The 57671-nt window shown below is 28.1% G+C and carries 53 protein-coding genes and 1 pseudogene (2 of these 54 cut by a window edge); 7 read left to right on the top strand and 47 right to left on the bottom strand.

The window, feature by feature from the left end:
* The 25 genes from BTO07_RS01065 to BTO07_RS00945 all read right to left on the bottom strand — a co-directional run.
* Nucleotides 1–452 carry the 5' end (the start) of an O-antigen ligase family protein gene (locus BTO07_RS01065; RefSeq protein WP_157663251.1) on the bottom strand. The gene continues 877 nt to the left of window position 1, outside the view, so the window shows 452 of its 1329 coding nt (coding positions 1–452); its start codon is at nt 450–452; its stop codon lies off the left edge, out of view.
* A complete protein-coding gene (locus tag BTO07_RS01060) occupies nt 442–1512 on the bottom strand; it encodes a glycosyltransferase (RefSeq protein ID WP_087519460.1) in 1071 nt (356 codons plus the stop codon). The genes BTO07_RS01065 and BTO07_RS01060 overlap by 11 nt, the downstream gene beginning before the upstream one ends.
* Nucleotides 1509–2627 (bottom strand): glycosyltransferase, encoded by a 1119-nt coding sequence (locus tag BTO07_RS01055; protein WP_087519459.1) that lies wholly within the window; start codon nt 2625–2627, stop codon nt 1509–1511. The genes BTO07_RS01060 and BTO07_RS01055 overlap by 4 nt, the downstream gene beginning before the upstream one ends.
* Entirely contained in the window at nt 2627–3169 is a 543-nt protein-coding gene (locus tag BTO07_RS01050; protein ID WP_087519458.1) for a serine O-acetyltransferase, read from the bottom strand. Before BTO07_RS01050 ends, BTO07_RS01055 begins: the two co-directional genes overlap by 1 nt.
* 84 nt (nt 3170–3253) lie before the next feature.
* Entirely contained in the window at nt 3254–4387 is a 1134-nt protein-coding gene (locus tag BTO07_RS01045) for a glycosyltransferase family 4 protein (RefSeq protein ID WP_087519457.1), read from the bottom strand.
* 5 nt (nt 4388–4392) lie between these two features.
* Entirely contained in the window at nt 4393–5790 is a 1398-nt protein-coding gene (locus BTO07_RS01040) for a hypothetical protein (protein WP_087519456.1), read from the bottom strand.
* Between the two features lie 6 nt (nt 5791–5796).
* The gene (locus BTO07_RS01035) at nt 5797–6450 is read right to left on the bottom strand and encodes an acylneuraminate cytidylyltransferase family protein (protein ID WP_087519455.1); all 654 of its coding nucleotides are present in this window, start codon (nt 6448–6450) and stop codon (nt 5797–5799) included.
* 1 nt (nt 6451) lies between these two features.
* A complete protein-coding gene (gene neuC, locus BTO07_RS01030) occupies nt 6452–7582 on the bottom strand; it encodes a UDP-N-acetylglucosamine 2-epimerase (protein WP_087519454.1) in 1131 nt (376 codons plus the stop codon).
* Nucleotides 7575–8615, bottom strand: a complete 1041-nt coding sequence (gene neuB, locus BTO07_RS01025) for an N-acetylneuraminate synthase (protein WP_087519453.1) — start codon at nt 8613–8615, stop codon at nt 7575–7577. Before neuB ends, neuC begins: the two co-directional genes overlap by 8 nt.
* A 15-nt stretch (nt 8616–8630) precedes the next feature.
* Nucleotides 8631–10517 (bottom strand): asparagine synthase (glutamine-hydrolyzing), encoded by a 1887-nt coding sequence (asnB, locus tag BTO07_RS01020; RefSeq protein ID WP_087519452.1) that lies wholly within the window; start codon nt 10515–10517, stop codon nt 8631–8633.
* A gap of 4 nt (nt 10518–10521) precedes the next feature.
* Nucleotides 10522–11637: a glycosyltransferase family 4 protein gene (locus BTO07_RS01015; RefSeq protein WP_087519451.1), complete on the bottom strand. Its 1116-nt coding sequence runs from the start codon at nt 11635–11637 to the stop codon at nt 10522–10524.
* Nucleotides 11638–11719: 82 nt separating this feature from the next.
* The gene (locus BTO07_RS01010) at nt 11720–12745 is read right to left on the bottom strand and encodes a glycosyltransferase family 2 protein (RefSeq protein WP_087519450.1); all 1026 of its coding nucleotides are present in this window, start codon (nt 12743–12745) and stop codon (nt 11720–11722) included.
* The gene (locus BTO07_RS01005; protein ID WP_087519449.1) at nt 12729–13658 is read right to left on the bottom strand and encodes an NAD-dependent epimerase/dehydratase family protein; all 930 of its coding nucleotides are present in this window, start codon (nt 13656–13658) and stop codon (nt 12729–12731) included. The genes BTO07_RS01010 and BTO07_RS01005 overlap by 17 nt, the downstream gene beginning before the upstream one ends.
* 8 nt (nt 13659–13666) lie before the next feature.
* Nucleotides 13667–14548, bottom strand: coding sequence for a glycosyltransferase family 2 protein (locus tag BTO07_RS01000; RefSeq protein ID WP_157663250.1), 882 nt, complete (start codon nt 14546–14548; stop codon nt 13667–13669).
* Nucleotides 14549–14600: 52 nt separating this feature from the next.
* Nucleotides 14601–15539 carry a glycosyltransferase family 10 domain-containing protein gene (locus BTO07_RS00995; RefSeq protein ID WP_087519447.1) on the bottom strand — a complete coding sequence of 313 codons (939 nt, stop codon included), beginning with the start codon at nt 15537–15539 and terminating at the stop codon, nt 14601–14603.
* 25 nt (nt 15540–15564) lie between these two features.
* On the bottom strand, nt 15565–16755 hold the full coding sequence (locus BTO07_RS00990) for a glycosyltransferase family 4 protein (protein ID WP_087519446.1): 1191 nt from the start codon (nt 16753–16755) through the stop codon (nt 15565–15567).
* An 8-nt stretch (nt 16756–16763) separates the two neighbouring features.
* Nucleotides 16764–17744: a glycosyltransferase family 2 protein gene (locus BTO07_RS00985; protein ID WP_087519445.1), complete on the bottom strand. Its 981-nt coding sequence runs from the start codon at nt 17742–17744 to the stop codon at nt 16764–16766.
* Nucleotides 17745–17764: 20 nt separating this feature from the next.
* Nucleotides 17765–18538 (bottom strand): glycosyltransferase family 2 protein, encoded by a 774-nt coding sequence (locus BTO07_RS00980; protein WP_087519444.1) that lies wholly within the window; start codon nt 18536–18538, stop codon nt 17765–17767.
* Nucleotides 18539–18540: 2 nt separating this feature from the next.
* Entirely contained in the window at nt 18541–19827 is a 1287-nt protein-coding gene (locus BTO07_RS00975) for a glycosyltransferase (protein ID WP_087519443.1), read from the bottom strand.
* The gene (locus tag BTO07_RS00970) at nt 19827–20732 is read right to left on the bottom strand and encodes a class I SAM-dependent methyltransferase (protein ID WP_087519442.1); all 906 of its coding nucleotides are present in this window, start codon (nt 20730–20732) and stop codon (nt 19827–19829) included. Before BTO07_RS00970 ends, BTO07_RS00975 begins: the two co-directional genes overlap by 1 nt.
* The gene (locus tag BTO07_RS00965) at nt 20729–21640 is read right to left on the bottom strand and encodes a hypothetical protein (RefSeq protein WP_087519441.1); all 912 of its coding nucleotides are present in this window, start codon (nt 21638–21640) and stop codon (nt 20729–20731) included. Before BTO07_RS00965 ends, BTO07_RS00970 begins: the two co-directional genes overlap by 4 nt.
* Before the next feature lie 3 nt (nt 21641–21643).
* Complete coding sequence (asnB, locus tag BTO07_RS00960) at nt 21644–23401, bottom strand: asparagine synthase (glutamine-hydrolyzing) (RefSeq protein ID WP_087519440.1); 1758 nt, start codon at nt 23399–23401, stop codon at nt 21644–21646.
* A gap of 25 nt (nt 23402–23426) precedes the next feature.
* Nucleotides 23427–24251 carry an alpha-1,2-fucosyltransferase gene (locus BTO07_RS00955; protein ID WP_087519439.1) on the bottom strand — a complete coding sequence of 275 codons (825 nt, stop codon included), beginning with the start codon at nt 24249–24251 and terminating at the stop codon, nt 23427–23429.
* A 3-nt stretch (nt 24252–24254) separates the two neighbouring features.
* Nucleotides 24255–25538 (bottom strand): ABC transporter ATP-binding protein, encoded by a 1284-nt coding sequence (locus BTO07_RS00950; protein ID WP_087519438.1) that lies wholly within the window; start codon nt 25536–25538, stop codon nt 24255–24257.
* Nucleotides 25538–26395, bottom strand: coding sequence for an ABC transporter permease (locus tag BTO07_RS00945; RefSeq protein WP_087519437.1), 858 nt, complete (start codon nt 26393–26395; stop codon nt 25538–25540). Before BTO07_RS00945 ends, BTO07_RS00950 begins: the two co-directional genes overlap by 1 nt.
* A gap of 101 nt (nt 26396–26496) precedes the next feature.
* Here BTO07_RS00945 and ftcD point away from each other — a divergent pair, with 101 nt between their 5' ends.
* Both ftcD and BTO07_RS00935 read left to right on the top strand, forming a co-directional pair.
* The gene (ftcD, locus tag BTO07_RS00940) at nt 26497–28179 is read left to right on the top strand and encodes a glutamate formimidoyltransferase (RefSeq protein WP_087519436.1); all 1683 of its coding nucleotides are present in this window, start codon (nt 26497–26499) and stop codon (nt 28177–28179) included.
* Between the two features lie 249 nt (nt 28180–28428).
* The gene (locus BTO07_RS00935; RefSeq protein ID WP_087519435.1) at nt 28429–28896 is read left to right on the top strand and encodes a GNAT family N-acetyltransferase; all 468 of its coding nucleotides are present in this window, start codon (nt 28429–28431) and stop codon (nt 28894–28896) included.
* A gap of 62 nt (nt 28897–28958) precedes the next feature.
* Here the strand turns inward: BTO07_RS00935 and aroQ are convergent, their stop codons facing one another.
* Both aroQ and BTO07_RS00925 read right to left on the bottom strand, forming a co-directional pair.
* Nucleotides 28959–29372: a type II 3-dehydroquinate dehydratase gene (gene aroQ / locus BTO07_RS00930; RefSeq protein ID WP_087519434.1), complete on the bottom strand. Its 414-nt coding sequence runs from the start codon at nt 29370–29372 to the stop codon at nt 28959–28961.
* Between the two features lie 72 nt (nt 29373–29444).
* Nucleotides 29445–29969, bottom strand: coding sequence for a porin family protein (locus tag BTO07_RS00925; protein ID WP_087519433.1), 525 nt, complete (start codon nt 29967–29969; stop codon nt 29445–29447).
* A gap of 149 nt (nt 29970–30118) precedes the next feature.
* Here BTO07_RS00925 and xerD point away from each other — a divergent pair, with 149 nt between their 5' ends.
* Complete coding sequence (gene xerD / locus BTO07_RS00920) at nt 30119–31015, top strand: site-specific tyrosine recombinase XerD (protein ID WP_087519432.1); 897 nt, start codon at nt 30119–30121, stop codon at nt 31013–31015.
* Between the two features lie 191 nt (nt 31016–31206).
* Here xerD and rny read toward each other — a convergent pair whose 3' ends face one another.
* The 3 genes from rny to BTO07_RS00905 form a co-directional block, all read right to left on the bottom strand.
* The gene (gene rny / locus BTO07_RS00915) at nt 31207–32772 is read right to left on the bottom strand and encodes a ribonuclease Y (protein ID WP_087519431.1); all 1566 of its coding nucleotides are present in this window, start codon (nt 32770–32772) and stop codon (nt 31207–31209) included.
* Nucleotides 32773–33004: 232 nt separating this feature from the next.
* A complete protein-coding gene (locus BTO07_RS00910) occupies nt 33005–33295 on the bottom strand; it encodes a cell division protein ZapA (RefSeq protein WP_087519430.1) in 291 nt (96 codons plus the stop codon).
* A 13-nt stretch (nt 33296–33308) separates the two neighbouring features.
* Nucleotides 33309–33599 carry a hypothetical protein gene (locus BTO07_RS00905; protein ID WP_087519429.1) on the bottom strand — a complete coding sequence of 97 codons (291 nt, stop codon included), beginning with the start codon at nt 33597–33599 and terminating at the stop codon, nt 33309–33311.
* 147 nt (nt 33600–33746) lie between these two features.
* Between BTO07_RS00905 and BTO07_RS00900 the strand changes: the two genes are divergently transcribed.
* From BTO07_RS00900 to BTO07_RS17675, 3 genes and pseudogenes are all read left to right on the top strand, one after another.
* On the top strand, nt 33747–35450 hold the full coding sequence (locus tag BTO07_RS00900) for a M23 family metallopeptidase (RefSeq protein ID WP_087519428.1): 1704 nt from the start codon (nt 33747–33749) through the stop codon (nt 35448–35450).
* 5 nt (nt 35451–35455) lie between these two features.
* On the top strand, nt 35456–37903 hold the full coding sequence (locus BTO07_RS00895; protein WP_087519427.1) for a TonB-dependent receptor: 2448 nt from the start codon (nt 35456–35458) through the stop codon (nt 37901–37903).
* A 1074-nt stretch (nt 37904–38977) separates the two neighbouring features.
* Nucleotides 38978–39154 (top strand): annotated as a pseudogene (locus tag BTO07_RS17675) (DDE-type integrase/transposase/recombinase); the annotation flags it as partial.
* A 329-nt stretch (nt 39155–39483) separates the two neighbouring features.
* Here the strand turns inward: BTO07_RS17675 and ettA are convergent.
* The 17 genes from ettA to BTO07_RS00800 all read right to left on the bottom strand — a co-directional run bounded on the left by ettA (nt 39484) and on the right by BTO07_RS00800 (nt 56976).
* A complete protein-coding gene (ettA, locus tag BTO07_RS00880) occupies nt 39484–41175 on the bottom strand; it encodes an energy-dependent translational throttle protein EttA (RefSeq protein ID WP_087519424.1) in 1692 nt (563 codons plus the stop codon).
* Between the two features lie 60 nt (nt 41176–41235).
* Complete coding sequence (locus BTO07_RS00875; RefSeq protein ID WP_087519423.1) at nt 41236–41418, bottom strand: CAL67264 family membrane protein; 183 nt, start codon at nt 41416–41418, stop codon at nt 41236–41238.
* Between the two features lie 114 nt (nt 41419–41532).
* Entirely contained in the window at nt 41533–42525 is a 993-nt protein-coding gene (lpxD, locus tag BTO07_RS00870) for a UDP-3-O-(3-hydroxymyristoyl)glucosamine N-acyltransferase (RefSeq protein WP_087519422.1), read from the bottom strand.
* 89 nt (nt 42526–42614) lie between these two features.
* The gene (locus tag BTO07_RS00865) at nt 42615–44639 is read right to left on the bottom strand and encodes an NADPH-dependent 2,4-dienoyl-CoA reductase (protein WP_087519421.1); all 2025 of its coding nucleotides are present in this window, start codon (nt 44637–44639) and stop codon (nt 42615–42617) included.
* 120 nt (nt 44640–44759) lie between these two features.
* Entirely contained in the window at nt 44760–45476 is a 717-nt protein-coding gene (locus tag BTO07_RS00860; RefSeq protein ID WP_087519420.1) for a pirin family protein, read from the bottom strand.
* Between the two features lie 3 nt (nt 45477–45479).
* Nucleotides 45480–45917 carry a MarR family winged helix-turn-helix transcriptional regulator gene (locus tag BTO07_RS00855; protein ID WP_087519419.1) on the bottom strand — a complete coding sequence of 146 codons (438 nt, stop codon included), beginning with the start codon at nt 45915–45917 and terminating at the stop codon, nt 45480–45482.
* Nucleotides 45918–45921: 4 nt separating this feature from the next.
* Nucleotides 45922–46455 (bottom strand): NADPH-dependent FMN reductase, encoded by a 534-nt coding sequence (locus BTO07_RS00850; protein ID WP_087519418.1) that lies wholly within the window; start codon nt 46453–46455, stop codon nt 45922–45924.
* A 106-nt stretch (nt 46456–46561) separates the two neighbouring features.
* On the bottom strand, nt 46562–46948 hold the full coding sequence (locus BTO07_RS00845; protein WP_087519417.1) for an OsmC family protein: 387 nt from the start codon (nt 46946–46948) through the stop codon (nt 46562–46564).
* On the bottom strand, nt 46948–47301 hold the full coding sequence (locus BTO07_RS00840) for a DoxX family protein (RefSeq protein ID WP_087519416.1): 354 nt from the start codon (nt 47299–47301) through the stop codon (nt 46948–46950). The genes BTO07_RS00845 and BTO07_RS00840 overlap by 1 nt, the downstream gene beginning before the upstream one ends.
* Before the next feature lie 270 nt (nt 47302–47571).
* Nucleotides 47572–49263 carry a hypothetical protein gene (locus BTO07_RS00835; RefSeq protein ID WP_087519415.1) on the bottom strand — a complete coding sequence of 564 codons (1692 nt, stop codon included), beginning with the start codon at nt 49261–49263 and terminating at the stop codon, nt 47572–47574.
* Between the two features lie 103 nt (nt 49264–49366).
* Nucleotides 49367–49876: a hypothetical protein gene (locus BTO07_RS00830; RefSeq protein WP_087519414.1), complete on the bottom strand. Its 510-nt coding sequence runs from the start codon at nt 49874–49876 to the stop codon at nt 49367–49369.
* Nucleotides 49877–49974: 98 nt separating this feature from the next.
* Entirely contained in the window at nt 49975–50328 is a 354-nt protein-coding gene (locus BTO07_RS00825) for a four helix bundle protein (RefSeq protein WP_087519413.1), read from the bottom strand.
* A 69-nt stretch (nt 50329–50397) separates the two neighbouring features.
* Nucleotides 50398–51633: a DUF6638 family protein gene (locus tag BTO07_RS00820; protein WP_087519412.1), complete on the bottom strand. Its 1236-nt coding sequence runs from the start codon at nt 51631–51633 to the stop codon at nt 50398–50400.
* Between the two features lie 83 nt (nt 51634–51716).
* Nucleotides 51717–52301, bottom strand: a complete 585-nt coding sequence (locus tag BTO07_RS00815) for an NUDIX domain-containing protein (protein WP_087519411.1) — start codon at nt 52299–52301, stop codon at nt 51717–51719.
* Nucleotides 52294–54252, bottom strand: coding sequence for an AAA family ATPase (locus BTO07_RS00810; protein WP_087519410.1), 1959 nt, complete (start codon nt 54250–54252; stop codon nt 52294–52296). Before BTO07_RS00810 ends, BTO07_RS00815 begins: the two co-directional genes overlap by 8 nt.
* Before the next feature lie 66 nt (nt 54253–54318).
* The gene (locus tag BTO07_RS00805) at nt 54319–55368 is read right to left on the bottom strand and encodes a hypothetical protein (RefSeq protein ID WP_087519409.1); all 1050 of its coding nucleotides are present in this window, start codon (nt 55366–55368) and stop codon (nt 54319–54321) included.
* A 267-nt stretch (nt 55369–55635) separates the two neighbouring features.
* Nucleotides 55636–56976 carry a microtubule-binding protein gene (locus BTO07_RS00800; protein WP_087519408.1) on the bottom strand — a complete coding sequence of 447 codons (1341 nt, stop codon included), beginning with the start codon at nt 56974–56976 and terminating at the stop codon, nt 55636–55638.
* Nucleotides 56977–57218: 242 nt separating this feature from the next.
* Between BTO07_RS00800 and BTO07_RS00795 the strand changes: the two genes are divergently transcribed.
* Nucleotides 57219–57671: the start of a T9SS type B sorting domain-containing protein gene (locus BTO07_RS00795; RefSeq protein ID WP_198342491.1), read on the top strand. It continues 5052 nt past the right edge of the window; only the first 453 of its 5505 coding nucleotides appear in the window; it begins with the start codon at nt 57219–57221; the stop codon falls past the right edge of the window.

Here is a 57671-nt window from a genome sequence, read left to right as displayed (position 1 = left end):
CTTTTATAACAATAAAGAGCAAATAAGCCTAAAGTTATAGGCCCACTTAAATTAAATGATATAGCATTTCTAATTGATTCACCTGATGGAGTGTCAGTAAATATAATACCTATTAATAAAAGTAATATATATAATATAAATGATACTGTTTGTTTTTGTTTTACTGGACCTAAAAACAGCCCTAGAAGAATAAATAAAATCATTCCATATTTACCTGTTTCATACAATAAGGTACCTCCTGACATTCTTATAAAAACCTCAGCCCCCACTAAATAACTTATTAAAAACAAAGCTTCTTCTTTTCTATTTCTAGTTGTATAAATAATAAAGGCACCAATAACAAAAATAAGTAAAGTATAAATTTTAGCAATGGGTAAGAAAGTAACTAGAAAGCCCAAAACTATGTGAACACAAATAAATAAAAACTTATTACCTAATATTTTATTTATCATAAAATTTTTTAATTTTTGAAATAAAATTTTCTTTAGAGAAAAAAGAGATAACATTCTTATTTAGTGAATCTGAAATCTCTTTCCTTAATAAATTCCCCTCAATAATTTCTAATAAAGCTTTTGCAAAAATATCACTTCTTTTAGGAACAACAATTGCTTTATGGTGATTGATTACCTTTTTACATTCCCCAACATCAGTTGTTAAAACGGGTAAATTTGCTAAACCATACTCTAATAAAGAAATTGGTAATCCTTCATTTTCTGAAGACAAAACTCCAATAGATGCTTGTTCTAAAATATTTTTGATATCTGAACACATATCATACATAAAAACATTTTCTTTTAACTTGTGATTGCTAATATATCTTTTTATTTTATTTGAGTATTCATTATTATAATCTTTACCTATTAAATGTAAAGTCCAATCTGGAAACTTATTTTGCACAATATTAAATGCTTCTAATAAGTTTAAATGATCTTTTTCTGGTCTTAAAGCTGCTAAACAAACAATTCTTTTATTAATTACTCCATATAAATTCGTAAAACGATCCGTATCTGTAAATAATGGAAAATTATTTACTTGAATAACATTCTTGTTCCCTAATCTATTTTTTGACCACACTGCTAATTCTTCGTTTACGTTCACGATTCCACTTGTAAACTTCGTAAGAAATTTAATTATATAGAATTTCAAACCACTTAAGTTAACATTTACTCCTGTATGATTATGCCAAAATAGTTTGAAGTTTGGATACATCATTTTTAACACACAAGCAAAAAATAAAGAAGTAGAATGTGCGTGAACAATATGAATTTGATTCTTTTTTATATATTTTTTAAGTTTAATTAAGGCTTTAAAATCTAAAGTAGACTTTCTCTTTAAATGAATATAACGTACTTCTTTTTTTAACTTATCCTTTAAAAAACCTTCTTGTCTTGTAGTACAAAAATGAGATGAGATATTGTAATCTAAAAAGACATTAGCCATATTAACAGCTAATACCTCTGTTCCTCCAACATTTAACGAGTCGGTAATTTGTAAGACTTTTAATTCTTTCAAAGCTTCATTAGTTTTCCTATTTCAAACTCAAATTTATCTAACGTAAAATTTTGAGACCATTTTTGAGCCTCTAAAGATTGCTGTTGATACACAACTTCATTATTCATATAATTTAAAACAATTTCAACCAAATCTTCTATCAAAACATTTGGTGCTACAATTGTGCCTCTCTTACCATAATCTAACATATATGCTACACAAGAAACATCTGTCGAAATTGGTAAACATTTCCAAAACATCGCCTCAGCGACAACCTTTGGCCAACCTTCTGATTTAGAAATAAAAATAAGAAAATGAGCTTCTATAAATGCTTTTTTTACAATTTCTTTGGGTTTATTTCCATGCAAAAATATATTATTCTCTAATCTGTGCTCACTAATATACCTCTTAACTTCATTAAATTTGTCTCCTTCACCATACATATCTAATTGAACGTCTATGTTTTTAGAAAGTAAACTCTGAATTGTTTTTACACTCAACAAAGGTTGTTTTCCTTCAGAAAAAGTTCCTACAAATATAAATTTAATTACACTAGAAAAACACTTTTTTGGTACTTCTATAATCTCCTCTTTTTTATAGGATGCGGTAAAAAAAGGAATAATATTTTTAGTTTGATTTTCCCATTTTCCATAAACCAAAACTTTACAATTTCTAGTTAAAATGGTATTGGATAAAATCCATTTTTGAATTCGATAACTTATTGGTTGTTTGCTTTTAGGATCCCAATTCCCTGCATATTTTGAAGTTTTAGGTGTAAAAGGAAAAAAAATTTGGACAAAACAGCCTAATAAACCTATGCTACCAGGATTTCTTAGATGAATATGATCTGCTTTAAACATATTAATAAAAAGCTTGAAAATTATAAAAGGCAATACTAAAATACTCTTAATAGTATCAAAAAAAGAAATCAAGGATATTGAAGGTATTGAAGAAACTTTTATATCTCTATTAAATGATTCAATTAATAGTTCTTTTTTATATTTAGTAGGTGATACAATCACAACATCATCAAAATATTTCATCCATAGTTTTATCTCATTTACATATGGTGCATAAGAAAACAACTTATTCTCTTTTTTTAAAATTGGAGCATCTGAAATAATTAAAAACCTCATTAAATATATCCTTTAGATCCTAAATTATTAATAATTTTCGCGGGGACACCAATAACTGTAGAATTTTTCTCTATATTATCTATAATTAAAGAATTTGCAGCTATAACACAATTACTTCCAATTTTAATATTTCCTGCTAAAACCGAATTTGCACCAATATAGATATTATCATCAAGAACAGGAACCCCTCTTTTATTTCCTCTTCCACTCACACCGATTGTAACACCTTGTGAAATATTACAATTGTTACCAATTATAGCGTTTGAGTTTATTATTATTCCTCCAAAATGGCCAATATAAAATGAATGTCCAATAGAACAAGAATATGGTATTGAAATTCCAGAAACAATTTCAATCCATTTTTGAAAAATAATAGATACTAATAAAAGTGGTTTTTTTATAATACTTGGCAATTTACTTTTATATATATAATTTGAAGATCTATAAACAAAAAGAGCCCAAAGACCTTGAGTAGTTAGTAATAAAACTAAAGAAGATTTACCACTATACTTTTTATATTTTAAAATATCAGTTTTAAACAAATTATTTATTTTAATTGAGAACCTTTTTATCTAACAAATTTAAGCTTTATATATCTGATTAAGAATTGATACAATTTCTGATATTTAAAAAATTGAAGTGTAAAAGTCTATATTTTTTTTAAAGATAATTTCTGGTAAAAACTTACTAATAACTTTTTCCCTTGCTCTTATTTCTATTCCCCTATTATTCTGTCTGTTATTCAAAACCTTAACAACAACATCTGAAATACTTTTAACTATTAATGGTTCACAAAGAAACCCATTAACACCATCATCTATAGTTTCTGGTCCTGGGCCATATTTTGTAAATATCACTAATTTTTCCATAGACATTGCTTCAGGAGCAACTAATCCTTGAACTTCCATATGAGAAGGAAAAACGCAAATTTCACCAAATTCATAAACTTTAGGTAATTCACTATAAGGAACTGGTTTTCTAAATGTAATTTTACTTTTAATTTCATCAGACAGTTGATCTAATAACCAATCTTTATATAACTTACCATCGGAAAAGAACCAATCTCTTCCATAAATATATAGATGAATTTCTGGAAATACTTTAGCTATTTCTGGAATTGCTAAACATAATTGTCTAATTCCTTTTTTTTCACAAATTGTACCTGCAAAAACAATACTTCCTTTTATAATCTTATTTTTATCTGCAGGGTAAAACTGGTCTATTAATATAGGGTTATTTATAGTAATATTTTTCTTTTTAGAAAAATCAATAAATTTAGAAGTTTGAATTTTAACAAAATCTGAAGTTGCAATTACAGCATCTGCTTTTTTAAAAGTTATTCTTTCTAATAAAGCTTTTTTCCAATTCAATTTTTTATTTTCAAAAATGTGAAAAAAATAATGCCCACCATGCATTCTAACAATTTTCTTTATTCCTTTTGGAGTATCAACAAAAGCAAAACCAGCTTCTTGTGCTTCTAAAATATCTATTTTATTTGTTATATTTATTTTGTTAACTAATTTACTAATTGACTTTGAGTTAACATACCAAGAAAACCCTTTAATATTTGATCTTTTTGCATAATAAATAGATACCTTATTGATCTTTGTAATTATTTCATCTCCCTCCTTTACACCAACAATAGAAACCTTGTGACCGTTTTTAATTAACAGTTCTGAGTAGGTCAATAAAAACGTACCAGCTCCTCCAAAAGAAATATTTGGTAAGGGAAATTCATTAGAAATAAAACAAATGTGCATAATTATTACTTTCTTAAAATTGCTTTACAAAGTTCTTCTGTATTATTTTGTAAAGGATGAGAAACAATCCTTTTTAACCACAGTTTTCGTTCTTTCCCCATTTCTTCAGGTTTATCTAAAGTCTCTACTATTTTCTTTATAATTTCATCTTTATTATTTATCCAACCAACAGCATCTAAATTTTTCAGGCTTTTAAAATGCTGAAAATTAAAAACATCTTCAACTTTAAATAATGAGTTGTTTACAGGGTTATAATTCAAATATAAACATGGTTTATCTAAAACGGCAAAATCATGTGCCATTGTGCTGCCTAAATTAATAACTAAATCAGAATATTTCACGGTATTGACAAGTAAAATAATATCATTATATTTGGGGAAAATAGTAGTAAAAGAGTCATCATTTTCTTTATCAGTTTTCCAATCTGGATCAATAGAATAGATTAAGCCTTTATATTTCTTTAAAACATTATCAAACCTACTAGATTTATCTACTGGGCATCTTCTAAAGAGAATCTGTGGTCGTTTTTCATCATCAATTTTACTTACTTCTTCACAAATATCCTCTAAATAATTTGCTTCGTATGGTGATGATGAATCATTACCAGAGTAACAAATAGTTTTTCTATTAATATCTAAGCCATATGTTTTAAAGAATAATTCTTTTTCTAAATATAACTCTTTGTTAAAGTAAAACTCAAATTGAGGAGTACCAGTTATTTTTATTTGTTTAGATGCAATTTCTGGGTATAACAATGATAATTCTTCCTTCATTAAATGAGACCAAACATAATAATAATCGTAACGAGAAATTAATCTTGCTTTAGGTACATTATCCCAAGAAAAAATAACAGTACCTGTTTTGATCTTTAATTTCTTAGCAGCAGAAATTACTTGTGATGCTATTGTAGCTCTTTGATGAAGATTTAAAACAAAATCTGGAGAAAGTGTTTTTAATTTATTTAAATTAATTTTTGTTGCTTCACTTTTTGAAATTTCTTTTTCATAAAAGAAATCTGCTTTATTAATTAAAAAAGAAGACTTAGAAAACACAAAGCCTAATATTTCTGCTAAAGAATAAAGAGTACTCTTTTTAATGCCTTTTTTACTTGGATTCCAAAATTTTAAAATCGAATAATTTTTTAAAGTTTTTCTATTTCGTAAAAGTCTTCCATATGCTAAACTTTCTCTTAATAATCTTGCTTTTCCATTTTCAACAAAATTAGATAAAACCTCAAAGTTTTTAAGTTGTGGTTTTATCCTTTTTATCTCTTCTATAGCTGATTTAGATAATTTATTATAAATGATAATCTCATGGTTATTTTCTATCAAATAATCTATAAAATTAGAATACAAGTAGTTCCTAACACCAACACCATCTGGAACAATTATTACAATTTTCATCTTAAATTATTTTAAATCTTCTAATGTATCTATATCTATACTACTCTCTTTATTCATTTCAAAATGAATTGTTTTCGCTGTTAACAAAGAGAAATTCTTTTTAAACTCATCTACTTCTATAATATAAATAGCTCCATTTGCTTTATACGTTTTAGGTAATGACTGCCTAGGATAAAAAGGGTAATCATTATTTATTATCCCTTCTAAAAATCCATTTTTATCAATTTTAAAAGATTTAAAAGGATGATGTTCTAGATTACAAACACTAATTAATGAATTTGCTTCTGAATTAAATAATAATTTAAAAGCATTATCTATATGTTCTACTGTTCTTAGCGGAGAAGTTGGTTGTAAAAGAATAATATGACTATATTTTGAAGCATCTAGACTTTCTATAATGTGTTTTAAAACAGGTTCTGTTCTAGAACTATCTTCTGCTAACTCTTTTGGCCTTTTTAAAGTGATTATATCTTTATTTTTACTTGCTAAATCTAATATTTCATCATTATCTGAAGAAACCACAACTTCTGTTATATATTTAGATTTTAAAGCAGCATCTATAGACCATTGCATTAATGGTTTACCTTTATAATCTATTATATTTTTTTTCTTAATCCCTTTAGAGCCTCCTCTTGCAGGTATAATTGCTAGAACATTCATATTATAAGTCTTGAAACTGTTTTTGGCAATTAACTTTCCAAATCAATTCTGATTTTAACAAATGTAAGAAAAGTTCATTACTATTCCCCTCTCCAAATTCTGTTATGTTAATATCTTGTTCTACTACTTTTATATTATTAATAGCTAACAAAATTTTATCAAAATTATAATTTATATTTATAATAGAACTTGCTTGCCCTCTATTGTTTTGTCTTGTTCCGATATCTATTGTTGGTACTTTATAATAAGGTGCTTCTCTAACTCCTGCACTAGAGTTACCTATTATAAACTTGGTTTCTTTTAAAAGTCTTAAAAAATATTCGAATCTTAAAGATGGATATATTTTAAATTTAGAATTATTTTCTAACCTTTTATATTCATCAAGAATTTCTTCTGTTCCTAAATCATTATTCGGAAATATTACGACATAATTTTCATTTGATTTTAATAACGCATCTACAAATTCCTTCGAATTTTCTTTTATATTTTTATAATCAGTTGTTACAGGGTGAAACATTACAATTGCATATTCTTCAAAAGAAATTTCGTAATATTCTTTCACCTTTTCTAGGCTAGGTAAATTAGAAGGGTTCATTAAATCTAAATCAGGCGAACCTATAACATAAATAGAACTTTCTAATTCCCCCATTTGTATTAATCTCTTTTTAGCTTCGTTATTAGAAACTAAATGTAAGTGAGATAATTTACTTACAGAATGGCGTATTAATTCGTCAATTGTACCAGAAACCTCGCCTCCTTCAATGTGGGAAACCAATATATTATTTAAACTTCCAACAATTGCACCTGCTAATGCTTCTACTCTATCTCCATGAATTACAATTAAATCTGGTTTTTGAATTGCAATATATTCTGAAAATCCAGTTATTGTTTTTGCTAAAGTTCTATCCATAAACTCAGCACCTGCATGATTTTTAAAAGTATGAATATTTTTAAATCCACTTTTATAAATCTCATTTACAGTAGAACCATATTTTTCATCTAAATGCATTCCTGTTGCAAATATTTGAACATCAAAATTTGAATTCTCTTGTGTAATTTTTATTAAGGACTTTAATTTCCCAAAATCAGCACGAGTTCCAGTAAGGAATACTATTTTTTTTTGATTACTCAATATTTGACCAATTTAAATGGGTGTCTTTTTCAATATTGTCTACTGCTTTTTTCCCTAAAACATCATTATAACTTTCAGCTAAAATATCACCCGTTCCTGGTCTTTTAACCCAAATATTTTCTTTAGTGAAAGTTTCACCCTTTTTAATTGAATTAATAGTTACAACAGTTGCAAATGCAAAATCTATAGTAACCTGTTCTTCTTTAGCAGGTTCTTTCGTTCCACCCCTCATTTTCCAAATTAAATTACTTCCAGTAATTAATTCTTTACAATCATTTTCATCCATAGAACAAACAATATCTGGCCCTGTCCTTTCTTTATAATCTGTAAAATGACGTTCTAAAATTGATGCTCCTAAAGCAACAGCACCAAGACAAGCATGATTAGTTAATGTGTGATCAGATAAACCAAAAACATTTTTGGGAAATGCTTCAGATAATTCTTGCATTGCTCCAAAACGTACTAAGTGAACTGGTGTTGGGTATAGATTTGTTGTATGTAATAATGCTAAAGGAACATTTGCTTTTTCAAATATTTCAACAGCTTTAGCTACACTTTTAATTGTATTCATACCAGTACTCATAATAACTGGTTTACCAAAAGAAGCAATATGTTCTAATAAAGGATAATTATTACACTCTCCTGAACCAATTTTATATGCAGCAACATTCATTTTTTCTAATCTTTCTGATGCTGCTCTTGAAAATGGTGTAGAAATAAAAATCATTCCTTTGCTTTCTACATATTCTTTTAATTCAATTTCATCGTCTTCATTTAAAGCACAACGTTTCATTATTTCATATATTGAAATATCTGCATTACCAGGAATCACTTTTTTTGCGGCTCCACTCATCTCATCATCTACAATATGTGTTTGATGTTTTACACATTCTGCACCTGCTCTATAAGCTGCATCAACCATTTCTTTGGCTACTTTTAGAGAGCCTTCGTGATTAATTCCTATTTCTGCAATTACAAACGGAGGATAATCAATTCCTACTTTTCTTCCTTCTATTTCAATAAAATTGCTCAATGTTTATCTTTTTTATTAAATTAATTTAATATCATTAGGGTTCATTTTTAAATGAAAAACCCTTAACCAAATTTCTAATATTAAAATACTATATAAAATCTTACCAATTCTAAAATTAGGGTTTATTTTATAATAATTTAATAATTTTTCAACTGAATTTGGTTTTAAAAGCCCCAAGTCTGAAGAAACACCTTCTTTTATAAGAGAAAGTAAAATATCTCCCCAGCTATTTTCTAAATAATTATAATAAGGTATAGAAAAGCCTTTCTTTGGCAAGTTAAAAAACTCTTTCGACAAATAATCAGTTCCAATAGATTTTAGAATTTCTTTATCAATATTATTTGGACATAACTGATTTAGTGATAACTTTGATGTAAATTCTATTAATCTATGATCTAAAAAAGGAGCTCTCGACTCAATAGAATTATGCATACTAGAACTATCTATTTTAAACAAAAAATCATCAACTAGTTTAGACTTTATACCAACATAAAAAAGAGAATCTTCTTTATTAGTAATATAATTTAAAGATTCTTTATAATATTTTTTTGAAGATGATATTAGGTTAAAATCTTGATTTAATATTTCTTTTTCTAAAGTTTTAGAAAGTGATGTATTATTATAATATGATTCCAATCCTCCCCATTTAAATATTCTTTTAGTATTTAATTTAGAATAGAAATGGTTTTGTATTGGATTGTCCGCTTTCTTAATAAGGTTGTTTACTATAGAAGAGGTAATAGAATTACCTTTAAATGTATTTTCTTTATATTGTAAAGGAACTTTGTACCCTCCAAAAACTTCATCACCTCCGTCTCCACTAAGCATTACTTTAAACTCTTTTTTAGCTTCTTTTGTAATTGCTGTACTTGGTATTAAAGAAGCATCACTAAGTGGTTCAATATTTTTTAAAATATAAGGTAATTCATTAACACAATCTCTGTTTAATTTTATGATTTTATGATTTATTTTTAGTGTATTTGCTACATAAGCTGCCGATTTGGATTCATCGTTTTTAACATCATCTGGGGTAGATATTGTTAAAGCTGTTATATCATTTTTTTGTTTGCTAGCTATTGATGCAATAATAGAGGAATCTACTCCTCCACTTAAAAAAACACCTACTGATACATCTGCTTCTAATTGCTCACTAACAGCACTTTTTAATATTTTTTGTACTTTATTTTTTGTTGTTTTAAAATCAAAATTAATTTTTTCTTTATAATCTAATTGCCAATATTTTTTTATAACAGTCTTATCCTTCGTAATTAATAAATAACTTCCTGGGTGAATTTTTTTAATCCCTTTATAAATACATGTATCAACATCAATATATTGCTGATTTAGTAATTGATAAACTGCAACTTTATCTATTTCTAGTTTTTCTTTTGATAGTTGAACAATACCATTTAAATTAGAAGCAAAACAAAAAAAGTTTTGAGCTTTATTAATAAAATAAAATGGTTTTTCACCAAAACGATCTCTAGCTGCAAATATTTTTTTTTCCTTTTTATCCCAAATAACAAAGGCAAACATACCTCTTAGTTTTTTTAAAACTTCAATACCATATAAAATAAAACCGTTTAATAGAACTTCCGTATCTGATGTACTTTTAAAATTGACTCCAAGAGAAATTAATTCATTCCTTAAAATCTTATAATTATAAATTTCACCATTAAAAACGATTGAATACCTTTTATCTTCCGAAAACAGGGGCTGGTTTGCTCTTGGATTCAAATCTAAAATAGCTAATCGATTATGTCCTAAAATTGAAAAATCATCAATAGAAGTTTGTGAAAAGTCTGGACCTCTATAATCCATTTCTTTTAAAGATTTTTTTACACAATCAATATCAGATTGATGAATACCTTCCCAGTTTATAATACCATTTATCGCACACATACAATTACTCTTTTAATCTCATTTGCCATTTATTAAAAACTTGCGAAAATTTTTCAGCCCATTCATTAAAATTAAGTATTTGATTACCTGAATTTTCATTTTGCCAACTATTTTCAACATTCTGAGCAGCAATTTTCATTGCATTCACCCAATTTTCTACAATATTTGGTTCATCAATTAATATACCATCTTTATTCTTAAAAAAATCTTCTACACCTCCATTATTCGCCGCAATTGAAAAGCATCCTGAACAAATTGCTTGTGATAAACTTAACCCAAAACCTTCTTTCCATAATGTTGGAAACAAATAAACATGCGCACATTTATAGTATTTATCTACTAAACTACTTTCTATTTGACCTACAAAAATAACATTATCTATAACCAATTCTCTTTTTGCTCCAACTATTAATAAAACATTATTATCACCTTTATTCGCCCATGATTTCCATGCATTTAACACTAAAGACAATCCTTTCTTTTTTCTATCATGTGAAAGCCATAAGAAAACTGTTTTACCTTTTAGATTGTATTTTTCTAAAACCTCATCTTCATAAATATCTTTTTTAACTGGATAAAAAACATCTTTATTTATTGGGTTATTTATAACTGAAATTTCTGGTGTAAATTCTTTATAAATTTTCTTATTATATAAATATGCTGATTTTGTCAAAAAAACAACTTCATCTATATTTTTACAAAACTCTTCATGTTCTTTTTGTCCTAAAAAATAAGAATAACCACAATTATAAAATAATAATGTTACTCGATTTTTCAATAATTTATCATCAATAAAGTTACTTATTGCATTTAATAATTTAACATTATCAACAACACAAATTATTATCTGATTGTATTCTTTTAATATTTTTTCAATCTTTAAAATAAAGTCTGAATATCTTTTATTAGGAAAGAATTTATTTACTATTCTTGAGTTTCTATTCTTAGAATAATAAAATTTTGACGAGGATTTTATATCATTATTTTTTGGCTCACTACACACAACATAATTTATATTATTTTTTGAACTTTTTAAAAAATATTCTAAACGTTGTGTCCAAGAACCATTTTTAAAATTTGGTAAACTTTGTTCTGATATAATTACGTTTGCAATTTTCATTTTTATAGTTTAAAAGAATAAAAAAGTGAATAATAATTGTTTATTGAATTCTAAAATATATTTAAACTTCTTTTGAATTTATTTAATAATCTGAATTCATCCCTAATTTTTTAAAGTACATTTTTCTGAATAGATTTTTACTTATTAAGCGAGAAATTATTTTACCAATAAAAAGTTGAAAAGAGCTATTTGGTTTAGGTAAGTTTATTTTACTGATACCTTTTGGCAAATTAGTATCGGTTTCTTTTAAAACTTTAAACTCATCAAACATCCATTCTTCTGTGTTATTCCCCATATGAAATGCGTAATTATCTTTAGTTGCTAGTCTTAAAAACCCTAAAGATTCATTTGGCACATCTATAAATTTAGTTTCTACACCATTACTAACTTTAATAAATGCTGGTTCGCTTGTACCTTTATCAAAAATTTCTCTTCTTAAAGTGGCAACAAAATGACCACAACCCATTACTGCTTCCGTATCTCTTTTTTTATTTTTTAAAATTAAAAAATTATTTAAATGTATTGGCTCGTACATTTTTGTATCATTACCAAGACTCGCATCAAACCTTTCTAAGGCTAATTTATCAGATACGGGCTCAAAAAACAATTTGCCTTTTGATAAAGCATAAGCCCAATTATTAGCTGTTAAATTATTATAGGCGAGCGGTGAAGGAACTGGACTTACCATACCTGCTTCTGGAAAACCAGAATAAACATCTTCTACAGCTTTCTGCCAACCACTCTTAAATAACACATCTGCATCAGTAATAGTAATTAGAGGCTCTAAATTTCCTTGTGATGAAGCCAAAATTGCATTCACCTTACCAAGATTTTCTTTTGAATGAAAAACTTGATCTAAGATATTCGATTCTAAATATTTCGAATCTATATATTCTTTGACTAATGGATGAGAGTTATTATTGAAAATTGTAATTCTAGTTTCATTATGAACTGTTTTTAACAAAGAGTCTAAACATAATTTAAAAACTTCTAATAATTCAGAAAAATAACCCTCAAAATTAGGAATATATACGGGAATTATAACTCGATGATATGCATTAATATCAATATCTTTATTTATTTTCTCTGGATTACTTCCTATTCTCATAATGATTAATTAATTTTAAAACCCCCTCGTTTAAAGACATTAAGTCTCTTTGAAGAATAGATTTCATTATTTTAATATCAGGACATCTTCTCAACATATCTCCTTCTTTCAAAGCTGGTAAATGAATAATTTTTGATTTACTTTTTGTAATTTCTATTATGCTTTTTGCTAATTCTAAAACTGTAATTTCTATATCATTACCTATATTAATAACTTCATTATCAAGTAATGAATTATTATGAATTTTAAGGATAGTATCAATATTATCATCTATATAACAAAAAGTTCTTGTTTGTAAACCATCTCCAAATATTGAAATATCTTCATTATTAAGTGCTAAATTTAAAAATTTAGGTATAACAAAATCTTCACTTTGATTTGGTCCATAAGTATTAAAAAACCTAAAAATTGAATAATCTAAACCAAATTCTTGCTGATAAGTTTTTAAATAAGATTCACCAAGATTTTTAACAATAGCATATGGTAATTTAGAATTTAATGGTGTTGTATGTTCGTTTTGAGGAATCTCAAAAGGTTCTCCATACACTTCAGAAGAAGAAGAGAAATATACTTTAGTAACATTTGTATTTTTACATAAATTTAAGATGTTTTCAAAACCTTTTATGTCCTCTAAAACTAATAGAGGATTTTCCAAAGTTCTTTTTACACCAACCACAGCTGCAAAATGAAAAACATAATTAAAATTATATCTATGAAATACAGCTGATATATCGTTATATTCATTAACATTTCCTTTTATAAAGATAACGTTACTCAATTGTGGTATTTTATGTCTTCTACCTGTTAAAAGGTTATCAAAGACAATAATAGTATTTGAAGCATCTTTTGCTAACTTATTCACTAAAGAGCTACCAACATTTCCTGCTCCACCTGTTACTAAAATATTTGCCATTGTAACTTTTAATTTAAATCAAAAATAATCTTTTTTAACTTGCTAATTGAGAAAAAGTATATGTCAAAGAAAGAAAGTTTTATTGCACTATCTGGAAAAAATAAATTATATCTATTTACTGCAGAAACCAACAATCTAGATGCAATTTTTTGTAACAAAAAAGGATTTTTAATTCCCATTTTCTTAAAATTGAAATACATTTTTTTTTCTATTCCAATATACATTTTTTTTTGAAGAGAAAGTCTTCCAAAACCATCATATTCTCTATAAAAGGCTAGAGGTTCATCTATATATAAAACTTTATGACGAAAAAACATTCTTTGATAAAAGTCTATATCTTCTCCTACTTTAATTGTTTCGTCAAAATGTAAATCTTTCTTAAACACCTTCTTTCTAATAAGAGGTGTTGGCGATTTTACAACCCAAACAGATAATGCATTCCAAAAAACATAACCAGATCTTTTGTGAACTTTATTACTAGCTGCACCAATAAACAAACCTTTTTCAATTCCTTGCGCATTTACAACTGAAGCACTTGAGTGAATACAGTCAATATTTTTAAACTTTTTTAATAACTCAATTTGTTTATGTAATTTATCTTCTCTCCAATAATCATCATCGTCAAGAAAAGCTATAAAATCCCCTTTAGAGTTATGAATTCCGAAATTTCTAGCAGAAGACAATCCTCCATTATTTTTATAAAAATAGGTGCAATTATTATACTTATTACAAATTGCTTCTGCGTAATTATTTAATGAACCATCATCAATAACTAATATTTCATAATTTTTATAGGTTTGATGAAGAACACTTAAAATTGCTTCTTCTAAATATTCTTTTCTGTTATAAGTAGTAATAATAACGCTTACAAGGTTCGGCTTCTTAATCAATCTTAATATTTTAAGGTATTCATTTTAAAAGTATAAAAAATGTTTTTAATTATTAATTATTTTTCAATTTTAATACTTTTTTTTTAAACTTACGTATAAATACTTTTAAAAAATGTATATAAGACTTATATGATTTCGCAATAGGTCTTTTTTTACTTTCGATTAATATAGAAAATATATTAAGCACTTTTTTTCTTTCATTTTCAAAACCATTACTATCCATATCGAAAATGGGTTGACTCAGAATACCAATAGCGATATCGGGGTTGTTCTCAATTTCTACCAATCTTGCATAAAGTTTCTCAACACTGCCATAATCATTATAATTAATAAACCTTTTAGGATTAAAATCTTTATCTATTAATTTATTTCCCCAATAAATTGGAATAGAATCAGTAAAAATTGGTTCTAAAATTTTTTCTGTAGTATAGCCATCAAAAGATGAATTTTCAAAAGCTAAAACAAATTTATAGGAATTAATAAATTCTGTTTTACACGCAACCCTACCTCCAACATTATTAAACACTTTACCCCCTGAATCTACAGTCCTATATTTAGACAATTCTTTAAAAAAATCTAATCTAAATTTAGCATTGGGGTTGGAAACAACCATACAAACAAATTTGTTCTTTTTCTCCCAAATTCTCCTTAACTCATCTTTTTTTTTTAAAAATTTTAATTTATCATACATTCTGTCCTGCTCAATATAAAGAGAATAAAGAGGTAACCTAAAATGTCTTTTGTTATTTGAAAAATCAAAAGAAAAAGCAAAATCACAGCCGGTTAAATCAGGTCTAATATTCTCTCCTGTATAATAAACCCTTTTACAATTATATTTAAGGTATTCATTACCAAAGCAAGAATAAATAATCAATTCAGGTGAATCACTTATTACTACATCATATTTAGTTTTGAGTAACCGATAAAAGTAATTTTCTTTTTTATTAAAACCATCCCAAAAATCAGTAAAATTTATTGCTATTTTCTTCATTAAATTAAATTTACTTGATATATAGTTAGCTCTTTTTTAAAAACAATTCCCTATAACTATTTTTAAATACATCAATTCCAAAGTTTTCTTTTGCATAATTATATGTATTCAATGATAAATCATTATAATTTTGATGAGATTCCAATGAATAAATAATTCTTAAAAAGTCTTTTATTATTATTTCTTGGTCAACATTGTCATCAATTAAATAGCCATTTTCCTCACTTATAATATGCTCACTAATACCACCTACATTTGTACAAACAGGTACTACCCCAAAACTCATTGCTTCCATTAAAACCATTGGAAAACCTTCTCTATTTGAAGTGATAAAGATATAGTGAAACTCTTTATATAGTTTTATTAGCTCTTCTTTATTTGTTATTTCACCTAAACTTTCTGTACTATGCTCTTTAATCGTTTTTCTATGACTATTAACATTTGTACCAATAAAATAAAATTTAAACTTTGATGTTTTCAATGCTGTTCTTTTAGCAATTCTTAGAAACAACTCAGGTCTTTTTTCATTTGACCATCTACCTACGAAACAAATTTTTATTGTATTATTTTTTTTAATTGAAAAATCATTTTGCTTAAAAGAAACACCATTTTGAATTATTTTTATTCTATTAAAATATCTTTCTAAATTATTATCTTCATAGAGAGATTTAAAATCATTAAGTGTTCTTTCATTAATAACAATTCTATTAGTAAGAAACGAAGCATAAGGTAAACTACTAGTTTCAATACCTTTACCCGACAAAGAGAAAGAGTGTGTTAAATCAATTTTTTTTAAACCTTTTTTAATTTTTGGAGTTATTGTATAAAAAAAAGAACTGTAACTAGCAAATAAAGTATGTGTATTTTTACTATTATTGATAGTTTTAATTAGTAAAAACCTAAATATACTCTTTGTAATTCTGCTCCTCTTTAATAACTCATAAACATCGTAGTAATTACTATTCCTAATAAATTCATTTTTATTATTATCTGAATTAGATTTTGCCTCAAAAAATATATATGTGTTACTTGTTTTAAAACTATTAACAATATCTAAATGTACTCTTTCTGCACCTCCTGTATGATAAGATGGAAAAAAAAAAATAATTTCTGCTGCTTTAATTTTTTTTAGCTCATAAAAAAAAGGAATTATCGCGATTATCGATTTAATTTTTATTGGTAATATTTTAAACCATTTTACAGATAATACTTTCATTTTTTTTATTATTTAATAAATAAATTCACTAACCTAAACACCCCTAAGCCTTTAATCTTATGAACATATTTCAATAAATTATTCACTAATTTTAACTTTATTTTTTTGTTCTTTTGTATAATTTTTTTTGTGAATAAGTAATCAATTATTTCATTATTCTTTTCCTTAAATATGAGAAAATTTGGGATAACATAAGTATTAAATATAGAAACATATGCTTTAAAAATAGATTTCTTTAACTTTCTTTTTCTATACAAGTTAGATTCTTTATTTAATAAGTTACTTTCATATTCGAGTAACTTAAAAAAACTATCAACAACTTTGACAGAATAAGAAATGTCTTTGTGTTTTTTAAAATAATCATTATTATTTCTATAAAAACAATCTACATTATTAAAAACTAAATAATTATTAGAATTAAATAAAATTTTTGATGCTAATAATAAGTCTTCAAAAATACTTAACCCTTCTTCAAAACCTCCAATTTTTTTAATAATATTTTTTTTATAAATAGGTGATGTTACTTGCCAAGAGCTTCTTAGCTCAATAAAATTAAAAAAATAATCTTCATTAACCCTTTCTTGTAAAATTTCACTTTCTAAAATTGGTATTTCATTAAAAAATGTATTCATTTTAAAGACTATAAAGTCTAAATTTAAATATTTATTAAAAGTATTCAATCTATCTTGTATACAGAAATTGGCTAATATATCATCTGAATCTAAGAACATAATATATTCTCCTTTTGATTTTTCAATTCCAATATTTCTACACGATGATGGACCTTTTAATCTATTCGGTGGTCTTTTATAAAACTTAAATCTAACATCAATATTAATGTACTTATCAAGTATCGTTTCTATAGAATCGTTTGAGCCATCATCAACTAAAATACATTCCCAGTCTTTACTTGTCTGAGAAATTATAGATTTAAGTGTTTCCTCGATAATATGAGCTCTATTAAAAACTGGAATAATTATTGAAACCATAATTTTTAAACTTTATTAAGTTAAATTTCTTTAATATTTAACAAAAGACCAAATCTATTTAGAAGTTTTATAATTCTTGATCTTTTAAGGTTAAATAATAATTTTTCTAAAGAATCTAATCTTAAATAATCTTTAAATTCTGATTCTATAACCTTATTTCTTTCAAAATTAACTAAAGAAACATCCATAGAACTGATACCATTTGTATAAAAATTTGATAATGTTTTATTTATTTTCCTTCTAGAAACATTAAATTTAACTACTAGAATAAAAAAAAATTTCCAATCAGAAACAATTTTTAAACTTTCATCATATACACCAAATTTATGAAAAAGAGATCTTTTAATTAATGTAGTAGGATGGCCTATAGTGCCAGCTAAAAATGTTTTATAACTTAAATAATCCGGGTAACTATATATATTTGTTGATGTTTCAAAAACTTGACATATATTAAAGTAAATTAAATCTTCAGTATGGATATCATTATAATTTTCTTGTAAGACATTATTAGAATACAACTCATCTCCACTATTTAAAAACAATAAATATTCACCATTTGCAACTTCAATACCTTTATTCATAGCATTATAAATCCCAGAATCTTTTTCACTGACCCAATAATCAATATTATTATTTTTAGATTCAATATAATCTGCACTACCATCAATAGATCCTCCATCAATTATAACATATTCAAAATCTTTATAAGTTTGATTAGCTACACTAGTAATTGTTCTTTTTAAACCTTCAAGATTATTGTAATTTATAGTAATTATAGATATTTTTTTCTTCATATTTAAATATCTATTTTTGATTTGTTATAAATACTTTGAAATAGTTTTAAATATTGCTCTGATTGTATTTTTTGACTATATTTTTTTAAAGCATTTTCTCTAATTTTTCCCGAATTATAGCTACCACATGTACATAAAAACAATGTTAAAGTTTCTACTAAAGACAAAACACTTATATCTTTTGTTAATAAACCATTAACACCATCTTCAATCATATCTTTTATTCCACCAACAGGAAAACCAACTACTGGCGTTCCACACATAATAGATTCTAACACCGTATTTGGTAAATTATCCATTAAAGAAGGTATTACAAAAACATCTGCAGCAGAATAAGCAATACTCATTAATCGTTCATCATATATAAAACCTAACTCCAAAATATTATCATAATTATGTTTTAAATTATTCTTTTTACCAATGGCACATAAAAAAACATCATCTGTTTTTAGTTCTTCAAAAGCTTTTTCTAAAAATGCAAAACCTTTTCTATTATTGCTTAAAGAATCCGAAACAAATAAAATAACTTTTTTATTTTGAGGTATATTCAAAATTTCTCTAGAAAACACTTTTTCTCTCTGCTTAAAAACATCAGTGTTTATGCCATTTGGAATTAAATGTATTGGATAATCTTTAAATAGTATATTTTTCTTTACTTCATTTTTCATCCAATTACATAAAACAACAATATGCAAGTTTGACACATTTTTTAAAGCATTTTTTTTGAAAATTATATTTTTTGAAAATATTTTTTTTTCACTTTCAGAAATTACTCTTTTTATAGGTTTACCTTTCTTGTTTATTCCTAAAAATTCTTCCGTAAAATGTTCTCCACCTGAAAATGGATTCATATCGTGTAAAGTCCAAATTACTGGCTTGGTATTCTTTTTAAAAAAAGTTTCATAATCTAAAAATTCAGCTATCCAATGTAAATTAATTATGTCTGCTTCTTTATATAACTCAGATTCCGTTATATCAAAACTTGAATTTGGAAAACTAAACATTTCTAAATTCGAATGTCTATCAACTATTGCGGATTGTTTCTTTACAGGTTTTGGTTTTATGATCTTTAATTCTTTTAAAATTCTATAAATTTTTAATTTTATCCTTTGAATTTTTGTATTTTTTGCAGGTAATTTTTTAAATTGTACTGAATTAGATATGTTCTTTTGTTTTACTTTAAATAATATAGTAGAGTCAATCTCTTTTTCTATAAGACCTTCATGTAACCTTATACATGCTTTTGCAGCCCCACCAACATCGTAAGAATTAACTATTAAAACTTTCATTATAATTTAGAATATACAACCATTATTGAGTGACCCTTAATTTTATTTTTAAATTTTGTAATTAATTTTAAATAAAGATTATCCATTTTTAATTTCTTAAATAAATATCGAGAATATTTATTTTTAAAGATTCTTTCTCTTTTTGTAGAATCTATATACCAATTTAAATGATAATCCTGCAAAGGTTCATATAAAACTTCATCAACTTTTAACCCAAAAATAGAAGATATTTTTGACAATGATTTTTTATTCCATAACCCCATATGATGAGGAGGACAATTTAATAAACCCCCATTAGTCAATTTTATAAAAGAATCATTGTTTGGTACACAAATAATTAGTTTCCCTCCAGTCTTTAAACAATCTACTTGAGCTTTTATAAAGGTGTAAACATCTGAAATATGCTCTAAAACTTGATAAGAACACACTAGATCATATTTACCTTTATTAGCATTAGCATGATCTTGAACTGTTTGATTCAAAACTTCCAATCCTATTTCCTGACCTTTTCTTACACTTTCTTCATTCAATTCAAGACCTGTAATATCAAAACCTTTATTTTTCAATTTCTCAATAAAACCTAGGCCACCACTACCAACTTCAAGAATTTTTTCATTTCCATCTAAATTCTTTAACGTCATTTCATTTTCCCATTTCCAAGGCATATAGTACCAATCAAATTTTTGTAATTTCTTGTAAAAATTACTATCACCTGATATATTAAAAGGATAATAAAACATATATCCCGTCTGTTGACATTTAAAAACATACAGTTTTTCAATTTCTTCAAAAAAATCAGAAACATCAATTTCTAAACTTTCAAAGTAATCAATTTTTAATTTATCAACATTGATAGTTTCTATTAATAAAGACTCTTTACTTGTTAATGGTGATAAAACTTTCATAGTTTATTATATATTACTTTTATTATTTTTTTCAATCTTAAAAAAATATTTTTTTTATTTCCATTTTTATTAAACTCTTCAACTAACCTTTTTGCTTTTATATTTTCTATTTTTTTTTTTGGTTTTTTAAAGTCTATGTTATTTAAGTATTCATTTGTATATCTGTCAGAAACCTCACAATGAACTCCTGAATTATCAAAACCTATATTATTAACAAATGATTTAGCGGGATGTAGACATAAACCTTTTTTTAAAAATACAGATGCATGCCATTTTATTGCCCAAGTTTTCATTTCCCCTCTTATATTGGCCTCTAAATGAGATAAAAAAGGATAGGAGTTATTCATATTAAACTCTAAAACCCTGTTAGAATCAAGTATTTGATTATATAAACCAACACTGTCCCCATTATAATTAACCCAAGCACTTTTCCAAGTAGCCCAACCCCAACAAGAAGCCTGGTTATAAAAAAAGAAATTAGGTAATCTTCCTTTTACTTTTGAAAAATAACCTGAAATATGCATTACATTTTCTTCTCTTTCATATATATTAAGAGCATCATTCATATAACTCAAAAAGCCCATTGATGTTACAATATCATCCTCTAAAACAATTATTTTACCATAGTTATTAACGACTTCAGTAACACCTTTAACTATACTATCTGCAAGCCCTAAATTATTTTCTTGTTCAATTATATAAACTTCCTTACACCACTTATTTTTTCTGACAACTTCTTTAACTTCTATTATTTTATTTAATTCTTCCTTTAAAGCATTTGGTTTTGGCCCATCACAATATATATAGAGAATACTATTATCTGCTAATTTATTCTGCATTAAAGCTTCTAAAGTTTGCTCAGTATGCCAAGGTCTGTTATAAACAAATAATACAATGGGTGCTAACATAATTTAAATAGTTTTTGCAAAATAATCAGTTACTAATTGAGCATAAGTTCTAGGGTGTTCATTAAAATAACTGCTTTTATAATTAGATACAATATTATTAATAAATGATGTTGGAGGTGTAAATCCCGATTTTTCTCTATTAAGTACATAAACAGGTAAAACACCTTTTAAACTATCTTTTAAAATTTGCTTTGGTTGTTGATTTCTAAACTTATATTCTAAAGGCAATGTATCTACAAATTTAATTAATTCAATATCAGCAAAGGGACTTCTAACTTCAATTGAATTTGCCATAGCTAATTTATCTGCTAAAAAATAACAGTTATTTGTTAACCAAGCGTAATTTAAATAATAATAAACTTTATCAATATAATCCTTATAATCTACCCTATGCCAATCATTTCTATCTAAAGGTAAACTTTGTTCAAAAGCGCTTTTTTCTAATTCATCAAATAATGGGTAATCATTTCTAATATTAATTTTATTTAACGGGTTGTCAATTTTTGAAACCAACAACTTAAATATTTGGTATATATAATGTTTTGATATTACCTTTTTACTCCGCAAAGGCATTTTGTTTTTTTGAGTGTTAGTCCAATCCAAACCTAAAGCAAAATCATTGTGTGATTTATATCCGTAAAACAATTCATCTCCTCCATTACCACTTAGTAAAACTGTAAATCCTAACTCTTTTGCTTTTTTATATATTTCCCATTGAGCAAACATTGCAACATCACCATTTGGCTCATCTAGTATAGACATAATTTTAGTGAATTTACCATTAAAATTATTTTCGTCTAATTCAATTTCATTCCATTTAAAACCTTTTAAATTACTAAATTTTTTTGCTTCTCTTCTTTCATCTACCTCATGATTCCCTTTATATCCTGCCGAAAGTACACTAACATCTTCTTTAAATTCTTTAGTAATAGCTGCAATTGCTGAAGAATCAATCCCTGCACTTAATAAAATTCCCACAGGAACTTCACTTTGCAACCTTTTTTCAACAGCTTTATATAATAATCTTTTTATTTCTAAACAAGCCTCTTCATAACTACCCCCAAAAGTTGGATTGATATTTCGTTTAAAATACCTTTTTACATCAATATTATAACCTTTGTCAACTGAAATTGTAGCATAACTCGCATAAGGTAATTTTAAAATATCATTAACATAAGTTGTATTTGGAGATATAGAATAAGAAAATTTTTGGGTTTGTCTTAAAACTTCTAAATTTAATGACGGATTTTTTAAGAAATATTTTTTTATAACTTTAACTTCCGATGAAAAAATAATACCCTCATCTGTTTTTGCATAATAAAGCGGTTTTTTTCCAGCAATATCTCTACCTACAATTAGTTTCTCTTTATTTATATCATATAAACAATAAGCAAACATTCCTTCAAGTTTATCATTAAAATTCTCTGGATACTCTTCATATAAATGTAAAATAACCTCAGAATCTGTTTCAGATGAAAAGTGGTGTCCTTTTCCAATTAAATCAGACTTTAATTCTTTGTAATTATATATTTCACCATTACATACAAGGACTAAACTTTTATCTTCATTAAATAATGGCTGATGTCCATTATCAACGCCAATAATAGATAGTCTTACTTGACCCAAGGCCATTTTATTATTGTACCAAACATCTTGTTCATTTGGCCCTCGATAAATCATATCTGCATTACAAGATTTTAATCTACTAATTATAGAATTGTTTATTTTTTGATATGAAAAAAAGGCATTAATTCCACACATTATATATTTAGTTTTATAGTATGAATTAGTTGGTTTCTACTGTTAAAAAATTTTCGGGTATTATATTTTCTGGTATCTCAGTATTTACTTTAAACCCGAACCAATATTTTGGAGCATAAATTATTTTATTTTTTTTATTATTTAAATAAGCAGCCCACCAAGAAAACGAACTGTTTGCAATTATAGCTATTTCTGCATTCAAAATTATTTGAAAATCAATTATTGCTTCATTTTTTAAAAAAAAATAGTTTACTCTTTCTTTAAAATAATCTTTAACAAAATTAATATCGTCACTAATACAAACTACTTTGTATTCTTCTAAATTATTTATTAAACTTAAACAATTATCATAATAAGACATTGGAAGTGTTAAGTTTTTCCCACCAACATGATCACCTCCAAAATTAACATAATCGGTTCTTCTAATATGCATTACAATAATTTTATCTGATTCATTAAAAATTGAATAATATTTTTCTCTATATTTTTTTTTCCATTCTTTTTTTATTTTGAATTTATTTTGAATTACTTTTTTCGAGTTCACAAAGTAACCTTCAGATTGAAAAAAACCTTTATAACATTTATTATTATTCAACTCTATACTTCCTTCATTATTTTGAAGGATATATTGAAATAGAAATACTTTAGCAACAATAAAACGATAAAACCTAAAAATGAATTTATTATAACATAATCTAGTTAAAAAATCTAATTTAAAAAATTTAATTAATTCAAACTTTTCTTTGGGCATTATTAAAAAAAACGTTTTAAACTTTTTTGAGGTGTTTACAGCGAATGCATATTGAAACATTTGATTTCCCATTCTACCCCAGAGATCAACTTTTATCATTCTTTATGTAATGTTTACTTTATGATCAGTTGCAAATATTCCAAATCCTTTAGGCATTACTCTTCCTGAATTAAAATAATCTCCTGATTGCACATCAAAACAAACTGCATTTTCAATCCAATCAGCTTCATCTTCATTTATTTTACAATAAATTGACAAAATATATTTACCCTGTAATAAATTAAGCTTAGGTATTAAAATTGTAAAGAATTCATTTTTTGAATTTATAATACATTCCTTTTTATCTGAAAAAGTAGTTAATTGAGTTAAAAAAACTTCGTTTTCATTATAAATATTTACATCAAATCTTGCTTTATAAACTTTATCCTCTGATAAATAATTGTCAAAAACACATTTTATATTTAAAGGTATACCTGATGAAATATGGTCCAGTTTTTCATTTTTCTTATTTAAAAACTCCACGCTTTTAAATTTTACTTTTCCTGTCCCTTTTCTATCAACCCTATTTTTTAAATCTATTTCAAATATTTTCTTTTCAACGGTTAAATACTTGTCTACAGCTTCTTTCACATCTCCATCAAAAGTTACAATTCCATTTTCTAAATTAATGCATCTAGTACAAAGGTTCTTTACAGCTGTCATATTATGGCTCACAAACAAAACTGTTCTTCCTTCGCCTTTAGATATATCTTGCATTTTACCAATTGCTTTCTTTTGGAATTCAGCGTCACCAACTGCTAATACTTCATCGATTATTAAAATATCTGGTTCTAAAAAAGCTGCCACAGCAAACGCTAAACGAACTGTCATACCACTCGAATATCTTTTTACAGGTGTATCAATATATCGCTCACAACCAGAAAACTCAATAATTTCATCATATTTATCGCTAATCTCAGCCTTCGTCATTCCTAGAATAGCTCCATTTAAATAAACATTTTCTTTTCCTGTAAGTTCTGGATGAAAACCTGTTCCTACTTCTAATAAAGATGCTATTCTTCCATTAAATTTTATACTCCCAGTTGTTGGAGAGGTTATTTTTGATAAAATTTTTAATAAAGTAGATTTTCCTGCACCATTTTTACCAATTACACCTAAAACTTCTCCTTTATTTACTTCAAAATCAATGTTTTTTAAAGCCCAAACATAATCTGATTCACCTTTTGTACTTCTGTCATTTGCATCTCCTATCTTTAAAAAAGGATCTTCTTTTCCTTTTAATTGATACCACCAACGTTTTAAATCGTCTTTAATAGTCCCAGTTCCAACTAACCCTAATCGGTATTGTTTACTTACATTTTCTACTTTTAATATGACTTCGCTCATTATACTGTATCTATAAAACTTTTTTCTGCTTTATTAAAAATAACAATTCCAAAAAACATGGTTATTACTGTTATTACCAATGTGTAAAAAAACATAGTACTATTGAATGCACCTGTATTTAATAAAAGATTCCTTACAGTTTCAATTACAACTGCTAAAGGATTATATTTAATGATCCAAACATACTCTGGTAATTTTTCAGCAAAATATGTCACAGGATACATTACAGCTGAAATATACATTAGTAATTGTAATCCAAATTCTACTAATATTTTTAAATCTCTATATTTAGTTACCATTGAAGATATTATCATACCTAACCCTAAACCTAACATTCCCATTATTAAGACCATTACAGGAAACAAAATTGTATATCTATTTAAGCTAATATCAGCATCCTTATAATAATAATAATAACAATAAAAAACACTAAAAATAAATAACTGAATTCCAAAACGAACTAGATTAGAAATCACAATTGAAATTGGAACTATTATTCTCGGAAAATACACTTTACCAAAAATACCCGCATTTGCATTAAATGTATTTGAAGTTGCTGAAAAACAAGATTTAAAATAATTCCAAATCGTTATACCAGCTAAATTGAATAAAAACGGAGGCACGCTTCCTGTAGAAATATTAGCTACATTATTAAAAATTAATGTGAAAATTACTGAGGTAAATAAAGGCTGAATTAAATACCAAAGTGGTCCAAGAATAGTTTGTTTATATACAGTTACTACATCTCGTTTCACAAAAAGCATCAACAAATCTCTATATTGCCAAACCTCTTTTAAATTTAAGTCAAATAAATTATTTTTAGGCGTTATTTCAAAAAGCCACTTTTCTTTGTTCATTTATAAATATTACTAAGTTAAACAAATATAAATTATTTTAATAGAATTCATATCATTTTTCGTCGAATCACGCTATTTTTACGTTGAATAAAATCAATATTATGAACAAGCAACTTATAGAATGTGTTCCAAACATTAGTGAAGGAAGAGATTTACAGAAAATAAATGCAATTGCAAATATTGTAAAGACTGTTGAAGGTGTAAAATTATTAGATATCGACCCCGGTAAAGCGACTAACAGAACTGTAATTACATTTGTTGGTGAGCCAGAAAATGTAATTAAAGCCGCTTTTTTATTGATAAAAAAAGCTTCAGAATTAATTGATATGAGTAAACAAACCGGTGAACATCCTCGTTTTGGAGCAACAGATGTTTGTCCTCTTGTGCCAATTGCAAATATTTCTATGGAAGAAACTGCAAAATACGCACATCAATTAGGAAAAAGAGTTGGAGAAGAATTAGGCATTTCTGGTTATTTCTATGAAAACGCAGCAACTTCTGATGATAGAAAAAACCTAGCAACAGTTCGTTCTGGAGAATATGAGGGATTGAAAGAAAAGCTATCAAACCCAAATTTTAAACCAGACTTTGGTCCAACAGAATTTAACCAACAAATAGTTTCTTCTGGTGTTACTGCAATTTCTGCTCGTGATTTCTTAATTGCATATAACGTAAATTTAAATTCAACTTCTACACGACGCGCAAATGCAGTTGCTTTTGATATTCGTGAAAACGGAAGAGCAAAATTAGTTGATGGAAAAAAAGTACTCGATAAAAATGGAGAACCAGAAAGAATTCCTGGAAAATTAAAAGCGGTAAAAGGAATTGGGTGGTTTATAGACGAATATGGAATTGCACAAATTTCATACAACCTAACAAACATTACCATAACTTCTATGCACGAAGCTTTTTATGAAACTGATTTGGCAGCTACAAAACGTGGTTTAAGAGTTACAGGTTCAGAATTAGTTGGTTTAGTTCCGTTACAAGCAATGTTAGATGCAGCAGATTTTTATCTAATAAAGCAACAACGTTCTTTAGGAATTAGTGATAACGAGAAGATAAAAATCGCAATTAAATCGCTTGGTTTAGATGATTTAAAGCCATTTAATCCGCAAGAAAGAATCATAGAATATGTGATGAATTCCGATTCAGAAAAAAAGCTAATCGACTTTACTGTTAAAGATTTTGCAGAAGAAACTGCATCAGAATCTATGGCTCCTGGAGGTGGAAGTATTGCTGCTTACGTTGGTGCTTTGGGCGTTTCTCTAGGTACAATGGTTGCAAATCTTTCTGCACATAAAGCGGGTTGGGACTCTAAATGGGAATATTTTTCTAACTGGGCAGAAAAAGGTCAAAAATATAAAAATGACTTATTGTTTTTAGTTGATGAAGATACCAATGCTTTTAATAAAATTATTGATGGTTTTAGAATGCCAAAATCTAATAACGAAGAAATTGAAGCTAGAAAATTAGCAATTGAAAACGCTACCAAATACGCAACAGAAATTCCTTTTAAAGTGATGGAAACTGCTTATAATTCTATTGAAGTAATGTTAGAAATGATGAAAAACGGATTGCAAAATTCGCTTTCAGATGGTGGAGTTGGTGTTTTATGTGCAAAAACTGCGGTAACTGGTGCATATTTTAATGTACGTATCAACGCAAAAGATATTAAAGACAAAGAATTTGCGAAAGACATTTTAGCAAAGTCAGAAGATATTTATCAAAAAACAATCGTTTTAGAAAATGAAATGATGGAAATTATTAATTCTAAAATTTAATTTATTTTGGCATTTCTTTATTCCCCTAATACAGAAAAAGTTTTAGGGGAATAAAGTCAGGCTTTCCACTATATCTTTTTATAGTTGTGTCATTGCGAAGTTTACTTTTTTGTTAACTGTGGCAATCTCATAATTAATAAACAGATTGCTTCGTTCATAGCAATGACGCTTGTTTAAAAAGACTATAAAAAGGTTAAGAATATCATCAGTTATTCGAATGGATTCAATCCTTAATGCAACCTATCTACTATGGATAAAGAAAATTTAGAAATTATAGCATATCAACCAGAATTTGCAGCTGACTTTTACAACCTAAATGTTGAATGGTTAGAAAAATATTTTTATGTAGAAACTTATGATAAAAAGGTTTTAAGTAATCCACAGAAATATGTTATTGATCCCGGTGGTTTTATCTTTTTCGCAAAATATAACAATGAAATTGTTGGAGTTGTATCACTCATCAACCAAAAAACATTTTTTGAATTGAGTAAAATGGCAGTTTCGCCTAAATATCAAGGGTTAAAAATTGGTCAGAAATTAATGTATTACTGTCTCGAGTTTGCAAGAAATCAAGAATGGAAAAGCATCACATTATATTCTCACAGAAAACTAGTCCCTGCTATTAACTTATATAAAAAAATAGGATTTAAAGAAGTTGTTTTAGAGGAAAACTCACGTTATGAGCGATCAGATATTAAAATGTTGTTAGAGTTATAAATAGGTTTCGACTGCGCTCAACCAGACATACTTAAATTAAAAAACATCAAACAACTTCAGAATTAAAGAAAACTTTGAATTGCCAATTCATATCCTTTTAATCCAAAACCAAATAAAACACCTTTTGCTGCTGGAGCAATAAAACTGTGATGCCTAAACTCTTCACGAGCATGTACATTTGAAATATGTAATTCTACTACTGGAGTAGTTATTCCTTTTACAGCATCTCCAATACCTACAGAAGTATGAGTATAAGCTGCTGCATTTAAAATAATTCCATCATAATCAAAACCAACTTCATGTAATTTATCTATAATTTCACCTTCTATGTTAGATTGAAAATAAGATAATTCTACATCCTTAAATTTAAGCTGAAGTTCACTAAAAAACTCTTCAAAGGTTTTAGAACCGTAAATTTCTGGTTCTCTTTTTCCTAATAAATTTAAATTGGGCCCGTTTATAATAATTAGTTTCATTTAGCTAAAATAGGACAAAAAAAAAACGGAAGCAAAAATGCTTCCGTTTTTATATTCTTTAAATTTTCTAAATTAGAATCTATATCCTAATCCTGCTTGAAAAGTGTTCATTTTTATTGAAACTCCAGAAGGAGCATCTTCTAATCTATTTGTTAAACCAAATGCATACCTTGAACTAATATAAAAATTCTCACTAATATCATATCCTGCTCCAATCGCTAAACCTAAACCAAAAACATTAGCGTCTTCAGAATCCGATACTATAAAATCTAATTGAGGTCCTGCTTGTAAACTAAATTCATCCGAGACATAATACTTTGCCAATATTGGTAAAACTATTAAATCAATAGATACACCATCTTGAGATGCACTTGCATATTGTAATTCAGTTTGCAAGTTTAAAGTTTCAGAAAGTGTAAACTCTCCTGAAACACCAACATAAAAACCATTGATATCAACAGATATTGAATTTCCTTCCGCACTTAATTTTTGGCTTAAATTGTGATAACCTGCAACAGCTCCAAACTTAGCATCTTGTGCATTCAAATTTCCTAATCCTAATAATGCCACTACAGCAATAAATAATACTTTTTTCATAACTTTTTTTTAATAATTTATATAATCAAATATAAGGAAAACGCCCCCATAGATTTACATTCAAACAATATTTTATGCAGTTTATTTTAATTCTTTATAAACAGATCGTATAAAAAAAATAGTTTATTCTGTTTTAATATATTTACACCATGAAATGGCAAAATGCAATTAGAGATTTTCAATTATTTTTAAAAATAGAAAGAGGTTTATCTCAGAACACAATTGATAGTTATACTAGAGACTTAGAAAAACTTATACTTTATCTTGAGGATCATAAAGTCATCTATTCCCCTACTACAATTGATGAAGATACTGTGCAACAATTTATTTATGATGTTGCTAAAAAAGTCAATCCTAGAAGTCAGGCTAGAATAATTTCTGGTTTAAGAAGTTTTTTTGATTACTTAATTTTTGAAGATTATAGAACAACTAATCCAACTGACTTAATTGAAGCTCCAAAAATTGGAAGAAAATTACCAGATACATTGTCTGAAGATGAAATTAACGAGCTTATCTCATCTATAGATTTAAGTCATCCACAAGGAGAAAGAAACAGAACAATTTTAGAAACTATGTATAGTTGTGGTTTGCGTGTTAGTGAACTCATTACCTTAAAAATTTCTGATTTATTTTTTGATGAAGGTTTTATACGTGTTATTGGAAAAGGAAATAAACAACGTTTTGTACCAATTCATTACAATGCACAGAAATATATTTCAAGCTACATAAAAGACATTAGAGTTCACTTAACTCCACAAAAAGGTTTTGAAGACACTGTTTTTTTAAATAGACGCGGAAAAGGATTAACGAGACAAATGATTTTTATAATCCTTAAAGATTTAGCAATTAAAATAGAGCTGACTAAAAAAATAAGTCCACATACATTAAGACACTCTTTTGCAACACACTTATTAAAAAATGGTGCTGATTTAAGAGCAATTCAACAAATGCTAGGACATGAGAGTATAACAACTACAGAAGTTTATGTTCATCTAGATAAAAGCTATTTAAAGGAGATTGTAGAAACCTTTCATCCTAGAAAATAATTCCTAATCTAATTTTAAAGCAATTGGCTAATAAATAAGTTTAGCCCTGATTACAGCGGCATCCTTTTTTATTTTTCATAAAAAAGATATAGCGGAAAGCAGGAAATAGCTTCATAAAAAAAATCCCTACTTATAAAAGTAAGGATTTTAATTTAATATGTTTCTTCCTTTTGGAAGATTAAGAGAACTTCTTATTTAGCTACGTTAACAGCTCTAGTTTCTCTAATTACCGTCACTTTTACTTGACCTGGATATGTCATATCATTCTGTATTTTTTGAGAAATACTAAAAGATAATTCAGCAGCTTTTGTGTCATTTACCTTACCACTTTCTACCATTACACGTAATTCACGTCCTGCTTGAATAGCGTATGCTTTTTGAACACCTGGAAAACCGAATGCGATATCTTCTAAGTCTTTTAAACGTTGAATATAAGAATCTAAAACTTGACGTCTTGCTCCTGGTCTTGCTCCCGAAATAGCATCACAAACTTGAACTATTGGAGAAATTAAACTTTTCATTTCAATTTCATCATGGTGAGCTCCAATTGCATTACAAACATCTGGTTTTTCACCATATTTCTCAGCCCATTGCATACCTAACAATGCGTGAGGAAGTTCACTTTCTGTATCTGGCACTTTACCAATATCGTGTAATAAACCTGCACGTTTTGCAACCTTAGAGTTTAAGCCCATTTCTGCAGCCATAATACCACAAAGATTTGCAACTTCACGCGAGTGTTGTAATAAATTCTGTCCGTAAGAAGAACGATATTTCATTCTACCAACAGCTTTAATTAATTCTGGGTGTAAACCGTGAATTCCTAAATCTATAACAGTTCTTTTACCAACTTCAATAATTTCTTGTGTAATTTGTTTTTCTGTTTTACTTACAACTTCTTCAATTCTTGCTGGGTGAATTCTTCCATCAGTAACTAATTTATGTAAAGATAAACGTGCAACTTCTCTTCTAATAGGATCGAAACAAGAAAGTATAATTGCATCTGGAGTATCATCTACAATAATTTCTACACCAGTAGCAGCTTCAATTGCTCTAATATTTCTACCTTCTCTACCAATAATTCTTCCTTTAACATCATCAGATTCTAAGTTAAATACAGAAACACAGTTTTCTACTGCTTGCTCTACACCTACTCTTTGTATCGTTCCTAAAACTATTTTTCTAGCTTCTTGTTCTGCTGTTAACTTCGCTTCTTCTACAGAAGTTTGTACAAAAGCCATAGCTTCAGATTTAGCTTCATCTTTTAGAGATGTTACCAATTCTACTTTAGCTTCATCTGCAGATAAACCAGAAATTTGCTCTAGCATGTCTACATTACGCTTGTGCATTACTTCTAATTCACTTTCTTTATTTTCAACAAAGTCTAACTTTTTATTAAAATCGTTTTCCTTTTGCTCTAAAGACTTGTTAAGTCGTTTGTTTTTATCAACTTCAGAAGCTACTTGAGATTCTCTATCTCTAATACGTTTTTCAACATCAGAAATCTTTTTTTCTCTACTAAGAATCACTTTTTCATGCTCAGACTTAAGTTCAATAAACTTTTCTTTAGCTTGTAGTATTTTATCTTTTTTAACAGCTTCAGCATCTATTTTAGCTACTTTTAAAATCGTAGCTGCTTCACTTTTAGTACTGTTAAGTAATTTCTTTCCTTTTGCTTTTTCCATAGCTTTAGCTATTAGAAATCCAACTGCAATACCTATAATTGCTGCCAATATTGGCAGTATCATTCCATCCATAATTTAAATTTAGTATATAAAAAAAGCCTACATTAGTTTGGTTTTTTAAACTCCAAATATGGTACTTATAGGACTAACTAACTATTCAAGGATCCACTTGTTACTAAAATAAATTTAGTAACTATGGCTTACTTTTGCAGTTAAGACTCATCCTTCATAATTGAATCGTGTTGAGTTTAATAAACAATTTACTAACGTAGGCAGTGTGTTGTTAATGTATATTTTAAAGAACTTATTTTAAATGAGAATCAACCAAATTAGTTAACTCTTTTATTTTATTTACGACTTCTTTACTTGTAGAATCTTTTTCTATTGATGAAATTTCTGCTTTTGAAGCAAATTGCAATGCACACATAGCTAAAACATCTTGTTTGTCACTAACTGCATAGTTTTCTTCATAATTAGAAATTAATTTATTAATAGCATTTGCGGCTTTTCTCATACCTTCTTCCTCTTTAGTATTATTAACACTTAAAGGATAGGTTCTACCTGCTATAACAACATTAATTTTAAGTTTTTCCACAATTTAAAGAACTTTATTCATGTAACTGAATAATACATTTATCGATTTCTCGAATTAAAGTATTTATTTTGAGTTTCGTATCTCTTGTATTTGTACTACTGCCATCTATAGTTTTTGCAATTTTAAGCAAATCATATTGCCTTTTTTGTTCTACTAATAATTGCTCTCTTTCTAAGAGTTGATGTTGTAATTTTGTTGTACTATGAAGCAATATTTCATTTTCATTCTTTAAAAATTCATAATTAGAAATTAAACTTTCTAACTTATCTTCCAGTAAATGAATTGCTTCTATTGTATTACTCATCTAACTATTTAGAATAATCTATATGTACAAAGTTAACATTCTGTTTTATATTTTACAACATTTTGTTACTTTATTACTAATCTTCTAAAAACTAATAGTTTACTAAAAAGATGTTTTTCACTATTTTTACACAAAAATAATTGCACTTTGAAACAAACATTTTTATTATTCATAATCTTTATTACCTTTTTAAGTTTTTCTCAAGAAAAATATCCAGAAGACTATTTTAGAAATCCTTTAGGTATACCAACAGTTTTGGCGGGTACTTTTGGTGAATTAAGGAGTAATCATTTTCATTCTGGTATCGATATTAAAACTCAAGGTAAAGAAGGTTTAAAAATTTATGCTGCTGCTGAAGGTTATGTTTCAAGAATAAAAGTTGCTCAATATGGTTTTGGAAAAGCGATTTATATTACGCATCCAAATGGTTTTACAACCGTTTATGCACATTTAAGTAAATATTCTGATACCATTCAGGAATATGTAAAAGCTATCCAATATAAGAAAGAAGATTACCAAACCGGAAACTTGTTTTTCAAAAAAGATAAATTCCTAGTTAAAAAAGGAGAAGTTATTGCTTTTTCTGGAGACACGGGTAGCTCTGGTGGACCACATTTACATTATGAAATAAGAAATACAAAAACGGAGCATATTTTAAATCCGTTATTTTTCGGATTAAAACCAGAAGACACTAAACCACCAATTTTTCAATCGTTAAAAGTATATCCTTTAAATAATACTTCACGGATTAATAATCAAAATAAAAATTTTATTCTTCCTTTAAAAAATATCGCTAAAGGAAAATATAGTGTTGATAGAATTTCGGCCTCTGGTAGTATTGGTTTTGGCGCAAGTGTTTTTGATCAATTAGATAAAGCTCCTAACAAAAACGGAATTTATAGTTTAGAAATGTTGGTAAATGGAAAACGTTTTTATCATCATGATGTAGAAACATTTTCGTTTGCAGAAAGCAAATTCATCAACCTACATATAGATTACCCACATTATAAAAAGTACAAAAGAAAATATCAAAAGACGTATAAAGAAACGGCTAACAAATTGTCTACTTATGAGAATTTGATAAACAACGGAAAATTAAATATTAAAAACGGACTGAGTTATACCGTAGAAATTATCGCCAAAGATTATAAAGGAAATACCAGTTCTATAAAAATTCCGGTTATAGGTAAAGAAAGTAATTCTCTTTTTACAGAACAAAAAGACACCACTGCCTTTAAAATAGTTGCAAAGAATTTTCAGAAATTTAAAAAGGAGAATGTTACTGTAGCTTTTCCGAAAAACACGTTTTATAAAGATCTCTATTTAGATTTTAAAGTTGAAAAAGGTGTTGCCAAAATTCATACCCCTATAATTCCGTTAGATAAAAGTTTCACATTAACTTTTGATGTTTCTAAATATTCTGAAGCAGAAAAACAGCAATTATATATTGCAAATGTAGAAAACTCTAAATATCCACGATTTCAATATACTAGAAAAAAAGACAGTACTTTTTATACCACAACAAAAACCTTAGGTAAATATTCTTTAGTTACAGACAACCATAAACCTAAAATAAGTTTGCTGTACTTTAAAGACAAACAATGGATCTCTAAACGAAATACTATAAAAGTAAAAATTTCTGATATTGGCTCAGGTATTAAAAACTATAGAGCAACTATTGATGGAAAATGGGTTTTAATGGAGTATAATCATAAAAAAAGAATATTAACTTATAATTTTAGTGATAAAAAATTGGTTGGTAGCAAACATATCTTTAAAATTGTAGTCTCGGACAATGTTGGAAATACAAATACACTTTCTACAACGTTCTTTAAGAAACAAGTAAACTAATTTACGTGAAAAAAGCCTTTCTACTTATATTCTTCCTTCCTATTATTGCTTTTGCTCAAAAGACGACAATCCTAAAAGGAACTGTTAAAAACAAGGATAAGCAGCCGATAGAAAAAGTTTCTATAAAATTTAATAACGTTGGTACTACAACTGATGAAAATGGTAAATACCAAATTAGAATTCCTTATAAAGAGGAAATAACACTTGTTTTCAGCCACTTATCTTACAAAACATTTTCAAAAAAATACACTGCAAATAGTAGAAATGGAGTTCGTTTGTCTGTTGTTCTTTCATCAAAAACCGAAGAGTTAACAGAAATCGTTATTAAAGAAAATAAAAATGCAGTTCAAGGTTTACAAAAGATTGATATAAATATTGTTAAAAATGTTATTGGACCTAATGCTGGTGTAGAAAATATTTTAATGACATTACCTGGAGTTAGCAATAACAACGAATTGAGTACACAATACAATGTTAGAGGTGGTAATTTTGATGAAAACTTGGTTTATGTAAACGGAATTGAAGTTTACAGGCCTTTTTTAATCAGATCCGGACAACAAGAAGGCTTGAGTTTTATCAACTCAAATATGGTGCAAAACATTAATTTTTCTGCGGGAGGATTTCAAGCAAAATATGGCGATAAATTATCATCAGTTTTAGATATTACTTACAGAAAACCAACAGAAACTGCAACTAGCGTAGATTTAAGTCTTTTAGGTGCAAGTGTCACTTTTGAAACTCCTCTTATTGATGATAAACTAACTACAATAAGTAGTTTTAGATATAGAGATAACAGTCTTTTTGTAAACAGTAAACAGGTTGAAACTAATTTTAGGCCTACTTTTATTGATTTTCAAACTTACTTATCTTATGAAGCTTCAGATAAATTGAAATTCAACTTTTTAGGAAATTTTTCTTCTAACAATTATAATTACAAACCTATTTCTAGAAGTACTCGTTTTGGAACGGTTGCTGATCCTTTAGAATTGAATGTTTATTATTCTGGAGAAGAACAAGACAATTACCTAACGATGTTTGGTGCATTTTCTATAGAATATCAAGTAAACGATAATTTATCACTTACAGGTACTGTTTCTAGATACAACACACAAGAAGAAGAACATTTTGATATTGCTGCACAATATAATTTAGGAGAAGTTGACGCTAATATTGGGTCTGAAAGTTTTGGTGAAGTAGATTTTTCTGAAGGAATTGGTTCTCAATTAAATCATGCTCGTAACGATTTAGACGCATTAATTACAAATGCTCAAATAAAGGGAAAATATAAAATAAACAGAATGCAATTCGATTTTGGTGTAAAACTTCAAAAAGAAGACATTGAAGATCGTATTAGAGAATGGGAAGTTATAGATTCTTTAGGTTTTTCTATTAGACCTCCAAATTCAATTAGTAACAACCAACCTTATCAACCTTTTGAAGGACCAATTACTCCATATCAAAATATAAGAGTTGATAATGAAGTACAAATTAATCGTGCTTCTGGTTATGTACAATTTAATCAGCGTTTAGATTGGGCAGATAATCAGGTTTCATATAACATTGGTATTAGAGCTCATAATTGGACCGTTAAAGGAAATGGAATTACTTCTAAAAGTCAAACTATTATTAGTCCAAGAGCTCAGTTTTCTATTAAACCAAGTTGGCGTAAAGACATGGTATTTAGAACTTCTTTAGGTATGTATTCTCAACCTCCTTCTTACAGAGAATTAAGAGATTCTAATGGAAATATAAATGTAGATTTAAAAGCACAAAATTCAGTTCATTTTGTAGCAGGTATGGATTATAGTTTTGATATGTGGGAAAGACCTTTTAAACTAACTACAGAATTTTACTATAAAGATTTAACCAATGTAAATTCATACACTATAGATAATGTAAGAATTAGGTATAGAGCAGATAATGATGCAACTGCGTACGCTCATGGATTAGATATTAGATTAAATGGCGAATTTGTTCCTGGAAGTGAAAGTTGGGTAAGTCTTGGTTATCTAAAAACCGAAGAAAACATCAATAACAGAGGTAATATTGCTAGACCTTCTGATCAACGTATAAAATTCGGAATACTTTTTCAAGATTATGTTCCTAATTTACCAAACTTAAAAGCATACTTAAACTTGGTGTATAATTCTGGTGTTCCTGGAGGTTCTCCTTCTTATGCAGATGTATATCAATACCAAAGTCGTTTAAGAGACTATAAACGTGCAGACTTGGGAGTTTCTTATGTTTTTACAGATGCAAACAGACAATACAAAACGGGTTGGTTATCTAATTTTAAAGAATTAAGTGCTGGTTTAGAATTGTTTAATATGTTTGATATTCAAAACTCGATTACCAATACTTGGGTAAGAGATGTGTATTCTAAAACTCAATTCGGAATTCCGAATTTTATGACTGGTAGAGTCTTAAACTTTAAAGTTTCAATGAAGTTGTAATTCTTCTTAAAATAATTTTTTTTTTTTAGAATAATCATTTTATTCATAAAATTTCTTATATACAATAAGGTTCAACCAAATTATTAAACTTGATTTAGTTCCTATTTTATGTGCAATTTCTATAGCACAGTCTTGATGGAAATGAATTTACTTATAGTGTAATATTAAAGTTAAGGATAAAAACTCCAAAAGTCAAAAGTTATTTTAAAAAAATATATTAGCTCAATAAAAGCATGAGAATACTCAAACTTTTATTGAGCTAATGTCCCGTACTAAAATAAGTTGACATAAAATCGACTTATTTATGAGTTCATCAGAAGAACCAGGAAAGAAGAATACTCAACGTGATTAGAATTTTAGGCTATAAGTTGTCTATAATTCCAGAGTTTGAAAAAGGCAATTACACGTAAAAAAAAATCCAAAAATTTTATGGTTTTCAATGCAGAAGATTGTTTTGGATTGGTGAAGAAAATATGGTACACTGGATTGGTGTCATCCAAAAAATCATCAAATGTCAGAAAGCAAAGAAATACTAGTAGAACAGATAAAAGTTTAAAGAGACAATTGTCTAACGAAAAGCTTAAAAAAGATCTTCTCAATACAATGATTGATATTTCAGTCAAGCAGTATGGAAATTTCCATCAGAAAAAAATTTTCCACCAATCAAAACTAAAGCATCAGACAACAACAAGGTATATGTCTATCACGAAGTTGTCGATTGTTTGGTATTAGTAGACAATCAATATATCTATCAAGGGCAAGAAATATTTATGAAGGAAAACAGTTGAAGCTTGTAAAATCTTTAGTTCTTTAAAATTCGCAGTAAAATACCAAAGATTGGAACTCGTAAATTGTACTATTTACTTGAAGAAAAAAATAACTTTTAAGAAATAAAAATAGAAAAAAATGACTTATTTGATTATTTAAAAAGAGAGCATTTATTAATAAAAAAAATACCGAAACAACGTATTAAAGACATTGGCTTCACAAATATCCAAATCTTTTAAAAGAGTATACACCAAAAAAGCCAGAGCAAGTATTTGTAAGTGATATTACCTATATAAAAGTAGAAAGAAAACGCATTATTTATCTTTAGTTACTGATGCATATAGCAGAAAAATAGTAGGCTACAAATTGAGTGATGATATTAGTGAAGAAAATGTAGTGAAAGCAGTAAATTTGGCGATTAAAAATAGGTTTACATACCATAGTTTAATTCATCATCCAGATAGAGAGCTGCAATATTGCTAAAATATTGATCAAACAGAATTGAAAGAAAATAATATAAAACCGTCAATGACAGATAAGCATAACTGTTGTCAAAACGCTCTGGCTGAAAGAATTAAGGTATATTGAAACACGAATTTTTAATATATAAATGTAATAACGTTAGAAACGTTAAATCAATTAATAAAGGAATCAATAGAGGTCTATAATAATAAAAGACCTTATTTGAATCTTAAAATGAAAACTCATAACTTTGTACACAACAAAAAACCAGTGAAAATAATTTCACTGGCTTAATTTTATATAGTAATAACCGTCAACCTATTTTAGGACGACTCAGGTAGTATCAAATATTATCGAATCAATTTTCTATATTTAATTCGTTTTGGCATTAAATCTCCACCTAAACGTTTTTTCTTATTTTCTTCATATTCAGAGAAACCTCCTTCAAAAAAGTAAACTTCACTATTTCCTTCAAAAGCTAAAATATGAGTACAAACTCTATCCAAAAACCATCTATCGTGACTAATTACAACTGCACAACCTGCAAAGTTTTCTAAACCTTCTTCTAAAGCTCTTAATGTATTTACATCTAAATCATTGGTAGGCTCATCTAATAAAAGTACATTCCCTTCTTCTTTTAAAGTCATTGCTAAATGCAACCTGTTACGCTCTCCACCAGAAAGTGTATTTACTTTCTTATTTTGCTCACTTCCAGAAAAATTAAAACGACTTAAATATGCACGAGAGTTTACTTGCTTTCCTCCCATCATTACTAAATCTTGTCCATCAGAAAAGTTTTCCCAAATTGTTTTTTCTGGGTTAATATCTGAATGTGCTTGATCTACATATGCAATTTTAGCAGTTTCACCTACATTAAAACTACCTGCATCAGGAGTTTCTTCTCCCATTATCATTTTAAAAATTGTTGTTTTACCAGCACCATTGGGACCAATAATTCCTACAATTCCTGCTTGTGGAAGATTAAATTCTAAATTATCATATAATAATTTATCTCCATAAGCTTTAGAAACACCAGTTGCTTCAATTACATTTGTCCCTAAACGTGGTCCATTAGGAATGTAAATTTCTAATTTCTCATCAACTTGTTTCTGGTCTTGACTCATTAATTTGTCATAGTTTTTCAAACGCGCTTTTTGCTTTGTTTGACGACCTTTTGCTCCTTGACGAACCCAATCTAATTCTCTTTCTAATGTTTTTTGACGTTTAGAAGCTGTTTTGCTTTCTTGTGCCATTCTTTGAGATTTTTGATCTAACCAAGAAGAATAGTTCCCTTTCCAAGGAATTCCTTCTCCTCTATCTAATTCAAGAATCCAACCAGCAACATTGTCTAAGAAATATCTATCATGTGTTACAGCAATAACAGTTCCTTTATATTGTGCTAAATGGTGCTCTAACCAATGTACAGATTCTGCATCTAAGTGATTGGTAGGCTCATCTAATAATAAAATTTCTGGTTCTTGTAATAATAATCTACATAAAGCAACACGTCTTTTTTCACCACCAGAAAGTACTCCAATTTTCTTGTCAGAATCTGGAGTTCTTAAAGCATCCATTGCTATTTCTAATTTGGTATCTAATTCCCAAGCGTTAGCAGCATCAATTTTATCTTGAAGCTCTGCTTGTTGCGCCATCAATTTCTCCATTTTGTCAGCGTCAGAATATACTTCTTCTAAACCAAACATGTCGTTTATTTTATTATATTCATCAAGAATTGCAACTGTTTCTGCAACTCCTTCTTTTACAATCTCTAAAACTGTTTTTTCTGGATCTAATTGTGGTTCTTGCTCTAAATACCCAACTTTATAACCAGGAGAAAAAGTTACATCTCCTTGATAATTTTTTTCTACGCCTGCTATAATTTTTAATAAAGTTGATTTTCCAGATCCATTTAAACCTAGAATACCAATTTTTGCTCCATAGAAGAAACTTAAATAAATATCTTTTAAAACTTGTTTTCCTGTTGATTGATAAGTTTTAGACAACTTATTCATCGAAAAGATTACTTTCTTATCGTCGCTCATTATACTATATTATTTTAACTATTTTATTTGAAATTTGCTACTAATAAAACTGTAGACTACTTACACTCTTCCTTTTAGGGCATTAAAAACCCATGCAATTGCAAAGAACCCAATACCAACAGCTGCAAAACCCCAGGCAGAAACTTCTCTATATTTAAAAATTCCAATTGCGATTAATCCTAATCCAACAATTATCATTATTAATGTCGCCCAAGCAAGCACTGTATTTTTATTCATTCCCATAATTCGTAATTAGTTCGTTTGATTGATTCGCAAATATCGTTATTTATTTGTTAACGTCAAATTATAGATTTGCAAAAAAGTCTTTAAAATTAGTAGTTTAGAAAGGGTTAACACTTAGTTTCTTCCTAATTTACGTAAAGCGACCCATTGTTTCATTTTTTCTCTAGAATCACATGCAGGATAACCAAGTACTGTTTTACCAGCTTCAACATCTGCAATTACACCAGAACCAGCACCAACCTTTGCGCCAGAATGTATAGTTACATGATCTTTTATAGAGGCACTTCCTCCAATAATTACTCCATCGCCTAATGTTACTGAGCCTGCTAACCCACTACTTCCTGCCATAATACAGCATCTTCCTAAAACTGAATTATGACCTATTTGTACTAAATTATCAATTTTACATCCGTCTCCTAAAATAGTAGAACTAAATTTACCACGATCAACACAAGAATTAGCGCCAATTTCTACAGCATTTCCAATAACAACATTTCCAATATGTACTATTTTTACTAAATGACTACCATCAGAACTTGGTCTATATCCAAATCCATCAGCTCCAATACTAACATTTGTGTGAAAAATACAATGACTTCCAATTTTAGTTCGTTCTCTAATTACTGTTCCAGACCAAATGATGGTTTCATTTCCAATTGTAGTATCATCAAAAACTGAAACATTAGGGTAAATTGTTACATTATCTCCTAAAATCACATTTTTACCAACATATGAATTCGCGCCAATTTTACATCCACTTCCTAATTTTACAGTTTTATCAACAACTGCTGTTGGATGGATATCTGTTTCAAAATAAGGCGATTCTGGTTCAAAAGCTTCTAATAAAATTGCCATTGCTAAATCTGGGTTTTTTACTTTTACAAATGCTTTACCTTCTTCTGGTAAAATTTTTATCCCTTGATAAACAATTGCTACACTTGCATTTGATTTTTCCCACAAACGAGTATATTTAGAATTCCCTATAAAAGTAATATTCCCTTTTACTGCATTTTCAATTTGTTCTGGTGCGTAGATTTTATCGGCACATAAACCAATTTGTTCACCGTTTACAAGTGTTGTTATTTCTTCAATAGAGAATGATTTCATAAAATGGAATATTTAGTATTTGCCTAAAATACTCTTTTATTTTAACACTATATTTTGATTGATAAATATTTACTTATTTAAAAAAAGTATTACAAAGCCGCAGCTAATCTACTACCCTGATTGATAGCTCTTTTCGCATCTAATTCACTTGCAAAATCTGCTCCTCCAATTACATGTACTTTTTTACCTGCATCTAATAATGGTTGATACAATTCTTTAAACGGAACTTGACCTGCACAAATAACAATAGTATCCACTTCTAAAATTTTAGCTTCCTCATTTTGTGTATAATGCAAACCTTTGTCATCAATTTTGGTATAAGAAACTTCGCCTATAAATTGTACTTTTTTCTTTTTTAAACTAGATCTGTGAATCCAACCTGTTGTTTTACCAAGATTTCCACCAAATTTACCCTTGCTTCTTTTAAACATAAAGACTTCTCTTGGCGATGCTTCAACCTCAGCCCTAACATTTTCAATTCCTGCTCTAGCTTGTAATGTTTTATCAATTCCCCATTCTTTTAACCAAGCATCAATATTTAGCGAAGTAGATTCTCCTTCATGGGTTAAGTATTCTGAGACATCAAAACCAATTCCTCCTGCTCCAATTACTGCGACACGTTTTCCTACTGGTTTTTTATGTTTTAAAACATCAATGTAACTCAATACTTTTTGATGCTCAATTCCTTCTATTTTTAATTCTCTTGGTTTAATTCCTGTTGCAATTATAATTTCATCAAAATCAGATTTTAATAAATCATCTGTAGAAACTCTTGTATTTAATTTTACAGTTACATTATGCAACTCAATTTGCTTGTTAAAATAACGCAAGGTTTCATAAAATTCTTCTTTACCCGGAATCTGTTTTGCAATATTAAACTGACCTCCAATTTCTTTATCGGCATCAAATAAGGTAACAAAATGACCTCTTTGAGCTGCAATTGTTGCTGCTGCTAAACCTGCAGGACCTGCGCCAATTACTGCTACTTTCTTTTTATTTTCTGTTTGATTATAATTCAATTCTGTTTCATGACAAGCTCTAGGATTAACTAAACAACTTGCTACTTTCTGTTCAAAAACATGATCTAAACACGCTTGATTACAACCAATACATGTATTTATTTCGTCTGCTTTTTCCGCTTCTGCTTTATTTACCCATTCTGAATCCGCTAAAAAAGGACGTGCCATAGAAATCATATCTGCATCTCCTTCTGAAAGTATTTTTTCAGCAGTTTCTGGCATATTTATTCTATTTGAAGTTATCAATGGAATTGACAATTCTTCTTTCATTTTTTTAGTAACCCATGAAAATGCTGCTCTTGGAACTGATGTTGCTATTGTTGGTATTCTTGCTTCATGCCAACCAATACCTGTGTTTATAATCGTAGCTCCTGCTTTCTCTATTTCTTTTCCTAATTGAACAACTTCTTCCCAAGAACTTCCGTTTTCTACCAAATCTAACATTGATAATCTGTAGATAATAATAAATTCTTTTCCAACAGCTTCACGTGTTTGTTTTACCAATTCAATAGGTAAACGCATTCTGTTTTCATAATTCCCACCATAGTTATCAGTTCTTTTATTGGTTCTTTTGGCAATAAATTGATTGATTAAATACCCTTCAGATCCCATAATTTCTACGCCATCATATCCTGCGATTTTTGATAGTTTTGCACAATTTACGAAGTCACGAATTGTTCTTTTAATTCCTGATTGTGTTAATTTAAATGGTTTAAAAGGTGTTATTGGTGATTTTATTTTTGAAGGTGCAACATTAAGAGGATGATATCCATAACGTCCTGAATGTAAAATTTGCATACATATTTTACCTCCTTCTTTATGAACTGCTTCCGTTATTTTTTGATGATGTTTTGCGTGTTTATTTGTAGACATTCTTGCAGAAAAAGGAGCTGTCCAACCTTGAATATTTGGTGAAATTCCTCCTGTTACAATTAATCCTACTCCACCTTTTGCTCTTTCTGCGTAATAGGTTGCAATTCGATCTATTCCATCTTTTTCTTCTTCTAAACCAGTATGCATAGAGCCCATTAAAATTCTATTTTTTAAGGTTGTAAAGCCTAAATCTAATGGTTCAAAAATATGTTTGTATTTCATAGTGTCTTAAATTATTTATTATGCACGCATAACAAAATGCAAGATATGGTTATTTTTTGAATAGAAAAAGCCTCAAAAAAATGATTTTTTGAGGCTTTAAATTTCTTTTTTTATAAAAACTTACATCGGAACTTCTATGAATAAGAGTTGTGATGCTGTTGTTGTTTTTATTTCAAAACTATCAGTATCATAGATACCTAAAGCATCTCTAAAGTTTAGTTTTATGGTATCAATTTCAAAATCCCCAAAAATATTCATAACATAAACCCCATGATATTTAGATTTTAATGAATAAATAAAGGAACTATTTTCATCTAAATCAATTCTAGAAATCTGTGCGTCTTGGTGAATTTTTAAACTATTCTCATCATCAGAAATAAAAGAACTTACTAATACTTGTAGTTTATTTTTTCGATCTATTTCACCAAATTCTTTTTGATCATATCTTGGTGTTACTCCATTTTTTTCTGGCATAATCCAAATTTGAAATAAACTTAAATCTTCATTTGAAGAACCATTAATTTCTGAATGTTGAACACCAGTTCCTGCAGACATTACTTGAACTTCTCCTGGTAAAACAGGTATCCAATCATTTGCCATATTGTCTTTATGTTTTAAAACGCCCGATAATGGAATTGTTATAATTTCCATATTGTTGTGCGGGTGTGTTCCAAAACCCATACTTGGCGCAATTAAATCATCATTTAAAACTCTTAAAGCTCCAAATTGTGTTCTGTTAGGATCATAAAAATTAGCAAAACTAAATGAATGATTTGCTTGCAACCAACCGTGATTTGCGTGTCCTCTTGTTGCTGCTGTATGAATTATTTTTTTCATTCTCTATCTAATTTTATCTAAAAGATTACTTAAAGTAGTTGCTTCTTCTTCTGTAATGTTTTCTAAAAACGAAAGGTTTTTATTATCATCTATTGTTGATAATATATCTAAACCAGTCTTTGTGATTTTGACATAAACCACCCTTCTATCATGCTCACAACGTTCTCTTTCAATTAAATTCTTATCACATAACTTATCCATTAAACGTGTTGCATTGGGCGCTCTTTCTATCATTCTATCTTTTACAATTTGCACCTTTATTTTATCTTTTGCTCCACGTAATATTCTTAAAATATTGTATTGTTGTGGCGAAATTCCATAAGGTTTAAAAAACTCGTTTTCTTTACTATTTAACCAATTAGCAGTGTATTTTATATTAATTAATGCCTTTAATTTATTGCTAACAAATTTTGAGTTGATGTCTTTAGAAATGTCTCCCATTTTATTATTTATTTACAGCATTTTCGAATTTGTTAACTTGCTCTTTTAACGCATTCAATAATTCTTCATTTATAATTTTACCTTCTTTAAAATTGTCATAAAAACTTGGGAATGAAAAACTGATTAACTCCTTTGCTCCCATTCTAGAAAATCTTTCTGTACCAGCTTCTAAAACTGATTGTCCTCCTCTTGCTCCTGGTGAAGTTGCCATTAATAATAAAGGTTTATCTCTAAAAACAGTTGCTTCTACTCTAGAACCCCAATCAAAAATATTTTTGAAAGCAGCAGCATAAGAACCATTGTGTTCTGCCAACGAAAGGATAAATCCATCGTAATTATCTAACAAAGAAGAAAATTTCTTAGCGTCTTCTGGAAATCCATTTTTCTCTTCATCTTCACTATAAATTGGTAACGTAAAATCTCGTAAATCGATAACATCAAAAGAGGTGTTTTCTAGATTTTCTGCAGCAAATGTTGCCAATTGTTTATTGATTGATGTTGAACTTGTACTACCTGCAAATGCTAATATTTTTTTCATATTTTCAAATTTTGTGTAATTATTGAATTGTTTAAAAGTTGAATCGTAAAAACGGTTGATTTAGTAACCCAACTGAAAACTGTGACTGTAAACTGCTACTTTACAACTACTGAATACTAGTAATTATTCTTGTTTCTCCTTTTACCATTTTTGCTACAGGACATTTACCTGCAATTACAAGTAACCTTTTTCTTTGCTCTTCTGTTACTTCTTTTTCAAAGGAAATTTCTTCGGTTAAAGACCTTTCGTTATTTTCTATAACTTGAGAAACGTTTACCGTTATTTCGCCAACATCCCAACCTTTTCTTTCTGCATACATTCTTAAAGTGATTGAAACACAACCACCAATTGCAGTTAATAAATATTCTACAGGTGTTGGTCCATTATCATCTCCTCCTGCAGAAACAGGTTCATCAATTACAGAAAAATGATTTCTCACTTTTGCTTCTGCTAAATAATGTTTGTTTGTTAAAACTACTTTAGAATTCACCATTAGTTCAATTTTTTAGAAGTTATATATGATGTAATTAGAAATACCATTGCTAATATTGCTCCCATTTGTTCGCCATCGCTAATCATTATGTGTGCGAAAAAAGCAAAAATAAATGCGAAGAAAAAACCTGCATACGCCCATTCTTTAATCGTTTTATTAGCGACAAACCATAACGCAACCAAACCTAATAATTTTGCAATTGCATATGGATAAATAATATAGGTTGGATACCCAAAATTAGTAAACATACCTGCTACTTCTGCGTGATTGAAAAAATACATTCCTGCAGAGAAAAGCATTAATAAAGTTAATAATGCTGTAGAAACGTAGTATATAATTTTTGTAGTTTTCATCTTGAGTGTTTTTAAATTCAGGACAAAGTTACAAAAAATAAAACTATTTACCAAGGAGAATAAATCCAAGGAAATATAATTCAATACTTTAAAAAGATATGAACTATATATTTTCTAAAAATTTAAAACAAATAGGAACTTAGAAAACATAGACATACTCTAATTTTCTAAGAATTGGCAAACAAGTTTAGCCCTGATTGAAATGGCATCCTTTTTTTGTTTTTTACAAAAAAAGATATAATGGAAAGCAGGAAATAGCTTCAAAAAAAATTACTTATTATTCTTAATCGAATCTATTTGTTTCTGAAGTTTTTCTATTTCTTTACGCTTTATTTCTTGCTTTGAAAGTAACTTAATAGAATCTAAGATTTGTTGATTTTTTTCTAAAACGGTGTGCTCTTTTTCGAAATAAACATTTGAACCTTCACTCGTTCTCCAAGCTTCGTTTAATTGGTTATACAATTCCTCATTCCAAGTACTTGGTTTCTTAGCATTTATCCAAACTACATCTCTATATTCACTATCTACCAAAGCTAAATCTGGTGTTGCAGAACCATCAAATTGTTCTGGATTATTAGCACTAATCGTAGAAACGGTACCTAAGAAAAACATACGTTTTCTACCCGCAATTTTTTTAATATAAGGTCTAAATTCTACTGGCGTATTAGAATTCCAATCGTATTCTTTTTTAGATTCTTTCACTTTTAAAGGCATTGCAGAAACACCTGCATATCCTTCTTTTTTTGCAGCGTGATTATATAAATACAATTTATTTGTACCATCTGCAGGAATAAAAACACTGTAACTTAAACTTGTTCTCTCATCGCCAACTGGCTCTAAACCAAACCAGTGATAAAGTCCACTGAATGCTTCTGTTTTTGTATCAGAAAAATCGAAATCGGTTACATATGGTTGTGAATTTTGGTCTTTTGGGGCAGTAGGAATTTTTACTGCGCTTTCCATATTCCAAGGTAAAGGATCTGAAAACCCTGCTAAAAACTTTAAACTCTCTGCTTGCAAACGCGATACTTTTTCTGATAATGTATTTTGCTTTGTCAAGTATGCGTAGTTTTTCATTTCATCAGGAGAAATATATGTTCCTTTTCCGATTGTGATTCTTTCTAGATAATCTTTAAAATCGTGTTCACCATTTTCAATCACCATAACTCCACCAAAAGTTGGATAAGGGAAAAAGAATCCTTTCCATTTTATCAAACTGACAACCTCAACCCAAGCACCTTTATCATTTTTCATATAATAAGTATCACTTGGCTCGTAATTGAACAACATCCAAGGATTTAGACGCTGTACAACAGCATTATAAGTGTTTCTACTAAATTTTAAAGATTCACCAATAGAAAATGTTACTGGAATTCTATTTTCGCTAGAAAAACGTGGAAAAGGTGTTGTACTTGACACAGAAAAAACTTCTTCTGTATTGTCTTTTATTCCTTGCCAAACATACTTTTCTGTTGGCTGAATTGCCATTGTCCATTGATTTTTTCCATCAACTCTTACCAAATGTGGCAATGAAACATCTTTGGTTTCTCCTACAGATTCATTCGCCATAGAAAAAATATTTCTTAGCGGCTGAATTCTCTCATTTTGTGTTAATGGTAATTCGTTAATTTCAATCTTATTTAAATCATTAAAAACATTATAAGTTTTCATATAATCGTACATTTTAGAATGCCAACCTACAAAATAGACAGCACCAAAGAAGATTGATAATAAAAATAAAATTCCTATTCGACCTCCTACACTTGCTGAGCTTCTAAATTTTCTTAAACCTAAAAAAAGAATGATTAAACATAGTAAAATGATGAAAATAAATTTTCTAAAGAACAACAATGCTGGTTGATAATTATCTCTTAAAAAGAATAATAATCCTATTAATATAATACTAAAAAAGACAACTCTTTTCTTTTGCTTTGCTCCTTTACTCCAATAATTTTTTAACATCTTTATAAGATTGAAGTATGAAGTGGGATGTTTGAAGTTTCTCACTCATACTTAATTAATTTAATTCTTACTTTTCTTCCAACTTCATTCTTCCAACTTGTTACTACTTTAAAAATCCTTTATCCTTCAAACGTTCTCTAGCACTCTTTTCTTCTACTTTTGGTTCTTCTTTAGTTTCTACAACTGTTTCTTTTGTCTGTAAATCTTCAATAAAGTCTTTTCCTTTTTCTACAACTTCATTAAATTTATCTTCAATAGATTCTGTTTGCTCTTCTATAATTTCTGATGATTTAAAAATAAAACTGGCAATATAAGTTCCTATTAAAGTACCTACAATCATAGATGCGAATAATGAAATTGCAGTATAATTAATTGGGATTAAAAATTGAAAAACTAAAATTGCAATCAGAAAAAATGAAGTAATAAAAACCAATCTTAAAATAAGATTCTGTTGATATACAAATCCTTTTTTATTAGTCGATTTCATTTGTAGTTCTTTAGAATTCATCAATTTATTAAAAAACCGATACACTTTATTTCCTTGTGATTCTCTCCAATAAATAACAACCCCAAATAGAATTGATGCGATAAATATGATGATTTCTAATGTCATAGTTTCTTTTTAAAAAGTTGGAAGTTGGAAGGAAGTGGTTGGAAGTTTCTTACTCAGGTTGAAAATATTTATTCTTCCACACTCTCTTTCAAACTTAATTATTTTATTTTGTTTATGTACGCAATTGTCATATTCATTAAATCAAAACAGTTTTTATAAAATCTATCGAAATCATTTTTTGATAAATAATTTCTTCTAATAGCCTTGTGTAAACAAGTAACAACCTCTGCTAAAGAACGAATTGAATATCCTAAAAACTTTCTATATTCAGCGTTTGATTGCAAAATAGATCCTTCTGAGATATTTAAAGCTACTGAATCTGATGCTCTTCTTAATTGAGAAGATAAATTATAAATCTCTTCTTTTGGAAAAGCTTTTGATAAAATATTCATCTGCTCACCTAAATCCATCGATTTTTGCCAAATTATTAAATTTTCAAACTTAAAACTCATCCTTTTTCTTTATATAAATATACAATTTTATTTCTTCAATCTTTCATACTTCAAACTCCAAACTTCAACTTAAAATCTACTCAAAATAGTCTCTATTACCCATTCTTGGGTTGAATTTTCTAAAGTTTTATAAATTTCATAAAACTGTTCTTTATCATACCAATACAGAAATAACACATCTTTTGGAACAACATCTATCAACAAACTCCAAATTAAATCTTGATGATTTGGTTTTAAAGATGAATGTGGTTTATGTAATGCAATATAAATTTCTTCTTCTATAACTTCCTTCGGTTGTAACCTTTTCGAAACTTTCTGTTTTTCTATAAAGCGCTCAACACTCATCACTTTTTTTCTTGATGAAATATCAATTTTATTTAAATAACTTTTAAACAAAATGCCATCTTGTAAAATTTCTTTTATTGGATGTGAAGTTTCTTTCAAATAAAATGAAAATATAAATTTCTGAATTCTGCTATATCTTTTTTTAGTAGTTTCATCTTCTAAATCAAACTCAATCACATTATAACTTACTAATTTATCTATCATTTCTGAATGAGAAATATGATACATCAATACATCGTAAGTAGTATCTTTAATAGCTTCTTTATAAGTCTCTTCTTTTTCAAAAATTAGAATAGGAGTTGCTAAATCTCTCAATAAATAAACGCCTCCAAAAGCTTTTGTATAAAAAGAATCTGAAGTAAAAGTAATCTCTTCAATATTGAGGTTTCTTTCTCTTAAATCTCCATATTTTTTTGCTGATGATAAAAGTTGCTGATGAATTTCTTCATCAATAAAATTATCCTCATAATTAAATACCTCAACTAACTTTAACTGTTCCTTTTTAGCTTTATCTAAGTTATCTATTAAATGAAATTTAATAACAATATCTTTATATCTTAAAACATCTAAAGGTTCATAAAACACATCAATTTTTTGATCAAACTCAATACAAATAGCAGAATCTCTTGTAATATCGTTAATTGTTTTTTCGTGTTTTTTAAACACTTCTTTCATCAATGCTGCATCAAAAGAATGAAACGGATTATAAACTGGTAATCCCTTCTGTTTTGGAGTAATTATAATAGCGTGCGTGTTAGCTTCACCATTATTCAGATAGAAAACTTCTCTTTTTTCTTCTGCAATTTCTGGGCTCCAACCTATTCCGTCAATTGAAAATTTATCTAATTTGGTTTCTGTAAAACCTAACTTTAATAAACATTTATTGTAGCGTTCTACCAATTTTCCACTAATGGAAATTGACTCACTTCTGTATAAATTTGCTTGTTTTAGTTTTTGCATTTTTTCTTTTTGTCATTCCTGTGAAAACAGGAATCTATTTTGATTAATATGGATTCCTGCCTGCGCAGGAATGACAGATTTAATTATTCTACCAATTTATGAATTTGTGCATATTGTAATAATACAATCGTTCTTGTATCAACAATTTCTCCTTTTTCTAACATTCTTACAGCTTCAGTAAAAGGCATTTCTAAAACTTCGATATCTTCTGTTTCACTCTCTAATCCTCCACCTTCACTCACTTTCATATCATCTGTATATTCACCTACAAAAAAGTGCATTTTTTCAGTTAAAACTCCAGGAGACGAATAACCTTCATAAACTTTTTTAACAGATTTTAAACGAATTCCAACTTCTTCTTCTGTTTCTCTAATAACACATTGTTCAGGATTATCTTCGTCTAATAAGCCTGCAGGAATTTCAATTAAAAAACCATTTTTATTGTCGTGTAAAAAAGTCGGCATTCTAAATTGCTTTATCAAAACAACCGTTTTTTTAGTTGTGTTGTATAACAAAATTCCAGCTCCATGACCACGTTCATAAACTTCACGCATTTGGTTTACCCAACTTCCATCAGACATTTGATAATCAAACTTAAACTTATTAAGCGTGTAATAATTATCTGATAATAATGTCTTTTTTATATTTTTAACGCGATTATTATTCATTTTCAAAATTTCTTCTAGCTTCTAAATCTATATTCATTTGATTTACTCTTGCATCAACCTTTCTCTTAAAATCTGTATCTGCAATTGTTGCTACATTGTCTAAATAACGAACAACTTCTTGTCTTCTAATTTCAGAAAAGTTTAAACCTTTCATATTCCCTTTCATCAATTCTTGCAACATGTTAAACTTCGTTTGATAGTCTTTTTTGAAATACGTTTCAGGGTTTTCAAACCAATCTTGTTCTAAATCAAAATCTGTTAATCGCAATGAAATTGCTGATTGAATATTACGAACGTCTCTTGATGAAAAGAATGGAAATATTTTCTGAATTTCTTTATATAAAATGGCAAAGAATAAATGCTCATTTGATCTATGGTTTTTTTCTGCTCTATCATATGCTTCCAATACTCTTTCTTCGGATGGTTTTTCTACAGCACCCAAAATATCTCCCATATTTTTTGCCAATCCTTGGTCTTTTAAATACTCGTAACTAGCAGGATTTTGCATATTCACAAAATCGGGCATTGTTTTTTCGAACTTTTTCCACCAAATATAATCCTGATCTAAGAAATCATTTTCTGTTCTGGCTCCATCAATTTTAAATCTTCCTTGTACACGAGAAATTACAGCTTTGTCTAACATTTCTGGAAGATTTGTAAATAACCCAATTGAAGAATTACCATAATTTACAGCATAAGCGCCTTCTGTATAGCGTAAGAAAACACCTATAACTTCTTTAACTCCTGCAGAAACACCTTGTGCAGTTCTTTCTTGTAAATTATTTTCTGCATCATCAATTGGCGCAAAAATTAACTTTGTAGGATCTTGCATGGGCTTCATCCATTCTACCATTTTTTCTGCTGAACCTCCTTGAAAAGTAGAAATCAATGTATCTGGCATTGGATGAAATAAAAATGGAATGTCTAAATGATCTGAATGTTCTTTTAAACGTGTTGCAATTGCTGCGATTAACATCGATTTTCCTGTTCCTGGAATTCCATATCCCATAAAAACGGGCATAAAACCTCCTAATTCTTGAAACGGATTTTTCTTTGCTTCAAAATCGTAACTCAACATTCTTTCTGTTAATCTACGTGCAAAATGTTTTGCATCTTTATTACCTACAATTTGCTCAAACTGAATTTTATTAAATTCAATACTTTTTGCGGTTCCAGAAAATGAGTTTTCCCAACCTGAAACAGCAAAATCAGAATTTTCTAATTTATACGTTCTATCTACAATTGTCTCAGTATATTCTAAACTGCTTTTACGTAATTGAATTTCATCAATTAAAGCTTCAAAATAAACCACTGTAAAATCGATAACATCTTTGTCTGATTTTACAATATCTGGATGCCCTAAATATTTATCAAAATAAAATAAAGAACACGCAATTCCTTTTAAGGGCGATAAAAGTGAAACTTCTGGAATACCTGCAAATTTCTGTTTCATAACAGATAAATCATCTGAAGCATGTGGTTTTAAATCGTGTAAAACTTTATACGAAGTTGCAAATAGTTGAAAAGCAGTTGCCGTTTGCATTTTACTTTCAAACTCACGTTTTCCATGAGAATCTAATGCTGATTTACGCTCATTTAAAGACGATAAACCTGATGCATTATAATAATTATCTTTAATCCAAATTCCTAATGTAAGACCTTCTTGAACTGCATATAAAGTCTGATTCAAATACACAGGAATCGCAATGGAATCTGGTAAAAGTCTTTTCTTTAATGCTAAAATAGTTTTAGAAACTGATGTAATTTCTAAATTGCTTCCATTATTTGCTCTTGACAAATACAATAAAATTGAATCGTCTTTTGCATCATTTTCTTTACTTTTTGCTCTATTACCTTGCTCCCATTGAACACTTTTTAAATAACCAGAAGCTTCATCACGAAGCATATCTAATTCATTTTGTTTGATAGGAAAAGTTGAATTGTGTTCCATTTTTTTTAGTTTTCAGTTTACAGTTTCAGTAAGCAGTTCTGAACACTGCTACTGTGACTGCCTACTTTATATTTTATCAATATTTAAATCAGACATTTGAATCGGTTGTTTTGCCAACTTATCTAATTCACTTGGAGTTTGATTATGCAATAATTGAATGATTCTATGCGGTGCAAAAACATATTTTTGTTTGATAACATCACTCCATTTTTGCATTGTTTGTTTAGAGAAAAACCCTCCTTCTGTAAAAGTATCTCCAGAATAAACGGCATCAATTTTTAATGATAAAGCATACGATTCTAAAGGAATATCTTTACGTGCAATTCCACCTAAAATAGCGTGGGTAATTTCGTTTTCGTCTTTTGCAAACACATTATGAAAAGGACCTAAATCGATTCTTTTAATATATTTTGGTTGAATTTTCGGTAATCTTCTATCAATAGAATACGCCATTGTATCTAAAGACATATCTCTATCTGCACTTTCTTTTAATACTTGATATATATTCTCTTTTTCATCATTAATTCGATGACCATCATAGGTGAAATACATATAACAAATGTATGGTCTGTTTGTACTCACATCGTAGAAACTCCAACTTGTCATTAGGTTTCCATTCTTGTTTTTAGGTGTTTCAATAATTTTACCTTGTACAAATCTATTGAAAATATATTTCTGATTTACAGATTGATAATACACAATTGAAGATGCTTGGAAAAGTTTGCTTCTTTTAATTGGCTGCTTCTTTTTTAATAAAGTTTCTAAAAACTCTTCTTTTAAGGTTTCTTTACCTTTTAGTTTACCTGCATATTCATTTTTTAATTCTAAATCGTTATACAAGAACCTGAATTCTAAATAATTAGGAAAACCAGAATCTGTTAAATCAACTTTCATATTATCTTCTTCATCATACATATATTTAATACGCATTGCTTCTATTGAATATAATAATAAGTCTGAATATTGTTTAAAAAGGAGCAACTCTTGATGTGAACATAATTGTTCTTGCTGAACACTTACGATGAGTTCTTTCAAAACAAAATCTACCATTTTATGATAAAAAACGTATTGCTCTTTAGAGTTTAAGATTGCTGAATCTAAAGGTGTTGTAATCATATTTTTTTTTAGTTTTCAGTATTCAGTCACAGTTTACAGTCATCAACTAACTGCAAACTGAAACTGTAAACTGTTTACTATATCATTTTAATATTCTATTAACTGACAAATATGCCTGCGTTAAGGATTGAAATGGCATCCTTTTTCTTTTTCAGAAAAAGATATAATGGAAAGCCTGACCTTCTTTTTGTTTTTCAAAAAAGAGGGTAACGCCCAAATTGTTATTTTTTATTTAAAAACAAATTGCTTCGTTCCTCTCAAATGACGTTAACTTAATAAATCGTCGTTTGAAGTATCTGCTTTGGGTTTTTCTGCCGGAGCATCATCACCTTTGGGAGCATTTGCATCTGCTTTGTAATAGTCTTCGAAAATTTCTTTCATGTCTATTCCATATCTGTCTGCAAAGTTCTTTTGAATGTCGATATCTTTTTCACGAATTTCTTGTAACGCCTCTGCATAAGAGCCATAAACGCCACTCATTACTTTTTCGTGAACAGGAATATTTTCCATCATTTCTTGACGAGCTCTTGCACTTGCAGAATGCATAGATGCTAAAGTTTCACCAATATGTTCATCTGTTTTTACACCTAAATGTTCTAAAATTGCAGCAAATTCTTGATCTGTTCTTGCCTTTAAAGCAACTACATAACCATCGTAATATTTTAATCTTTCTTCAGTATCTGACTTTAATTTTGCTCTGTGCGTTTGTAAATTAGAACGTAAAGAAGTTAATACTTTAATCGTTAAATTATGTTTGTGCACAAAACTATCTTTACTGGCAGCTAAGGTTGTGTAAGCGTTCTTAAGACCTTCTAACTCTTCTACTTTTTGCTCAATGACTGTCATTTTACCAATTGCTTCAGAATATGCTGTTGATTGTTTATCTGCAATTTCTTCTAATTCTTGACGAGATTGTTTTAACAAAGCATATTGTTCTTCCAACTTATCTTCTACTTCTTTCTTCTTTTCTAAAGCTCTTGTATGGTTTTTAGAAGCTTCTACAATTGCATCTTTTAGCTTCTCTTCTACTTCTTTAATCTCTACTTCTCTATTTTTTAAACGTGTAACTGCTGCTTGAGATTTGTATGAAAGTTCGCTTAATAAAGTTTGAATATCTGCACTTTCTATACGTTGTTGAAATAATGCTTTTGCTTTATTATCTGCTCCCGCTCTTAGTTTTTCTGCTACTGCAAATTCTGCTTCTTCTTTTTTAATTTTAGATTTTCTTCCCCATAAATTATTCCACCAAGTATCTGCTTTGTTTTGTGCGTCTTCTAATTCGATTCTTGCTCTTTCTAAACCTTTTTGAGCATCATCAATCACTTTTTGTTCATCTGGGTTTAATGCTGAAAACTTCTCGAACATTATACCAACTTCATCTTGATAATCTGTTAAATCTTTAATTGCATCTAAAAGCGTAGTTCTATCTTTTTCTGCCATATTTACAACATCATCTAATGTTGCATTTAGTATTTTCTGACGAGATTCGGGATCATCTTCTTGCGCTAATTTAGACTTCATTGTATCTATAGCTTTCCCCCAGTTTACATCTACTTTTTCCGTTTTTTCGTTTGAATTCGTTTCTAGTAAGTCAAAATCATCAGACATAGTTATTCTTTATTTTTTAAGGTTGAACAATTTTTTAGAGAAGCAATTTCGTTAAAAATTTTGAAATAAAACAAAATTGTTTCTAAATATATGTAGTTGCTAAACCTTTTTTGTTACAAGAAGTCTAATGTTTTTTATAATCTTTATTAATTTCTTGCTACTTTTAACAATTAATTCCCTTTTTGAAACACTCTATGTTTAAATATAAATTATCAATCTTACTTATTGCAATATTTAGTTTAATGAGTATTAAAAATGTTCAGGCTCAATTGAGTAAAAAACACTTTATTCCACCATTAACATACGCAGAAACCGGAAATGCGAATCCTGAAAATCAATATTTTTATATCTCTACACCAAGTAACAAAAGTGTTAGTTATACAATTAAACAAATTGGGGTAACGGGTAGTGATATTACAGGTTTTGTTTCAAGTACTTCTCCAGAGGAAATTTTTATAGGCAGTGGTGATAGTCAACTTTTTGTAGATTCTAGAACTACAAGTGTTGTTCATAATGATAAAGGGTATATTATTGAAGCTGATGACGTAATTTATGTTTCTATACGTGTTTTAGCTGGTGGAGGAGCGCAAGCTGGAGCTTTAGTTAGTAAAGGTGCATCTGCTTTAGGAACAACTTTTAGAGCAGGAATGTATACAAATGAAAATCCGCAAGATAATTACTTGAATTTTATATCT

Source organism: Polaribacter sp. SA4-12, from assembly GCF_002163675.1.
In the GTDB taxonomy this organism is placed as follows: Bacteria; Bacteroidota; Bacteroidia; order Flavobacteriales; family Flavobacteriaceae; genus Polaribacter.
The sequence above is the reverse complement of the archived record's forward strand: the minus strand, read 5'-3'. Positions and strand labels throughout refer to the sequence as shown.

Bases quoted from the DNA above. Each gene is read 5' to 3' on its own strand.
- BTO07_RS00815 (WP_087519411.1), bottom strand. From the start codon at position 52,301: ATGAATAATAATCGCGTTAAAAATATAAAAAAGACATTATTATCAGAT.
- asnB (WP_087519452.1), bottom strand. From the start codon at position 10,517: ATGTGTGCGATAAATGGTATTATAAACTGGGAAGGTATTCATCAATCT.
- BTO07_RS00835 (WP_087519415.1), bottom strand. From the start codon at position 49,263: ATGTTAAAAAATTATTGGAGTAAAGGAGCAAAGCAAAAGAAAAGAGTT.
- BTO07_RS00830 (WP_087519414.1), bottom strand. From the start codon at position 49,876: ATGACATTAGAAATCATCATATTTATCGCATCAATTCTATTTGGGGTT.
- BTO07_RS00805 (WP_087519409.1), bottom strand. From the start codon at position 55,368: ATGATTACAACACCTTTAGATTCAGCAATCTTAAACTCTAAAGAGCAA.
- rny (WP_087519431.1), bottom strand. From the start codon at position 32,772: ATGGATGGAATGATACTGCCAATATTGGCAGCAATTATAGGTATTGCA.
- BTO07_RS00860 (WP_087519420.1), bottom strand. From the start codon at position 45,476: ATGAAAAAAATAATTCATACAGCAGCAACAAGAGGACACGCAAATCAC.
- BTO07_RS00850 (WP_087519418.1), bottom strand. From the start codon at position 46,455: ATGAAAAAAATATTAGCATTTGCAGGTAGTACAAGTTCAACATCAATC.
- BTO07_RS01040 (WP_087519456.1), bottom strand. From the start codon at position 5,790: ATGAAAATTGTAATAATTGTTCCAGATGGTGTTGGTGTTAGGAACTAC.
- BTO07_RS01045 (WP_087519457.1), bottom strand. From the start codon at position 4,387: ATGCACATTTGTTTTATTTCTAATGAATTTCCCTTACCAAATATTTCT.
- BTO07_RS00980 (WP_087519444.1), bottom strand. From the start codon at position 18,538: ATGAAGAAAAAAATATCTATAATTACTATAAATTACAATAATCTTGAA.
- BTO07_RS00990 (WP_087519446.1), bottom strand. From the start codon at position 16,755: ATGAAAGTATTATCTGTAAAATGGTTTAAAATATTACCAATAAAAATT.
- BTO07_RS00855 (WP_087519419.1), bottom strand. From the start codon at position 45,917: ATGGGAGACATTTCTAAAGACATCAACTCAAAATTTGTTAGCAATAAA.
- BTO07_RS00905 (WP_087519429.1), bottom strand. From the start codon at position 33,599: ATGAGTAATACAATAGAAGCAATTCATTTACTGGAAGATAAGTTAGAA.
- BTO07_RS01035 (WP_087519455.1), bottom strand. From the start codon at position 6,450: ATGAATGTTCTAGCAATTATACCTGCAAGAGGAGGCTCTAAAGGGATT.
- aroQ (WP_087519434.1), bottom strand. From the start codon at position 29,372: ATGAAACTAATTATTATAAACGGGCCCAATTTAAATTTATTAGGAAAA.
- ettA (WP_087519424.1), bottom strand. From the start codon at position 41,175: ATGAGCGACGATAAGAAAGTAATCTTTTCGATGAATAAGTTGTCTAAA.
- BTO07_RS01005 (WP_087519449.1), bottom strand. From the start codon at position 13,658: ATGGCAAATATTTTAGTAACAGGTGGAGCAGGAAATGTTGGTAGCTCT.
- BTO07_RS00995 (WP_087519447.1), bottom strand. From the start codon at position 15,539: ATGAAGAAAATAGCAATAAATTTTACTGATTTTTGGGATGGTTTTAAT.
- BTO07_RS00840 (WP_087519416.1), bottom strand. From the start codon at position 47,301: ATGAAAACTACAAAAATTATATACTACGTTTCTACAGCATTATTAACT.
- xerD (WP_087519432.1), top strand. From the start codon at position 30,119: ATGAAATGGCAAAATGCAATTAGAGATTTTCAATTATTTTTAAAAATA.
- BTO07_RS00935 (WP_087519435.1), top strand. From the start codon at position 28,429: ATGGATAAAGAAAATTTAGAAATTATAGCATATCAACCAGAATTTGCA.
- asnB (WP_087519440.1), bottom strand. From the start codon at position 23,401: ATGTGTGGAATTAATGCCTTTTTTTCATATCAAAAAATAAACAATTCT.
- BTO07_RS00865 (WP_087519421.1), bottom strand. From the start codon at position 44,639: ATGAAATACAAACATATTTTTGAACCATTAGATTTAGGCTTTACAACC.
- BTO07_RS00875 (WP_087519423.1), bottom strand. From the start codon at position 41,418: ATGGGAATGAATAAAAATACAGTGCTTGCTTGGGCGACATTAATAATG.
- BTO07_RS00985 (WP_087519445.1), bottom strand. From the start codon at position 17,744: ATGGTTTCAATAATTATTCCAGTTTTTAATAGAGCTCATATTATCGAG.
- BTO07_RS00800 (WP_087519408.1), bottom strand. From the start codon at position 56,976: ATGTCTGATGATTTTGACTTACTAGAAACGAATTCAAACGAAAAAACG.
- BTO07_RS00965 (WP_087519441.1), bottom strand. From the start codon at position 21,640: ATGTTAGCACCCATTGTATTATTTGTTTATAACAGACCTTGGCATACT.
- BTO07_RS00945 (WP_087519437.1), bottom strand. From the start codon at position 26,395: ATGAACAAAGAAAAGTGGCTTTTTGAAATAACGCCTAAAAATAATTTA.
- BTO07_RS01055 (WP_087519459.1), bottom strand. From the start codon at position 2,627: ATGAGGTTTTTAATTATTTCAGATGCTCCAATTTTAAAAAAAGAGAAT.
- BTO07_RS00970 (WP_087519442.1), bottom strand. From the start codon at position 20,732: ATGAAAGTTTTATCACCATTAACAAGTAAAGAGTCTTTATTAATAGAA.
- BTO07_RS00825 (WP_087519413.1), bottom strand. From the start codon at position 50,328: ATGAGTTTTAAGTTTGAAAATTTAATAATTTGGCAAAAATCGATGGAT.
- BTO07_RS00925 (WP_087519433.1), bottom strand. From the start codon at position 29,969: ATGAAAAAAGTATTATTTATTGCTGTAGTGGCATTATTAGGATTAGGA.
- BTO07_RS00820 (WP_087519412.1), bottom strand. From the start codon at position 51,633: ATGCAAAAACTAAAACAAGCAAATTTATACAGAAGTGAGTCAATTTCC.
- BTO07_RS01015 (WP_087519451.1), bottom strand. From the start codon at position 11,637: ATGAAAATTGCAAACGTAATTATATCAGAACAAAGTTTACCAAATTTT.
- BTO07_RS00810 (WP_087519410.1), bottom strand. From the start codon at position 54,252: ATGGAACACAATTCAACTTTTCCTATCAAACAAAATGAATTAGATATG.
- BTO07_RS00950 (WP_087519438.1), bottom strand. From the start codon at position 25,538: ATGAGCGAAGTCATATTAAAAGTAGAAAATGTAAGTAAACAATACCGA.
- BTO07_RS00845 (WP_087519417.1), bottom strand. From the start codon at position 46,948: ATGGTGAATTCTAAAGTAGTTTTAACAAACAAACATTATTTAGCAGAA.
- lpxD (WP_087519422.1), bottom strand. From the start codon at position 42,525: ATGAAATCATTCTCTATTGAAGAAATAACAACACTTGTAAACGGTGAA.
- BTO07_RS01010 (WP_087519450.1), bottom strand. From the start codon at position 12,745: ATGAGAATAGGAAGTAATCCAGAGAAAATAAATAAAGATATTGATATT.
- BTO07_RS00975 (WP_087519443.1), bottom strand. From the start codon at position 19,827: ATGAAAGTTTTAATAGTTAATTCTTACGATGTTGGTGGGGCTGCAAAA.
- BTO07_RS00955 (WP_087519439.1), bottom strand. From the start codon at position 24,251: ATGATAAAAGTTGATCTCTGGGGTAGAATGGGAAATCAAATGTTTCAA.
- ftcD (WP_087519436.1), top strand. From the start codon at position 26,497: ATGAACAAGCAACTTATAGAATGTGTTCCAAACATTAGTGAAGGAAGA.